We start from the raw sequence: 55895 nt of genomic DNA on the forward strand, positions 1-55895 counted from the left end.
ACGGTGTCATGGGCCAAGATGGCCTGCACCTTTTGCGCAGTCGGAAGTGTGTCGTCGTCCATGACTTCGCGGAAGTTGATGGCAGCTTTGCCAAGCAACTGTCGAATGACAGACGGGGCGTGTTGGGTTGCGTCGATTTGGGCAACTTCTGTCATGGCCTGTATCCAGATTCCTACAATTGCTGAAGTATAACCAGCTTGGTTGTTCTATAGGTGAGACACGTTCCGATTGCCGACCACTTCACACTTGCCCGTATTGCTGGCCGTGGCGCAACCAGCGTTCCAGCAACGGACTCACGTGTGCTGGCCAGCGTTCGAGCAATGCCTGGGCAGCGTCTCGGACTGCCGGCAGCAGGTCAGCATCTCGCATCAGGTCGGCGACCTTGAATTGCAGCAGGCCTGTTTGTCGCGTACCGAGCATCTCGCCCGGGCCGCGTAGTTCGAGGTCTTTTTCCGCAATCACGAAACCGTCGTTGGTCTCGCGCATGATCCCCAATCGCTGTTTGCCGATCTGCGACAGAGGAGGATGGTACAACAGCACGCAATGGCTGGCTGCACTGCCGCGCCCCACTCGTCCGCGCAATTGGTGCAATTGCGCCAGGCCCAGTCGCTCGGGGTTTTCGATGATCATCAGGCTGGCGTTGGGCACGTCCACACCGACCTCGATCACCGTGGTGGCGACCAGCAACTGTAAATTGCCTTGTTTGAATTCGGCCATGACGGCGGCTTTCTCGGCCGGCTTCATGCGACCGTGAATCAGCCCCACTTTGAGTTCGCCGAGGGCACTGGTCAGTTCTTCGAACGTGGTCTCGGCGGCTTGGCAGGTCAGCTCTTCAGACTCTTCGATCAGCGTGCACACCCAATAAGCCTGGCGTCCTTCGGCGCAGGCGTTTCGAACACGTTCGACGACTTCGATCCGGCGGCTGTCAGCCACCAGCACCGTGTTAACCGGCGTCCGTCCGGGCGGCAGCTCATCAAGGATCGACGTGTCGAGGTCCGCGTAAGCGCTCATCGCCAGCGTGCGCGGGATGGGTGTCGCCGTCATGATCAGCTGGTGCGGGCACATCCGACCGCCGACGCCTTTCTTGCGCAGGGCCAGACGCTGTTGCACACCAAAGCGGTGCTGCTCGTCGATGATCACCAAGGCCAGGTTCTTGAACTGCACTTCGTCCTGAAACAACGCATGGGTCCCGACTACCATGGGCGCACCGTTGGCGATCTGTTCAAGTGACGCGGCCCGGGCCTTGCCTTTGAGCTTGCCTGCCAGCCACGCGGTTTCGATGCCCAAGGGTTCGAGCCAGCGGGTGAAATTGATGAAGTGCTGCTCGGCGAGAATCTCGGTCGGCGCCATCAGTGCGACCTGATAACCCGCTTCCAGGGCCTGCAACGCGGCGAGGGCCGCGACAACGGTTTTGCCCGCGCCTACATCACCCTGAATCAGCCGCAGCATGGGTTCCTGTTGACTGAGGTCGTAGGCGATTTCCTTGCCGACCCGCTGCTGGGCCCCCGTCGGTGGAAAGCCGAGGTTCGCCAGAAACTGCTTCGGTAGCTTTTTAGCCAGGGGCAGGGCGGGGGCGCGCTGGGAGCGCAGGCTTTCGCGCAGGCGTTGCTGGGACAGTTGATGCGTCAGCAGTTCTTCGAACGCCAACCGGTGCTGGGCCCAGTGATGGCCGAGTGCGAGTTCTTCGACATCGGCGTCTGCCGGTGGGTGGTGCAGATAATGTATGGCGTCCGACAGCGGGGCGAGTTGGTAGTCCCGCGCCAGCTCGTCGGGGAGCCAGTCAGGCAGGCTTTTCGGGCCGAGCATGCCGAGGCTTTGCTGGCACAACTGGCGCAATCGCTGCTGTGTGAGGCCTTCGGTCAGGGGGTAAATCGGCGTGAGCGTCTGCTCCACGGCGACATGCTCTTCACCGGTAATGGCGCGGTATTCCGGGTGATAGATTTCCAGCCCCGACGCCCCGGGCCTCGCTTCGCCGTAGCAGCGCACGTGGGTACCACGCTTGAGACCGTCTTTCTGCGCGTTGCTGAAGTGATAGAAACGCAGGCTCAGCACGCCTGTGCCGTCACCCAGCCGCACCAACAGGCTGCGACGCTTGCCCATCACCACGTCAGCGCCGCTCACCACCCCTTCGATCACCGCGTCCTGCCCCGGCCGCAACGCGCCGATGGGCACGACACGGGTGCGATCCTGATAGCGCAGGGGCAAGTGAAACAGGACGTCCTGAATGTTTTCCAGGCCGACCTTCGCCAGCTTTTCAGCCATGGCCTCGCCGACGCCCTTGAGCGCCGTGACCGAGACGTGGGACAGCTCAGTCATACCGCCACTTAGCTCGCTTCGGCCTGGGCTTTAGGGCGCGCAACCGAGCACAGGCGGATCGAGTCAGCCAGGATTTCGATGGCTTTAGGCCGTGGGAAACTGGCACGCCAGGCGATGGCCACTGTGCGGAACGGCACAGGTGGCGACAGCGGACGGACCTCGATCACGCCAGGCGCGTAGTGGTGACTGTCCACAGCGGACATCGGCAGAATCGACACCCCAAGCCCCGACGCAACCATATGACGGATGGTTTCCAGCGAACTGGATTCGACCGTGGTGTGCTTGGCGCTGTCGCCACCCTTGACCAGCGTTGGGCAGGCTTCGAGGACCTGATCGCGGAAGCAATGGCCTTCGCCCAACAGCAGCAGGCTCTTGTCGTTCAGCGCCGAAGCGTCGATGGTGGCTTTCTGGGTCCACGCGTGGTCGGCCGGCATCAGCACGTAGAACGGCTCGTCGTACAGCGACATGGTCAGCACGTCGGCTTCGTTGAACGGCAGAGCGATGATGATCGCGTCGAGTTCGCCGTTGCGCAGCTTGTCGCGCAGCACGTGAGTGAAGTTCTCTTCGATGTACAACGGCATTTGCGGGGCGACCCGATGCAGTTGAGGAATCAGATGAGGGAACAGGTAAGGTCCGACGGTGTAGATCGCGCCGACTTTGAGCGGGGCGGTCAGTTGGTTCTTGCCGGTCTGGGCGAGTTCACGGATGCCTTGAGCTTGTTCGAGCACCTTCTGTGCCTGAGCCACGATGCCCTCGCCAACCGGCGTAAGACGTACCGCACTCTTGCTGCGCTCGAAAATCAGCACACCGAGTTCATCTTCCAGCTTCTTCACGCCCACCGACAGCGTCGGCTGGCTGACATGGCAGCGCTCGGCCGCGTGGCCGAAATGCTGCTCTTGAGCGAGGGTAACGATATAGCGCAATTCTGTGAGGGTCATAGCGTGCGTCCATGAAGTTGCGGCCCCAGCATAGCGGGTGCAATCGATAGACGCACGTTATCAGGCACTCTGTCTTTGCAAAAACGTCGTTTCAGCGTTTATCCAGCGAATAAACGAACGGCGCAACGACTTCGAGGGTGCCATTGTTGAGCAATTCCGGTGGCGGCTTGGGCAGCGGCTGAGCGCGACGGATCATTTCCAGCGTCGCCCGATCCAGTGACGCACTGCCCGAAGCCCCCGCGATTTCGTACGACAGCACGCGACCTTCACCATCGACGACGAAGCGCAAACGGTTGATGCCTTGCATGCCGCGACGGCGCGCGTCTTCCGGGTACTTCTTGAATTTGCTCAGGTGACGCAGCAGGTCGCCCTGCCAGCTCGGCAATGCGGTGCTCGGCGGCGCAGGCGGGGCCTGTTCCGGGGCGGCGGATTTTTCCGGCTTGGCGTTGGAGGGCTGAGTGTCTACCGGTTTTTCATCGGCAGGCTTCTCTTCCTTCGGCGGCTCGACCTTCTTCACCGGCTTCGGCGGCTGAGGCTTGGGCTTCGGCTTGACCGGTTTCGGAATCGCGATTTCCGGTTTTGGCGCTTCGGCGATAGGCGGAATCGGCAGTTGCTCTTCAGGCGCAGGGGGCTGCGGCGGTTGAACGACTTTTGGCGGTGGCGGCGGCGCTGGCTCGGGAACAGGCGCCAGCTCGATCATCATCGCGGCCGGTGGCAGTTCGACGGCCTGCGGAGAGGACCACCGCAGGGCGACGAGAATCGCCACGGCGTGGACCGCCAGCACCAACAACAGACTACCGCTATAGCGCGTCAGTTTTTGGCGCGTATTGATCATTTCTTACCAACCGTCTCAAGACCCACCAGGCCGACTTTCAGGTAACCGGCCCCGCGCAGGAGGTTCATCACCTCCATCAGATCGCCGTAATCCACGCCTTTGTCGGCCTGGAAGAAGATCGTCGTGTCCTTCTTGCCTTTTGTCTTGGCGTCCAGCACCTGACCGATCTGCTCGCGGGCGACCTTTTCGTCGCCCAGGTACAGGCTCTGGTCGGCCTTGACGCTCAGGAACACTGGCTTTTCGGGTCGGGGCGCGGGTTTCGCCGTGGAGGCGGGCAGGTCGACCTTGATGTCGACCGTAGCCAGAGGCGCCGCCACCATGAAGATAATCAGCAGCACCAGCATGACGTCGATGAACGGCGTCACGTTGATTTCGTGGTTCTCGGCGAGGTCGTCGCCACCTTCGTTAAGATGCAGGCCCATGGTTTACCCCATTTTTACCATGTGCGGCTGTTGGGCACGTTCAACGGCGGGCTGGTGATCCAGATCGCGGCTGACGAGCAACAGAACCTGTGCCGAGGCATCGGACACTTGCGCCTTGTAGCCTGCGATGGAGCGGGCGAAGACGTTGTAGATCACCACCGCCGGAATCGCGGCGACCAGACCCAGTGCCGTGGCGAGCAGGGCTTCGGCGATACCCGGCGCTACGACGGCGAGGTTGGTGGTCTGAGTCTTGGCGATGCCGATGAAGCTGTTCATGATGCCCCACACGGTGCCGAACAGGCCCACGAACGGCGCGGTGGAACCGATGGTGGCGAGTACGCCGGTGCCCATGCTCATGTTGCGACCGCACGCGGCAACCAGACGCTCCAGACGGAAGCTGACGCGTTCCTTGATGCCCTCGCGTTCGCGGCTGTTCACCGACAGGTGCATTTCTTCGAGGGCGTCATGAACCAGAAGATTGGCGAGCGTGCCTTGCTTCTTGGCACCGGCGCTGGCTTCGTCCAGAGTACGCGCGCGCTTGAGGGCGGCGATTTCGCCCTTGAGGCGACGCTTGGCGCCCAGCAGTTCGAAGCCTTTGGCGATCCAGATGGTCCAAGTGATGATCGAGGCGATGGCCAGGCCGATCATCACGGCTTTGACGACGATGTCGGCGTTTTTGTACATGCCCCACGGCGACAGGTCATGGGACATACCCAGGCTGTTGTCTTGTGCAGCGGCTTCAAGCGACTCGGTCGGTGCGGCAGGGTCTTGAACGGCAGGCGCCGCCGAGGTGTCCACTGGGGTGGCGGTTGGCGCGGCCGATTGCACAGCAGGCGTTTGCGCGGGGGCATTGGAGTCGGCGAAGGCGATGGGTGTCAGCATCAGGCTGAACAACACCGCTGCGAGTGCGCGAACTGCGCGTGGCAGACCTGAAGACATAGTGGGGGAAGCGGGGGATTGAGTGCGTGTCATGCTGGCCCGACCTGATATTGAAAAGGTGTTTCGTTCTAAGTGCGTCGCGCTGGCGCGAGGCGAGCGGAGGAGAACAAAGGGCCGGTATTATTGCAAGTAATTCTTGTTAACAAAAGTAATAGAGTATCTTTTTTTAACACGAACGAGTCCCGATGGTCGCTTTTTGGCCCGGAATCATGGGCTCAAACCTATTTTTGATGTGGAGATTGTCATGGCAACGCCATCCGTTTTGATTGCCGGATGTGGCGACATCGGAGGACGTCTGGCCTCCCGGTTGCTGCAACAGAGATGGGCGGTGCATGGACTGCGCAGGGACGTTGCGAAATTGCCGCAAGGCGTGCGGGGCGTCAGTGGTGATCTGTTCGATGCGCGGATTCCAGAGCAATGGCCTGAAGGGCGAATCGATTATCTGGTGTATTGCGCAACTCCCACGGAGCGGGATGAAGCGGGTTACCGGGCGGCGTACGTACAGGGATTGCGCAACGTGCTGGGCTGGATCGAACGCAGCGGGCAGAAGCCGCGGCGGGTGCTGTTCGTATCAAGCAGCAGTGTGTATGGGCAGCAGCATGGAGAATGGATTGACGAAACCTCTCCAGCCGAGGCTTCAGGATTTTCCGGACAGATCATGCGCGAGGCCGAACAGCTGGCGCTCACCAGCAGCTGGCCTGCGAGTATCGTCCGTCTCACCGGCATTTACGGGCCGGGCCGCAGTGATTTGATGAACCGGGTACGTCAGGGCTACAGCGTGGCTGTCGAGCCGCCTTTGTATGGCAACCGGATACACGCCGATGATGCGGCAAATCTGCTGGCGTTTCTGCTTCAGGCCGATGCTGACGGGAAGGTGCTGGAGGACTGCTACATCGGTGTCGACGATGCGCCCGCGCCGTTGGCGGAGGTGGTGGACTGGATGCGTGAGCGGCTGGGCGTTACGCAGTGGTCGGACGAAAACACCGTCCGCCGCACGGGCAGCAAACGTTGCAGCAACGCCAGGGCTAGAGCGCTGGGCTGGGTGCCGCAGTATGCGAGTTATAAAGAGGGGTATGAGGCGCTATTGGCAGAGGAAGCCTCGTAACAGCCAACGTGAACTCAGCCTGTAGGAGCGAATTCATTCGCGAATGACCGACCCAGACGATACATCTCTATCGGCTGGGAGATTTTCGCGAATGAATTCGCTCCTACAGGTGGGTTCGCTCTAGCGACGGACACAGCCTGGTAGGCGATTGAGGCTAGTTCTTCTCCAGCACCCAGTGCCGCTCGCCCGGACGAAGGTCCGGCATTTCGGTCGCCTGGGCATTGTTCACCGCCTGAAAGATTTCCAGCTGTTTGCCTTGGCGGACGAACACCCACGGGTTGCCGCGCTCGTTTTTCTCCAGCCACATGCTGTCGTATTCGCCGCTCATGGCTGCGCAGTCGCCTGCCAGACACAGCGCATAACGGTCATTGCCCGGCAATCCGCTCACGCTGCCATCGGGTTCGAATTCGACGACGCTGCCTTGGCCATCACCGTTGACGATGGTCCATTTGCCGCCCAGATAAGCGGTGTAGAGCGCACGTTCAAAGCTCGTTCCCGGCTGGGCGCCGGCCGGAGCGGCTTCTTTGGGAGTGCGAAAATGCTGCTCGGGGCCGGTGTCACTGGCAGCCTGCACCAGCTCATCACCTTTGAGCTTCAAATCGTCGGAGGCGCTGCCGTAGACGTTAACCTTCCAGTCGCCTTTCGGGTCCTTGGCAATCTTGCCCTCGGTCAGCTCAAAGCCGTTATAAGACGTCGCCTGACCCGCTGCCGTGTTGATATTCCACTCCAGCGTCGGCCCGTAAGCCAACAACGACTGGCGCAGATTGCCACCTTCGGCTGCAGCATCGATGGCCGCCTGGTTGATCCAGACACCCTCGGGCGTCTTGTTGGAGTGGCTGGCGCAACCGGTCAGCATTGCGGCCAGCAGCGAGAAAGCGAACGCGACGCGCATACGCATGGCGGAGTCCTTCCGTTGCTCTGAGAGGGTGGCGGAGCGTGTAGGCGCTCCGCGAGGGATTTACTCGATGACCAGCACAGCGTCCATTTCGACCTGAGCGCCACGTGGCAGCGCGGCAACGCCGATGGCAGCGCGGGCCGGGTAAGGCTGTTCGAAGTATTTGCCCATGATTTCGTTGACCTTGGCGAAGTGGCTCAGGTCGGTCAGGAAGATGTTCAGCTTGACGATGTCCTTGAACGAACCGCCTGCGGCTTCAGCCACGGCCTTCAGGTTTTCGAACACCTGAACGGTCTGGGCTTCGAAGCCTTCGACCAGTTCCATGGTTTTCGGGTCCAGAGGAATCTGGCCGGACATGTAGACGGTATTGCCAGCTTTGATCGCCTGAGAATACGTGCCGATGGCGGCAGGGGCTTTGTCGCTGGAGATAACGGTCTTGCTCATGAAAAACTCCTGTTGGCGGTTGGCTACGCGCGCATGCGGGTGATGCGGATCACGCCGGTAAGGGCGCGCAGTTTCTTGATCACTCGGGCCAGATGCACGCGATCGTGCACGCTGACCACCAATTGGACCACGCTGATACGACCATCGCGTTCGTCCATGCTGATTTTCTCGATGTTGCCATCGGCCGCGTTGACGCTGCTGGCCAGCAGGGCGATGAGCCCGCGCTGATGTTCCAGCTCGACCCGCAGCTCGACATTGAATTCGCCAGTGACGTCCTTGGCCCAGGACAGCTGGATGCATTTTTCCGGGTTGTGGCGGATTTCACTGATGTTGCGGCAGTTATCCAGATGCACAACCATGCCTTTGCCCGCTGACAAGTGGCCCACGATCGGGTCACCCGGAATCGGCGTGCAGCATTTGGCGTAGCTGAGTACGAGGCCCTCTGTGCCGCGAATCGCCAGCGGCCCTTCGGCGCTCGGCAGCTCTTCGCCTTCGCTGGCCAGCAGGCGGCGAGCGACGACATAGGCCATGCGGTTGCCCAGGCCGATGTCTTCGAGGAGGTCTTCGATGACCTCGACCCGGTATTCGGTGAGGATCAGTTGCAGGCGCTCGTTCGGAATCTTTTCCAGCGTGCTGTCGAAGCCGTTCAGCACCTTGTTCAGCAGGCGTTCACCCAGGCTGATGGATTCGGAGCGGCGTTGCAGTTTGAGGGCGTGGCGGATGTGCGTGCGCGCCTTGCCGGTAACCACGAAGTTGAGCCAGGCCGGGTTCGGACGTGCGCCCGGAGCGCTGACAATCTCGACGGTCGAGCCGCTTTGCAGCGGTTCGGACAGTGGCGCCAGACGACGGTTGATCCGACAGGCAATGCAGCTGTTGCCGACGTCGGTGTGCACCGCGTAAGCGAAGTCGACCGCCGTGGAGCCTTTAGGCAGCTCCATGATCCGGCCTTTCGGGGTGAAGACGTAGACCTCGTCCGGGAACAGGTCGATTTTCACGCTCTCGATGAATTCCAGCGAGTTGCCGGCGCGTTGCTGCATTTCCAGCACGCCCTTGACCCACTGACGTGCGCGAGCATGGGTACCTTTCGGCTGCTCGTCGCCCGACGATTTGTACAGCCAGTGCGCGGCGATGCCGTTGTTGGCCATCTCTTCCATCTCGCGGGTGCGGATCTGGATTTCGATGGGCACGCCATGCATACCAAACAATGTGGTGTGCAACGACTGATAGCCGTTGGCTTTGGGGATCGCAATGTAATCCTTGAAGCGGCCCGGAAGCGGTTTGTACAAATTATGTACAGCGCCCAGCACGCGGTAGCAGGTGTCCACTTTGTCGACGATGATCCGGAACGCGTAGACGTCCATGATTTCGTTGAAGGCCCGACGCTTGCCGCGCATCTTCTTGTAGATGCCGTAGAGGTGTTTCTGCCGCCCGCTGACTTCGCCTTCGATACCGTCCACCGCGAGGCAGTGGCTCAGCGACTCTTCGATCTTGTTGACCAGTTCCTTGCGGTTGCCGCGCGCACGTTTGACGGCTTGACCGATGCGCGACGAGCGCATGGGGTACATGGCCTTGAAACCCAGGTCTTCGAATTCGATCCGCACGCTGTGCATGCCCAGGCGGTTGGCGATGGGAGCGTAGATTTCGAGGGTTTCTTTAGCGATGCGTCGGCGTTTTTCGCCTGATAGCACTTCCAGGGTACGCATGTTGTGCAGGCGATCGGCGAGCTTGACCAGGATCACGCGAATGTCGCGGGCCATGGCCATGGCCATCTTCTGGAAGTTTTCGGCTTGCGCTTCGGCCTTGGTCTCGAAGTTCATCTGGGTCAGTTTGCTGACCCCATCGACCAGTTCGGCCACGGTTTCGCCGAACTGCGCACAGAGCGCTTCCTTGGCGATACCGGTGTCTTCGATCACGTCATGCAGCATCGCAGCCATCAGGCTCTGATGGTCCATGTGCATGTCGGCAAGGATATTGGCCACCGCCAGCGGGTGCGTGACGTAGGCTTCGCCGCTGCGACGGCGTTGACCATCGTGGGCTTGTTCGGCGTAGAAGTACGCTCGGCGAACCAGATTGACCTGGTCGGCGCCGAGGTAGGTCGAGAGGCGATCAGCGAGGGCATCTATGCTCGGCAAGGGAGAACTCCTTGCCGAAGCGGGTGACCCTGCGCGTTGCTACGTCGACCGGGCATAGGCTTAGACGGCCTCGTTGGACTCGTCCTCGAACGCAGCGAACAGTGGTTCATCTTCAACGATTTCGGCTTCTGCAATGACAGCGTAATCCATCAGGCCCGCTGCGATCTCGCGCAGGGCAACAACGGTAGGCTTGTCGTTTTCCCAGGCCAGCTTTGGCTCTTTGCCGCCGGTCGCCAGTTGACGCGAACGTTTGGTGGCGAGCATGACCAGCTCAAAGCGGTTATCTACATGTTCCAGGCAGTCTTCAACGGTCACGCGGGCCATGGGTATTCCTCGTAGCAAATGCGTATGCGCGGTGCCCGGATGGGCGAGCGGACTCGGTAGTTTACAAGTGGACGGCCACAAGCTTCAAGCGGCACGCCACAGGCGGTCGGTTTTGGCGCTTTTTCGATGCGTTTCACACGGCCCCTGTAGGAGTGAGCTTGCTCGCGATAGCTATCCATCAGGCGAATGCAGTGCCTGATCTGACGCATCGCGAGCAAGCTCACTCCTATAGGTTCGCGGTGTAACCACGCGGGCGGTGGCGTGATTATGCGAGCAACTGTGTCAGGAGTTGGCTATGACGCTGTTGTTGATGTTCGTTGCTCAGCAGGTTGGCCCGGAAAATCGCTTTCAGGTCTTCGAGTGCCGTGGCGAAATCGTCGTTGATGACGATGTAGTCGTACTCGACGTAGTGGCTCATCTCGCTGACCGCCTCACGCATGCGGCCCTCGATGATGTCGTCACTGTCTTGGCCGCGGTTGGTCAGACGCTGACGCAGCGCCTGTTGGGTCGGCGGCAGAATGAAGATCGAACGGGCGTGAGGCATCAGCTTGCGCACTTGCTCGGCGCCCTGCCAGTCAATTTCCAGAATCAGGTCATGGCCTTCGTCCAGTGTCTGCTGGAGACGGCTTTGCGAGGTGCCGTAGAGGTTGCCGAACACTTCCGCCTGTTCGAGAAAATCGCCGTGCTCGATCATCCGCACGAACTCGGCGCGGTCGACGAAGTGGTAATTCACGCCGTCCACCTCACCCGGACGCATGGCCCGCGTGGTGTGGGAAACGGAGACGCGGATCTGTGGCTGCGCATCGATCAGGGCTTTGACCAGGCTGGTCTTGCCCGCGCCCGAAGGGGCGGAAACGATGTAGAGAGTGCCGGTGCTGTGGGTCATGTCGTGGTTGGCCTTACTCAATGTTCTGCACTTGTTCGCGCATCTGCTCGATCAACACCTTCAGGTTGACCGCGGCTTGTGTGCTGCGAGGGTCGAAGGCTTTGGAGCCCAGTGTGTTGGCTTCGCGGTTGAGTTCCTGCATCAGAAAATCCAACCGACGCCCCGCCTGTCCGCCGGCCTTGAGCACACGACGCACCTCGGTGACGTGGGTGCTCAGGCGGTCGAGCTCTTCGGCGACGTCGCTCTTCTGCGCAAGCAGCACCATCTCCTGTTCCAGACGCTGCGGATCGAGCTCGGCCTTCATGTCGGCGAAGCGATCAAGCACTTTCTGGCGTTGAGTGGCGAGCATCTGGGGCACGAGGGTGCGCAGGGTAGCGACTTCGGTCTTGATCGATGTCAGCCGTTCGTCGAGAAGTTTGGCCAGATCGGCGCCTTCGCGAGCGCGGCCTGCTTTCAGTTCGTCCAGCGCTTCGTTGAACAGGGCCAATGCGTCGTTGTTGAGCGCCTGCGGGTCGGCCGCGTCGGCCACCAGCACGCCGGGCCATGCCAGGACTTCCAGCGGGTTCAGCGCTGCGGGCTGTTTGATCAGGCTGGCGACGGTTTCAGCGGCAGCCACCAGTTGACTGGCGCGCTCGCGGTTCACTTGCAGCGGCTTGCCGGCCGTTTCTTCGGTAAAGCGCAAGGTGCATTCGATCTTGCCGCGAGACAGCCCTTGGCGGAGCGCTTCACGTACGGCTCCTTCCAGATCGCGGAAGGATTCCGGCAGGCGCAGATGGGGTTCGAGATAACGATGATTGACCGAGCGCAATTCCCAGCTCAGCGTGCCTTGGGTGCCGGCTCGTTCGGCACGGGCGAAAGCCGTCATGCTGTGCACCATGGGGAATACCTCTAAAAAGTCAGGCGTACGGGGCGATGTGCCGCCCGAAGTTGCCGTGAAGAAACGGCAGGCTATAAAGGCGCAAGATTGTAGCTCAGAGCAGGGGGCGCGCCCAAATGTGGCATTGTCGCAGCCGTGAAAGAATGTCGCTGTTTCGCTGCCTTACAACGCCTTTCTGTAACCTTGGGCGTACGCCAATCATCATTGAAGCGTTACAAGATGTCCCAAGGCAGGGCGTGCGCCCCTATAATGCACGTCAGTTTTCCGTCTCAGCACAGGTATCCCAGATGAAACGTCCAAGTGGTCGCGTTGCCGATCAGCTCCGCTCGATCCGCATCACCCGCAACTACACCAAGCACGCCGAGGGTTCTGTGCTGGTCGAGTTCGGCGACACCAAGGTGATCTGCACCGTCAGCGTCGAAAACGGCGTCCCGCGTTTTCTCAAAGGCCAGGGCCAAGGCTGGCTGACCGCCGAGTACGGCATGCTGCCGCGTTCGACCGGCGAGCGTAACCAGCGCGAAGCGAGCAAGGGCAAACAAGGCGGTCGAACGCTGGAAATCCAGCGGCTGATTGGCCGTTCTCTGCGCGCCGCGCTGGACATGTCCAAGTTGGGTGACATCACTCTGTACGTGGACTGCGACGTGATTCAGGCCGACGGCGGCACTCGCACGGCGTCCATCACGGGTGCCATGGTGGCGCTGGTCGATGCACTGAAAACCATCAAGAAGCGCGGTGGTCTCAAGGGCGGCGACCCGCTGAAGCAGATGATCGCTGCCGTTTCCGTTGGCATGTACCAGGGTGAGCCCGTTTTGGATCTGGACTACCTCGAAGACTCCGCTGCCGAAACCGACCTGAACGTCGTCATGACCAGCGAGGGTGGCTTCATCGAGGTTCAGGGCACTGCCGAAGGCGCGCCGTTCCAGCCCGAAGACCTGAACGCCATGCTGGCCTTGGCGCAGAAGGGCATGAACGAAATCTTCGAATTGCAAAAAGCCGCGTTGGCGGACTGATCGCTACAAGCGCATTTTTATTCACAGCTCGCTTCACAACCGTCAGAACAGGGAAAGCATGATGATTGACCAGACGCCGTTACCCGCACCGAGCAAGGAAGTCCGTCAGTGGGCAATGTTGTGCCACTTTGCCGCGTTTTTCGGGTTGATCTTCCCCTTCGGCAACCTGCTGGGGCCGCTGATCGTCTGGCAATTAAAGAAAGAAACCGATCCGTACATCGACAGCCAGGGCAAGGAAGCACTGAATTTTCAGATCACCGTCGCCATTGCGGCGATGGTCTGCTTTCTGTTGATGGTGATCGTCATTGGCTTTCCGCTGTTGATGCTGGTGGGGATTGGCGCACTGGTGCTGACGATCATTGCAGGCATCAAGGCAAATGACGGGGTTGCCTACCGGTATCCGTTCACCTGGCGGTTGATCAAGTAATATCTGCCAGCGCTGGACAACTCTGTGGGAGCGAATTCATTCGCGAGACGATGGTACGGTCGAAGGTAATGCGTCGGATGTACCGACCTCTCGCGAATGAATTCGCTCCCACAGGGGGTTTGCTGCGTCTGTAGGGGCGTGCCAACTGCCAGATAAACAAAAGCCGACTTCACGTCGGCTTTTTTTGAGCAACTGGACGTCAGATGGTCAGCGTCCAGTCGTAGTCCACGATCAGCGGCGCGTGCTGTGAAAAGCGCGGCTGGCGTGGCAGGCGCGCGCTGCGTACGAAACGGCGCAAGCCCGGGGTCAGCAGTTGGTAGTCGAACCGCCATCCCAGATTCAGCATCTCGGCCTGCTCGTTATCGGGCCACCAGCTGTACTGATCGCTCTCACGGCTGACTTCGCGCAAGGCATCGACATAGCCCATGTTGCCAACGATCTCGTCCATCCACGCACGCTCCGGCGCCAGGAAACCCGGAGATTGCTGGCTGTCGCGCCAGTTCTTGATGTCCAGTTTCTGCTGCGCAACGTAAAGCGAACCACAGTAAATGTACTCACGACGTTTACGACGCTGCTTGTCCAGATACTTGCCGAAATCGTCCATGAGCTTGAACTTCTGGTTCAAGTCGTCATCGCCGTTCATCCCGGACGGGAGCAGCAAAGTTGCGATACTGACTTTATCGAAATCTGCTTGCAGGTAACGCCCATAACGGTCGGCTGTTTCAAAGCCAAGACCGTAGATTACCGCCTTTGGTTGCAGTCGCGAGTAAAGTGCCACGCCACCCTGGGCGGGAACTTCGGCATCGCGGGCATACAGGAAGTAGCCATCCAGTTGGAAGGCTGGATCATCCATTTCAAAGGCGGAGGCACGGGTGTCCTGAAGGCAGATGACGTCGGCATTCTGGGCTTGCAGCCAACTGAGCAACCCGCGCTCGACTGCAGCCTGAATACCATTAACGTTCACACTGATGATCCGCATAAATGGCCCCAAAAATCACGTGCGTGTATGATACCCGAGCTCTACCTAATTAGCTAAATCCGTGGTATTCGGGGCTTTTTTCATGCAGGCGTATCAGCGCGAATTCATTCGTTTTGCCATCGATCGCGGGGTTTTGCGCTTCGGTGAGTTCACTTTGAAGTCGGGGCGCACCAGTCCTTACTTCTTCAACGCCGGTCTTTTCAACAGCGGCTCGGCACTTGCCCAACTGGGTAAGTTCTATGCGGCGGCTGTTGTAGAGAGCGGTATTTCCTTCGATGTCCTGTTCGGGCCTGCGTATAAGGGTATTCCTTTGGCGGCCGCGACGGCCGTGGCATTGGCCGATCGTCACAACCTTGATCTACCGTGGTGTTTCAACCGCAAGGAAGCCAAGGCTCACGGCGAGGGCGGTACGCTGGTCGGTGCACCGTTGACCGGCAACGTCTTGATCATCGACGACGTGATCACTGCAGGCACGGCGATTCGTGAAGTCATGCAGATCATTCAGGTTCAGGGCGCGACCGCCGCTGGCGTGTTGATTGCATTGAATCGCCAAGAGCGTGGGAATGGCGAGCTTTCGGCCATCCAGGAGGTCGAGCGTGATTTCGGCATTCCGGTCGTGAGCATCGTTTCGTTGAATCAGGTCCTTGAGTTCCTGGCAGACGATCCTCAGCTCAAGCAGCATTTGCCCGCCGTGGAAGCGTATCGGGCGCAGTACGGCATCTGAAGGGTCAGGGGATCGCGTTGTTATGCTCAAGCTGGGCACGGTAGGACTTTGTTTGTCGCTGGGAGTGGGGTGTATCGCGAGCGTTCACGCCGACGACACCTCCGGCATGGTGTTCTATCGGTACATCGACAGTCGCGGTGTGACCGTGCTCGACCGTCAAGGCGTGCCCGCAGAATATGCGGGCAAGGGCTATGAAGTCTTGAATATGCGCGGTCGCGTGATTCAGGTCATTCCGCCCGCGCTCACCGGCGACCAGGCACGGGAAGCCCAGGCTGCCGCGCAAGCCGCCAAGGCTCAAGCCGATGCGGATGCCCAGCTGACGCGTCTCTACAGCAGCGTGACCGATATTGATCGGGCCCGCGCGCGCAAGCTCGCCGAGCTGGATTCGCTCATTTCCGTAGCCCGCAGCAATATTCAGGGGCTGGCAAGCCAACAGGCGTCGCTCCAGAGTCAGGCAGCGGATCAGGAGCGGGCTGGCCGCGTGGTGTCTCAAAGCCTGATCGATCAGATGAACGACACCACCGATCAGCAACAGCATCTCAACGACGAGATTCAGCGTTATCAGAGCGCCAAGCAGCAGGCCGACAAGGGTTTCGCGCAGGATCGCGCTCGGTTGCAGCAGTTGCTTTCGCAATAAGCTCCGCCCAATGAAAAGGCCCCATCGGATTGCGCCGGTGGGGCCTTCTTCATTGCATTGGCGGAATCAGTGACGCTTGCGGTTGCTGATCAGCGTACCCACGCCGGTGTCAGTGAAGATTTCCAGCAACACGGCATTCGGGACGCGACCGTCGATGATGTGCGAGGTGGTCACGCCACCCTGCACGGCTTCCAGCGCGCAACGGATTTTCGGCAACATACCGCCGTAGATGGTGCCGTCGGCGATCAGGCCGTTGACTTGCTCGGTGGTCAGGCCGGTCAGCACCTTGCCTTCTTTGTCCATCAAGCCGGCGATGTTGGTCAGCAGCATCAGCTTCTCGGCCTTGAGGGCTTCAGCGACTTTGCCTGCGACCAGGTCGGCGTTGATGTTGTAGGACTCGCCGTCCGCACCCACGCCAATCGGCGCGATCACCGGAATGAAATCACCCTTTACCAGCATGTTCAGCAGGTCGGTGTTAATGCCCACCACTTCGCCCACGTGACCGATGTCGATGATTTCCGGCTTGGTCATCTCCGGCGTCTGACGGGTGACGTTCATTTTTTTCGCGCGAATCAGCTGCGCGTCTTTACCGGTCAGGCCGATGGCGCTGCCGCCGTGGCGGTTGATCAGATTGACGATGTCCTTGTTGACCTGACCGCCCAGCACCATTTCCACGACGTCCATGGTCTGCGCATCGGTGACGCGCATGCCGTCAATGAAGTGGCTTTCGATCGACAGGCGCTTGAGCAGGTCGCCGATTTGCGGGCCGCCGCCGTGAACGACGACCGGGTTGATGCCCACTGCCTTCATCAGCACGATATCGCGCGCGAAGCCGGTTTTCAGCTCTTCGCTCTCCATGGCGTTGCCGCCGTACTTGATCACCAGCGTCTTGCCGACGAAACGTCGGATGTAGGGCAACGCTTCGGAAAGGACTTTGGCGGCATTGGCTGCGGCATCGCGTTCGAGGGTCATTTGGGCTCCACTCAAAAAAGGTTGATCAAAAAGGAAGTTCTAGGTCCGGTGCTACGTTTTTAAGCTGGGTACGGAACACGTCCTTGATGCGTTGCAACTCGTCCTCGGTTTCGGCTTCGAAGCGCAACACCAACACGGGGGTGGTATTGGAAGCCCGCACCAGGCCCCAGCCTTTCGGGTAATCGACACGCACGCCGTCGATGTTCGTCAGATTGGCGTTGCCCCACTGGGCGTCCTGCTCCAGCGCCTTGATGATGCTGAATTTGCTGGTTTCAGTGACCTTGACGTTGATTTCCGGGGTCGACAGGTCGTTCGGGAACGTCTGGAACAGTTCTTCGGCGCTGAGTTTTTCCTGACTGAGGATCTCCAGCAGGCGCGCAGCGCTGTATATGCCGTCGTCAAACCCGAACCAGCGTTCCTTGAAGAAGATGTGGCCGCTCATTTCACCAGCCAGCAGCGCGCCGCTTTCTTTCATCTTCTTCTTGATCAGCGAATGACCGGTCTTCCACATCACCGGGCGACCGCCGTATTCCTGAATCAACGGGATGAGGCGGCGCGTGCACTTCACGTCAAAGATCACATCCGCGCCCGGATTGCGCTTGACCACATCACGGGCGAACAGCATCAACAGGCGATCAGGGTATACGACGCTGCCTGCGTTAGTGACGACACCTACTCGATCACCATCGCCGTCGAATGCCAGGCCCAGGTCGGCGCCGGTCTCTTTCACCTTGGCAATCAGGTCTTCCAGGTTTTCCAGCTTGCCCGGGTCAGGGTGATGGTTCGGGAAATTGCCGTCCACGTCGCAGAACAGCGGAATGACTTCGCAATTCAACGCGGCAATCAGCTTCGGGGCGATGACGCCTGCCGCGCCGTTACCGCAATCGATCACCACTTTGAGGCGGCGTGCAAGCACGACATCGCTGGTGATCTGGCCAGCGTACAGGTCGAGGATGTCAACTTTACTCACGCTGCCTTTGCCCGGCGGCAGGTTGTTACGTTTGATGCGATCGTGCAGTGCCTGAATCTGCTCGTTCGCGAGGGTGTCGCCTGCGATGACGATTTTGAAGCCGTTGTAATCCTTGGGGTTGTGGCTGCCGGTGAGCATCACCCCCGTGCGGCCGTCCAGCACGTTGGCGGCGTAATACAACGCCGGAGTCGGCACGAGGCCGACATCGCTGACGTGGCAGCCGCTGTCGTACAGGCCCTTGATCAAATGGGCCACGAGTTCAGGGCCGGACAAGCGGCCGTCGCGACCCACCGAAACGTTGGGCTCACCCTGGGCCAGGGTTTGTGCGCCGATGGCACGGCCAATCCAGTAGGCGGTTTCTCCGCTCAGGGTTTCGCCGACGATGCCGCGAATGTCATAGGCGCGGAAGATCGAGTCGGGAAAACTGGGGGCGATGGATACGGTGCTGCTCATTGCGTGGGCTTGCTCCGACTTCTGAAAGTCTTGCGATTCATCGAGCATGTCGAGATCGAGAATGTCAGTGTCCTGGAACAGTGGGTCGGTCAGCTCGGGTTCTTCTGGATCGAGAGCTTCAAACACGGCCCTGCTGGTCGTCGAACCTGACGTGGCAGTGGGCGAGCCGGGGTTGGCTGCCGTGGCAGACGGGGCCGGTTGATTGCGCAACGAAAACCTCGCCAGGCTCTGCGCCAACCCGTTCAGGGCCGGCATACTCAGGCCGAAGGCTTTGACGGCTTTCCCGCCCGAGAGTTCTTGCAGCAGTTGCTCCAACTGTCGGGCATCGGCGGCGACCCGGCGTTTCAGCGCGCTTTCGTTCAGGTACAGGCCCAGCAGCATGCTGCCGAGTGCCACCAGCGCCGCCAGAAGCAGCATCAGCGACGGTGGGGACGAGTTAAGGGCGGGCCCTGGTGTAAACGTCAGCTTCCAGTTGGGGTAACCCGTGGGAAAGTCAGTGCCACGGCCACCGTCAGACTGGCCGCGTGTCAAAAAGCTCTGGGCGGTAGCGTCGCCGAATTGCTGGCTGAGGACAGTCTGGCCGACTTCCGGTGGCGCTTCCGGCAAGGCATTGGTCACACGTTGAAGTTTGAACGCCAGCAGCAGCGTGCCGGTGACAGGGGCCTCCGCTGAGGCCCGCAATGGCGCGGCGCTGTAGATCATCCAGCTGTCGCCGACTTTCCGGGCTTCCGGGGCAGGCGTTTCGCCCTTGCTGGCCCGGGCGAGCATGTCCAGCGTGGCGAAGCTGATCGGCAACGGGCCCTGATTATCGACGCTGTTGAAACCCAATGGGTTCAGGCGTGCGCCAATCACACTGTCGCGATACAACAAACGGTTCTGGGCGTTCTGGATCTGCACCGGGTCGTTGCTTTGCAGCGCTTGAGCCAGCGCTGCATCCGTCGCGGCGGCCTGCGTACCTGCGCTGAGCTGACGCAGTGTCTTGCCTATGGCGCCAGCTTGCGCAGTACCCCAGGCTTGAGCGAGCTGATCTTTCTGCTGAGGCTGACTGAGCAAGCCCAGCCAGACGAGAATGCCAGCCGCGATCAAGCCAATGATCGCAGGGATAAGGCCTGGACTTGCCAGGCTCAGGTTCGAGTCCTTGACCGGTGCATCAGTCGTTTCTGGGCGAGAAGTCGCCTTCGCTGTGCGCTTGATGCCTTTCAAACTGGACTCTCCCTGCTCTTACTGCCTGAGGTTGTTTACATAGGTCGTGGGGCGACTCAAGCGTTTAGCGACATCCGTGCCAAGAGGTTTTACGCGGTTCAGTGGCTGCCCGAATGGCCGAAACCGCCTGCCCCGCGCTGAGTTTCGTCGAACTCATGAACGATTTCGAAGTGCGCCTGCACGACCGGCACCAGCACCAGTTGGGCAATGCGCTCACCCACAGAAATCTTGAAAGCGGTCTGGCCACGATTCCAGCAGGACACCATCAGTTCGCCCTGATAATCGGAGTCGATCAGGCCGACAAGGTTGCCCAGCACAATCCCGTGCTTATGGCCCAGGCCCGAGCGCGGCAGAATCAGCGCGGCTAGGGCAGGGTCTGCGATGTATATCGACAGGCCGGTAGGAATCAACAGGGTCTGACCGGGTTCCAGTACCGTTTCCTCTTTGAGCATGGCGCGCAGGTCCAGACCGGCGGAGCCGGTGGTAGCGTAGGCCGGAAGCGGGAATTCACCGCCAATGCGGGGGTCGAGGATTTTGGCTTGTAGAGCATGCATACGTGATTAAACCTGGTTCAAACGTTCGGCGATAAAAGTGACCAACTGGCGGGCGATCTTGGCCTTGCTGGTTTGGGTGAAGAGCGTTGCTTGCAGCGCTCGGTCGATCACGCTGCACGCGTTTTCTTCGCTGTTGAAGCCAATGCTGGGATTGGCAACGTCGTTGGCGATGATCAAGTCGAGGTTCTTGTCCTTGAGCTTGCGTGCAGCATAGTCGAGCAGATGTTCGGTTTCGGCGGCGAAACCGACACTGAATGGACGATCCGGACGCTGGGCGATGGTGGCGAGAATATCCGTGTTGCGGACCATTTGCAGCAAAAGGCCATCACCGGTCGTAGGGTCTTTCTTCAATTTCTGTGGCGCGACGACCTCCGGTCGGTAATCCGCGACAGCGGCAGAAGCGATGAACAGATCGCACGGCATTGCTGCCTCACACGCAGCCAGCATGTCGCGGGCGCTCACGACGTCGATGCGCGACACCCGGTCAGGGGTCTGCAGGGCGACCGGGCCCGTGATCAGCGTGACGCGAGCGCCCGCTTCGGCGGCAGCTTCCGCCAGCGCGAAGCCCATTTTTCCCGAGCTGTGGTTGGTGATGTAACGCACCGGGTCGATGTTTTCCTGAGTCGGCCCGGCTGTGATCAACACGTGTTTGCCGGTCAGGCTCAGGCGCTGGAAGCAATCGGCAGCGGATTGCGCCAGATCGTTGGGTTCGAGCATCCGGCCATAACCCACGTCGCCACAGGCCTGGCTGCCACTGGCAGGACCGAAGGTACGGAAGTCGCGGCTTTCGAGGGTTTGCAGGTTGGCCTGGACGGAAGGGTCGCGCCACATGGCCTGATTCATGGCCGGTGCGACGGCGACGATGGCGTCGGTGGCGAGCACCACAGTGGTCAGCAGGTCATTGGCGATGCCTTGGGCCAAGCGCGCGATCAGGTCGGCGGTGACGGGGGCGATCAGCACCATGTCGGCCCATTTCGCCAAGTCGATGTGGCCCATGGCCGCCTCAGCGGCAGGGTCGAGCAGGTCGAGATGGACGGGGTGCCCGGAGAGGGCCTGCATGGTGAGCGGGGTGATGAACTCGGCGCCGCCTTTGGTCATGACGACCCGCACCTCGGCGCCGTGGTCTTTCAACCGACGGACCAGCTCTGCGCTTTTGTAGGCCGCGATGCCACCGCCTACGCCGAGAACGATGCGTTTCCGATACAGCCGCTGCATAGGCCTGCCTTTCAGTCGAGTTACACGCGGCAATCATGTGGCCTTCCGAGGCCGGGTCGACGCGTAAAAAAGATGGCTAAGATAGCACAGCGACCGCACGGGAACAGCGGCGCCCACAGTCAGGGAGGTGCTATGAGTATTCGTGATTGGCCTGCGGCGGAGCGGCCTCGGGAGAAGCTGTTGGAGCGGGGGGCAGCAAGTCTTTCCGACGCCGAATTGCTCGCTATTTTTCTGCGCACCGGCGTATCAGGGAAGAGTGCTGTGGACCTTGCGCGTCACCTACTGACGCAGTTCGGCAGCCTGCGTACGTTGCTGGAGGCCGATCTGCCCGCGTTCAGCGCCGAATTGGGGCTAGGCCCCGCCAAATACGCTCAGTTGCAAGCGGTCATGGAAATGGCCAAGCGGCATATGGGCGAGAATCTCAAGCGTGGGTCTGCGCTGAAAAGCCCTGGACAAGTCCGCACCTATCTCAAAGCGTTGCTGAGAGACGAGCCTCATGAAGTGTTCGGTTGCCTGTTTCTGGACAGCAAAAACCGGGTTCAGGCGTTCGAAGCGCTGTTTCAGGGGTCGATAAATGTCGCGCATGTTCACCCGCGACAGGTGGTCAAACGGGCGCTGGCGCATAACTCGGCGGCGGTCATCCTCTGCCACAACCACCCGTCCGGCGTGTGCGAGCCGAGTGAAGAGGATGTTGAACTGACGGAGTTGCTGAAAAATGCCTTGGCGATGATCGATGTGGTGGTCGTCGATCACCTGATCGTCGGGGATGGAGACCCGATGTCATTGGTGGAATTGGGGCTCATGTAAGACGCCCCAATTTCCACGGGCCAGAATCAAGGGCCTCGATCGCGCGTTACTTCACCGTTACCTTGGAGAAGTCCTGCCGCCCAAACGGGCTGACGTCGTACCCCAGCACATTCTTGCGAGTCAGGGCGTAGGCGGTCGGGTGGGCCAGCGGCAGCCACAGCGCTTGTTTCTGAATCTGCTCCTGCGCCTGATGATAGAGCTTGCTGCGTTGCCCCTGATCGGTCACGGTCTTGCCCTGGCTGATCAGCTTGTCCAGACCTTCATCGCAATAGCGGGCGAAGTTGGTGCCGGATTTCACCGCCGCGCACGAGAACTGCGGCGTCAGGAAGTTATCCGGGTCGCCATTGTCGCCCGCCCAACCCATGAACAACAGATCGTGCTCGCCGGTCTTGGCGCGACGAATCAGCTCGCCCCATTCGATGACCTTGATCTCGGCCTTGATACCGACAGTCGCGAGGTCATTTTGCAGCAACTGCGCACCTGCACTGGGGTTCGGGTTGAGCAGACTGCCGGACGGACGCGTCCAGATCGTGGTCTTGAAGCCGTCTTTGAGACCCGCCTTCGCCAGCAACTCCTTCGCCTTGGCGACGTCATGCTTGTACCCCGGCAAATCGCTGGCATACCCCCATGTGTTAGGCGGATACACGCCATTGGCGGCCCGCGCCGAGCCTTCGAACACCGCCTTGAGGTACGTATCCTTATCGAACGCGAGGTTGATTGCCTGACGCACTTCCGGCTTGTCCAGCGGAGGATGCTGGCTGTTGATTGCCAGGAAAGCGGTCATGAACGCGTCAGTTTTTTCGACCTGCAGGTTCGAATCCTTGGCCGCTTCGGTGACATCCAGAGGCTTGGGCGATAGGGCGATCTGGCATTCGTTCTGCTTGATCCGCTGCAGGCGCACATTGGCGTCCGGCGTGATCGCGTACAGCAGCGTATCGACCGCCGGTTTGCCTGCGAAGTAGTCAGGGTTGGCGGTGTAACGCACCACCGAGTCCTTCTGGAAGCGTTTGAAAACGAACGGTCCGGTGCCGATTGGCTCGCTGTTGAGCTTCTCGGGTGTACCGGCTTTCATCAGCTTGTCGGTGTATTCCGCGGAATAAATAGAAGCGAAACCCATGCTCAAGGTGGCGAGGAAGGTGGCGTCCGGGTGGTCCAGGGTGATGCGCACGGTGTTGGCGTCAGGCGCTTCGATCTTCTTGAACAGAGAGGGCCATTGCATCGATTGGGCGTGAGGGAAGCCCTGCACCGCAACCTTGTTCCACGGATTGGCCGGGTCAAGCATGCGCTGGAAGCTGAACACCACGTCGTCGGCGTTGAAGTCGCGGGTCGGCGTGAAGTACTCGGTGTGATGGAATTTCACGCCCGAGCGCAGTTTGAAGTCGTAGGTCAGGCCGTCCGGCCAGACGCTCCAGCTTTCTGCCAGGCTGGGCACCAGCTTGCCGGTCTGGGCGTCATAGTCCACCAGACGATTCATCAGCACGTCGGCCGAGGCGTTGGTCGTGGTCAGCGAGTTGTACTGCACCACGTCGAACCCTTCGGGGCTGGCTTCGGTGCACACGCTCAGGCTGGTGGCGGCCTGTGCCATTAAAGGCGCGCTCAGGGACGCAAGCAAAAAGGGTAAAACAGCTAGGCGCATGGCGATTTTCCTTTCAGAGATAGCCCATCTGCCGGCGCAGTCTGGAGAGGGAGTTACCCTAGACCATGGATAGACAGAGGACAATCTATCTGGCGCGACGAGTGGTATATTTCGCCTCCCGCCCTTTGCCGCTGGCCTTGTCAGCCGGAAATTCGGGCGTTTCTTGCAGGTCATGCGTCGTTTGTGTTGTTGCGTGTAAGGCTTTCTGGTATAAAGCAGCGCTCTTTTCTAGGGGCCCGCTTCCTTCTTCGTAGGTGTGGCCGGTAAGACCCCTGAAGAAACGCGGCGCCTAGCGCCATGACTGAGAGATTAAGCGGCCAACCCATGCCGGGTTGGGCATGTGGTTTTAGAGGGCTGAGGCATGTCGAGAGTATGTCAAGTTACCGGTAAGGGTCCGGTAACCGGGAATAACATTTCCCACGCAAACAACAAAACCCGTCGTCGTTTCCTGCCAAACCTGCAGCATCACCGCTTCTGGGTTGAGAGCGAGAAACGCTTTGTACGTCTGCGCGTATCTGCTAAAGGCATGCGTATCATCGACAAGCGCGGCATTGATGTCGTTCTGGCCGAAATTCGCCGTGATGGCGCTAAGGTTTAAGGGAGAAAATCATGCGTGAATTGATCCGTTTGGTGTCGACCGCTAACACCGGCCACTTCTACACCACCGACAAGAACAAGCGCACTACCCCGGACAAAATCGAAATTAAAAAATTCGATCCGGTTGCTCGTAAGCACGTGATCTACAAAGAAGCCAAAATCAAGTAATTGATTTTCGCCTCTTACGAAAAAGCCCGCAGCGATGCGGGCTTTTTTGTGGGCGCGATCTGGAATCTTGCCTCCTACAAGGTGGTGGGGCTTCAAGCCTTCTGTTCGAACACCACATAAATTTTGCGACACGGCTCCAGCACTTCCCATGTGCCTTTGAACCCCGCCGGGATCACAAAGCGATCCCCTGCGCGCAGGGTCTTGGCGTTGCCTTCCTCATCGCGCAACACCGACACGCCCTGCACGATTTCGCAGTATTCGTGTTCGGTGTAATTCACCGTCCATTGCCCGATTTCACCTTCCCACACCCCGGCGTTCATTTGCCCGCACGGGCTGTCGTAGTGGTTGTAAACCGTCTGTTCCGGGTCGCCCTTGAGGATCTTTTCTGCGGCGGGCTTGAAACGCTCGGCGTGGGTGTTGGCTTCGCTGAAGTCGACGATGCTCTCGATGCTCATGTCCTGGCTCCTGAAACAGCGGTGGAAGAGGGTGTTTGGATAGGTACTGTCGGCGATAGTGCCGCGCTCGTTTGGTCACTATTGAACTGGGCTGTTGAATAAAATGCACGATAAAACGTCGTTTTAGCTCTTTTTGTCCAATATATTGGAAATTCCCCTAACGCTGGTTTAGGGTGGACGGATGCCTTTGGCCGATCCGGCAGCTCATCAAGCAACGCCCCTGGAGCTCGGATCATGAGCACGAGGGCGCGCACATTCATTAGAGGAGGACGCTTCATGACCACCCTGACTCATGCTGACTGGGAAAAACGCGCCCAGGCGTTGAAGATCGAAGGCCGTGCCTTCATCAATGGTGAATACACTGACGCCGCTTCCGGCGCCACCTTCGATTGCATCAGCCCGGTCGACGGTCGTTTCCTCGCAAAAGTGGCCAGCAGTGACGTTGCCGATGCCCAGCGTGCAGTCGAAAGCGCTCGCGCCACGTTCGATTCCGGTGTCTGGTCGCGTCTGGCCCCGACCAAGCGCAAGGCTGCGATGATTCGCTTCGCCGCATTGCTCGACGAACACAAAGAAGAGCTCGCGTTGCTTGAAACCCTCGACATGGGCAAGCCGATCAGCGACTCCTATGGCATCGACATTCCGGGCTCCGCACGCGCGTTGAGCTGGAGCGGCGAGGCCATCGACAAACTGTACGACGAAGTCGCAGCCACTCCCCACGATCAATTGGGTCTGGTTACCCGTGAGCCTATCGGCGTCGTCGCGGCCATCGTGCCGTGGAACTTCCCGCTGATGATGGCGTGCTGGAAGCTCGGCCCTGCGCTGTCGAGCGGTAACTCGGTGGTGCTGAAGCCGTCCGAAAAATCCCCGCTGACCGCCATCCGCGTTGCAAAACTGGCCATCGAAGCTGGCATTCCGGCAGGCGTACTCAATGTGCTGCCTGGCTACGGTCACACCGTCGGCAAGGCGCTGGCGCTGCACATGGACGTCGACACTGTCGTGTTCACCGGCTCGACCAAGATTGCCAAGCAACTGCTGGTGTATTCGGGCGAGTCGAACATGAAGCGCGTGTGGCTGGAAGCCGGTGGCAAAAGCCCGAACATCGTGTTCGCCGACGCGCCGGACCTCAAGGCTGCTGCCGAATCGGCTGCCAGCGCCATTGCTTTCAACCAGGGCGAAGTGTGCACCGCAGGTTCGCGTCTGCTGGTGGAGCGTTCGATCAAGGATAAATTCCTGCCAATGGTTATCGAGGCCCTCAAGGTCTGGAAGCCGGGCAACCCGCTGGACCCGGCCACCAACGTTGGCGCGCTGGTGGATACGCAACAGATGAACACTGTGCTGTCGTATATCGAGGCGGGCCATACCGATGGCGCCAAGCTGGTCGCGGGCGGCAAGCGCATTCTGCAAGAGACGGGCGGCACGTATGTAGAGCCAACGATTTTCGACGGCGTGACCAATGCCATGAAAATCGCTCAGGAAGAAATTTTTGGCCCAGTCCTGTCGGTACTGACGTTCGACACCGCAGAAGAAGCGGTGCAGATCGCCAACGACACGCCGTATGGCTTGGCGGCAGCGGTGTGGACCTCAGACCTGTCCAAAGCCCACCTGACCGCTCGCGCGTTACGTGCAGGCAGTGTGTGGGTGAACCAGTACGATGGCGGCGACATGACCGCTCCATTTGGCGGCTTCAAGCAATCCGGCAATGGCCGCGACAAATCGCTGCATGCGTTCGACAAGTACACCGAGTTGAAGGCGACCTGGATTAAGTTGTAAGCCTGACGTCAATCTGATTCTGGCCGAGAGGCCGTAGGAGCAAGCTTGCTCGCGATCTGCCAGGAACTGGCAGCAAAATAAGACGCCTTGGTTGTGTCAGGCGAATCGCGGATGCGGAATTCACTGCCGCTCCGCGCCAGATCGCGAGCAAGCTTGCTCCCACGCCTTCGGCAGAATCGAAAGCAGATTTGGGCCTGTCGCTATGCCATGCGATACAGATTTTCTCCCGCAGCCGGGCTTCCCCAAAAAGCCCGGCTGTTTCGTCTCTTCCCTTTGAGCCACAGGAGCGTGGTGATGCGTTGGGGTACTTATTTCGCGGTGCTGTCGTCCGTGTTGAGCGTCGGTCTGGCGCTGGGCGTGAGCATGCCGCTGGTGTCGTTGCGCCTCGAAGCTTGGGGTTACGGCGCCTTTGCCATCGGCGTCATGGCCGCGATGCCTGCGATTGGCGTGTTGTTGGGCGCCAGTCTGGCCAGTCGGCTGGCGTCCGCCCTTGGCACTGCGAACGTGATGCGCCTGTGTTTGTGGGGCGGGTCGATATCGGTCGGTCTGCTCGCGTTGCTGCCCCATTACTGGATCTGGCTGGTGCTGCGCCTGATGCTCGGGGTGATCCTGACCATGGTCTTCATCCTCGGCGAGAGCTGGATCAACCAACTGGTCACCGAAAATCTGCGTGGCAAGCTTGTTGCGCTGTATGGCAGCTGTTACGCCCTCAGTCAGTTGGGTGGCCCGTTGCTGCTCGGCGGGATTGGCACTGAGCACGATTATGGTTTCTGGGTCGGCACCGCGCTGCTCGCGACTTCACCTCTTTTGCTTCTGGGCCGATCCGGCGCGCCAAGCGCAGAATCCAGCCACGTTTCCCTGCGAGACCTCGGTGGCTTTTGTCAGAAGCTGCCCGCTATCGCGTGGGCCATCGCCCTGTTCGCCGGTTTCGAAGCGATGATTCTGACGCTGCTACCGGTGTACTGCCTGCAACAAGGCTTCACGCCCGAGATTGCGCTGGCGATGGTCAGTACCGTGGTGGTGGGCGATGCGTTGCTGCAACTTCCGATTGGCGCACTGGCGGACAAGATTTCCCGGCGGGGCCTGTTCTCGGGCTGTGCGCTGGCGTTGATGCTGTCGAGCCTGGCGATCCCGTTGCTGGTGGACACCATCGCCATCTGGCCGCTGTGGGTGCTGTTCGGCGCCAGTGCGGGTGGGTTGTTCACGCTGTCGCTGATTCTGATCGGCGAGCGTTATCGCGATGATGCGCTGGTGCGGGCCAATGCCCACGTTGCGCAACTCTGGGGTATTGGTTGCTTGCTAGGGCCATTGGCAGCGGGAGCGGGCAGCCAGTGGATCAGCGGTCAGGCGCTGCCGTTGCTGATGGCGGCAGGCGCGCTGGGCCTGGTGATCTTGTCGCAACGCCCACAGGCGTTCGGTGCGCAGCCGGTCGCTGCTTAAAGCATTCTTTCCAGCCCCACGGCGCTGCTGAACCACGCGTTCAGTCGGCGCCACCAGTCCCCGGGCTCCTTGTACAACGTGTGTATTTTGCCGTTGTCCTCGGTGACCCAGACCACGCGATCGTTCTCCAACTTGGCCTGGTAGCTGATCGCGGGCGCCATACCCTGCAAGGCCAGTTCGCGCAGGTATTCGGTGAGTTCGGGACTGTCGACCAGCACGCCGACCTCGGTATTCCACAGCACGGAGCGGGGGTCGAAGTTGAACGAGCCGACGAAGATTTTCTGCCGGTCAAAAATCATCGCCTTACTGTGCAGGCTGGATTCGGAACCGCCTTTAAGGGTTTTGGTGCGCAGAAACCGGGGTCCGCTGCCTCGCGCATTGCTCGGGTCGCCAGGCTGACGGCGAAGTTCAAACAGCTTCACGCCGTGGGCCAGCAAGGCCTTGCGATAAGGCGCGTAACCGCCGTGGACGGCGGGCACATCCGTCGCCTCCAGCGAATTGGTCAGTAGGTTTACTGACACGCCTTTGTCGGAAAGGCCCGTGAGGTATGTCAGACCTTCCGGCCCCGGCACGAAGTAGGCCGAGATCATCATCAGCTCCTGATGCACGTTCATCAGGTCGGGGCTCAGCTGCGTGGTCAGCAGCAAGTGGGGATCGGGATCGCCACGGGAAAGCACTTTGGTCGGCGCGTCCCACAGAGCCTGGTTGTGCGCCCAGATCAGTTCGTTAAGCCAAGTCTTCAAGCGCGGCTGATCTTTGTAGGCCATCAGCCGTTCGTATAACGCTTTTTTCTCGACGTGAGCCTGCTCCAGCGACGCGTCCAGCCGCTTGCGCGCTTCGGCGAGGTCCTTGGTGTCGGGCGGCCAATAGATGAAATCGTCCACCGGCCTGCTTAGGGTGCTGTTCCAGTATTGATCGAAGCTGTGGCTCAACTGCTCGGCCACGGGCCCGACGCTGAGCATGTCGATATCGGTGAAGTTGAGGTTCGGTTCGGCGTCGAAATACTCGTCGCCGAGATTGCGTCCGCCGACGATGGCGACGGCGCTGTCCGCCAGCCATAGCTTGTTGTGCATGCGCCGGTGCTGTTGGGACAGATTGAAGAGGCGGCCGAGCGAGCGCGTGGCCCCGGTGCTGCGCCCCAGATTAAGCGGGTTGAACAGCCGAATCTGGATGTTCGGGTGGGCGGCGAGGGTGGCAATGACCTCATCCAGTCCGTCGCTGGTGGTGTCGTCCAGCAGGATGCGCACGCGCACGCCTCGGTCCGCGGCCTTGAGCAATTCATCGATCAGCGCCCGGGTGCTGAGTCCGTCGTGGACGATGTAGTACTGCAAATCGAGGCTGGTCTTGGCGTTTCGAATCAACTCGGCACGGGCCATGAAGGCCTCAGTGCTGTTGGGCAGCAGCCGGAAACCCGAGCGCCCGCCATAGGGCGCCGCTTCCGCCAGGATCGAGCGCCCGAAAGGCGAGGCCGACGCGGGCAATGCCTGGCTCGGGCCGTCCTGCTGCGAAGACGTGCTCGCGCAGCCGCTGATGCCGAGGGCAAAGGCCAAAAGGAGGGGCAGTGCCCATGTTTTCGTCAACGGCGTCATCCGGAAGTCACGTCATGGCGATATGACCGCATTTTCCGCCAAAGGTTAAGTCATTGGCGTTTCAGCGTGGGCCATTAACCGGGCCGCCGTTGCCCCTACCTTGCGCACGGCGTCCTCGATCTGCGGCGTAGGCTTGGCAGCAAAGTTCATGCGCAGGCAGTTTCTGTACTTGCCCGAGGCCGAAAAAATATTGCCGACCGCGATCTGTACGCCTTGGCCCTCCAGTGCACGATTCAGTCGCAGGGAATCGAAGCCCTCAGGCATTTCGATCCACAGCATGAACCCGCCTTGTGGACGGCTGACCCGTGTGCCCTCCGGAAAATAGCGCGTGACCCAATCGGTCATCAGGTCACGGCTGCGCTGATATTGGCCGCGCATCCGGCGCATGTGGGGTTCGTAGTGGCCGTTCTTCAGAAAGTCGGCAATTGCCAGCTGCGGCTGGGTCGCCGTAGAGCCGGTGCTGATGTATTTCATGTGCAGCACACGGTCCAGATAGCGGCCCGGTGCAATCCAGCCAACCCGCAAACCCGGCGCCAGGGTCTTCGAAAACGAACTGCAAAGCAGGACGCGTCCGTCTTCGTCGAAGGATTTGATCGTGCGCGGGCGTGGGTAGGTATACGCCAGATCGCCATACACATCGTCTTCGATGATCGCCACGTCGAAACGCTGCGCGAGGGTCAGCAACGCCCGTTTGCGCTCTTCGGGCATGTTGTAGCCCATGGGGTTATTGCAGCTCGGGGTCAACTGTATGGCTTTGATCGGCCACTGTTCGAGCGCAAGTTCCAGCGCGTCGAGGCTGATGCCGGTGATGGGGTCGGTGGGGATTTCCAGCGCCTTCATGCCCAAGCCTTTGAGTGCCTGCATGGCACCGTGAAAGCTTGGGGAGTCCACGGCAACGATGTCGCCGGGCTCGCAGATCGAGCGAATGCTGACCGCCAGCGCTTCCTGTGCGCCGGTGGTGATCACCAGATCGTCAGGGCCGACGCGTGTGCCCGAATCCAGCAACAGGCGCGCCACCTGCTCGCGCAGGCATTCGGTGCCGTAGATATTGTCGTAGTAGAGTCCCGGCATGTCGTGGCGACGGCTGATTTTGCCAAGGGCTTGGGTGAGCGGGCGCAGCGTCGGGCTGGTGATGTCCGGCATGCCGCGCGCCAATTGCACGACGTCCGGGCTTGGCGCGGCGCGCGCCAGTTCCAGCACTTGGTCCCATTGGGAGATATCCACAGGCCTTTGCGCCGGACGTCCTACTGCGGGAAGGGCCGGAGTCTTACGGCCAGCGGGCACGAAATAACCGGATTTGGGACGGGGAGAGGCCAGACCGTTGTCTTCCAGCAAGCGATACGCCTGTTGAACGGTGCTGAGACTGACGCCGTGTTCAAGGCTCAATGCCCGAACCGAAGGCAGGCGATCGCCCGGCCGGTAAAAGCCGTTCTCGATGCGTGTGCCGAGCAGTTCGGCAAGGTTGACGTAGAGGGTCATGGCGTACTCCCGCGCAGTTCCGTCGGTTGACCGATACAGATGGAGCGAAAATACAGCATTCAGGCAGAGAAGTGACGTATCTGTATGCAAAAAATTTGAAATCTTTGGATCTGTAATGGTTTTCCATACAGACGCATCATGGACTCACTTGAAACCCATGATGAGGTGTCTGGAAATGAGCGGGATGAGCGATGTTCGGTTAACGCTGTATGCGCGGGAGCTGGTTCAGCAACAGGAAGCGACCGTACGGGTGAACGCGCCGAAAGGGCTGAGCCTGTTGGGTCTGTTTCAGCATCGTCGGCGTACGCGGCAGGCATTGTTGGGGCTGACGGATGATCAGTTGCGTGATGTCGGCCTCACCTATGAGCAAGCGAGGCGTGAAGGGATGAAACCGTTTTGGAGGGGGTGACGCGTCTGTTCCGGCGTCTCTGGCAGCATACGATTCAACCTGTAGGAGCGAATTCATTCGCGAGGCGGCTTTACTGACGATGAATCTCTATCGGATGTACTGGCCTCTCGCGAATGAATTCGCTCCCACAGTTCAGATCGGCGTTACACCCATTCCTTCATCCGATGCCACAACATCCCCAACGCCAGCAATGGCGAACGCAAATGCCTCCCGCCCGGGAAGGTCATGTGCGGGACCTTGGCAAACAGATTAAATCCGCCGCTCTGCTGGCCACTGATGGCCTCGCTCAACAACTTGCCCGCCAGGTGCGTGGCATTCACGCCGTGGCCTGAATACGCCTGCGCATAGAACACGTTCGAATGCTCCTTGAGCCGCCCGATCTGCGGCAACCGGTTGGCGCCGATGCCGATCATTCCGCCCCACTGAAAATCGACCTTCACGTCCTTGAGCTGCGGGAACACCTTGAGCATCTTCGGCTGCATGTACGCCGCAATGTCCTGCGGGTCGCGACCGGAGTAGTGGCAGGCGCCGCCGAACAACAGTCGGCGGTCTGCCGAAAGCCGGAAATAATCCACCGCCACTCGCTGATCGCACATGGCTGTATTGCGGGGCAGCAATTGCCGAGCGAGTTCCTCGCCCAACGGCTCGGTGGCGATGATGTAGCTGCCGGCCGGGAGAACTTTGCCGCTCAGCGTTGGATCGAGGCCGTTCAGGTAGGCATTGCAACCCAGCACCAGCGTATTGGCGCGCACCACACCTTGGGCCGTGTGCACCTTCACTTGAGGGCCATATTCCAGGCGGGTTACGGCGGAGTGTTCGAACAATTGCACACCGAGTGACTGCGCGACACGTGCTTCTCCGAGCGCCAGATTCAGCGGATGAAGATGGCCCGACCCCATGTCGAGCAGACCGCCCGCGTAGTTGCCGGAGTCGATCACGCTGCGGATGTCCTCGGGCTGGATCAACTTGAGTTCGCGACGATAGCCCAAGCCTCGCAGTTCTTCGGCATCTTCAGCGAAACCTTCGAATTCCTTGGGCTTGTTGGCCAGGTCGCAGTAACCCCACGTCAGGTCGCAGTCGATTTGATATTTCTCCACGCGCTCGCGGACGATCTCTACCGCCTCAAGGCCCATGAGTTTGAGCTGTCGCACGCCTTCGGCACCGATCACATCGCGAAAGCGCTCGACGTGATGACCCACCCCGCGAATCAACTGGCCGCCGTTGCGTCCGCTCGCGCCCCACCCGATCTTGTGCGCTTCCAGCAGCGCCACGCTCATTCCCCGCTCGGCCAGTTCGATGGCAGTGTTCAGCCCCGAATACCCACCGCCAACCACGCACACATCGACCGTCAGTTCGCCTGCGAGGGCCGGGTGGTCAGGCTGAGCGTGGCTGCTGGCGGCGTAATACGAAGCGGCATGGCGGGAAGCATTCATGCGGTCGGTCCCTGCGTGACTGTTTGGAAAATTTTACGGAGGGTAGCGGGGGAGGGCAGGCGGGGCAAGGTACTCGGGCGCTGAGCAAGGGCAACGCAGTGCATTAACCTGTGGGAGCGAATTCATTCGCGAAAAATAGGCCGGACGATTGAGATGTGTTGTCTGCACCGGCGCCTCGCGAATAAATTCGCTCCTACAGGTTGGTACATCGCTGTTGGTTTGCGATTCGCCTGGGGCACAATGTCGGCTTTCACAGGGGAATCTCACGCGATGAGCTGCAACAGCCAGAAAATCCGCGATTTGCGGCGGCAGATTCCGTCGTTCGAATGTGTACCTGGCTGTCACGATTGCTGCGGACCCGTGACCACCTCTTCCGAAGAAATGGCGCGTTTGCCGCGCAAGACCGCGGCGGAACAGGAGGCGGCGCTCAATGAGCTGAATTGCGTGCACCTGGGGCCGAACGGCTGCACGGTCTACGACGAACGCCCGCTGATCTGCCGCCTGTTCGGCACCACGGCCAGCTTGCCGTGCCCGAACGGGCGCCGTCCCGAGACGTTGATCCACCCGCGCGTCGAAAAGCAGGTGCACGATTTCATCGCTACAACGCGGCAGGTCCTGGTCTGATCGCCCTCATTCCGGAATTGGCAGATTCAAACTCTCTTTCACCTCTTCCATCACGATGTAACTCTTCGATTCCCGCACGTGGGGCAGCTTGAGCAGGATGTCGCCCAGCAGCTTGCGGTAAGACGCCATCTCGGAAATGCGCGCCTTCACCAGATAGTCAAAATCCCCCGACACCAAGTGGCACTCCAGCACGTGGTGCAGTTTAAGGACCGCTCGGCGGAATTCCTCGAAAGTGTCGCCCGACTTATAGTCCAGGCTGATCTCGACAAATACCAGCAGACTAGCCTTGAGGTTCTGCGGATTGAGGCGGGCGTTGTAGCCCATGATGATGCCTTCGCGCTCGAGCCTGCGGACTCGCTCCGTGCATGGCGTGGTGGACAGACCCACGCGTTCTCCCAGTTCCGTAAACGAGATTCGGCCGTCGGCTTGCAGAATGCGCAGGATGTTGCGGTCGATTTTATCCAGCTCACGTTTTGACTGGTGTTGGGTGCGCATTGAAACCCCCTCTGCGAATGGGTTGGTTGCCGAGAATTACCGCCGAATATAGGCATTTATATAGTGAAAAGCACTGCTCATGGCTTTTTATACTGCGCACATCCTGGCTTGAAACTTCAAAACGTCAGCGGATATCCGCGATGAGGAAATCAACATGCGCGTTCTGGTCCTTGGAAGTGGCGTAATCGGTGTTACCAGTGCTTACTACCTGGCCCGCGCGGGGTTTGAGGTGACGGTCGTCGATCGTCAGCCCGCCGCCGCTTTGGAAACCAGCTTCGCCAACGCCGGGCAGGTCTCGCCGGGCTATGCATCGCCATGGGCCGCACCGGGCGTTCCTCTCAAAGCGATGAAATGGTTGCTGCAACGCCACGCGCCGCTGGCCATCAAGGCCACCGGCGACATCGATCAGTACCTGTGGATGGCGCAAATGCTGCGCAACTGCACCCAGAGCCGTTATGCCGTGAACAAAGAGCGCATGGTGCGCCTGTCCGAATACAGCCGCGATTGCATGGACGAGCTGCGGACCGAGACCGGCATCGCCTATGAAGAGCGCACCTTGGGCACGACTCAGCTGTTCCGCACACAGGAACAACTGGACAACGCCGCCAAAGACATCGCCGTCCTCGAACAAGCCGGTGTGCCATACGAAGTGCTCGACCGCGAAGGCATCGCCCGCGTCGAACCCGCACTGGCCAGCGTCAGCAATATTCTCTCCGGTGCCCTGCGGCTGCCAAACGACCAGACCGGCGACTGCCAGCTGTTCACGACACGTCTGGCCGAGATGTGTGTGAAGTTAGGCGTTGAATTCCGTTTCGGCCAGTCCATCGAGTCGATTGATTTTGCGGGCGACCGGATTAACGGCGTGCGCGTCAACGGCAAACTCGAAACCGCTGATCGCTACGTGCTGGCACTGGGCAGCTACTCGCCGCAGTTGCTCAAGCCACTGGGCATCAAGGCCCCGGTGTATCCGCTCAAGGGCTACTCGCTGACGGTGCCGATCACCAACCCGGCCATGGCACCGACGTCGACCATTCTCGACGAGACGTACAAGGTCGCGATCACCCGTTTCGACAACCGCATTCGTGTGGGTGGCATGGCGGAAATCGCCGGTTTTGACCTGTCGCTCAACCCGCGCCGGCGCGAAACGCTGGAGATGATCGTCAACGATCTCTATCCTCAGGGCGGCAATCTGAGCGAGGCCAGTTTCTGGACCGGTTTGCGTCCCGCCACGCCAGACGGCACACCTATCGTCGGTGCCACGCCGTTCCGCAATCTGTTCCTCAATACCGGCCACGGAACATTGGGCTGGACCATGGCGTGCGGCTCCGGTCGTTTGCTGGCCGATCTGATCGCCCGCAAACAACCGCAGATCAGCGCCGCAGGCCTCGATATTTCCCGCTATGGAAGTTCCAAGGAGATCGCCAAACATGTCAGTACAGCGCCAGCTCACCAATGAACGTATGAGCCAGATCGTCGTGCACAACGGCACCGCGTACCTCGCGGGGCAAGTGGGTAACGATCTGACTGCAGGGATCGAGCAGCAAACCCGCGAAGTGTTGGGCAACATCGAGCGCCTACTGGATCTTGCGGGCACCGACAAGAGCCGCCTGTTGTCGGTGACGATTTACCTGAATGACATCGGCTCACAGTTCGCCGCCATGAACGGCATCTGGGACACCTGGCTGCCAAAAGGGGTCGCGCCTGCCCGTGCCACCGTCGAAGCGAAGATGGCCGCGCCGAATGTGCTGATCGAGATGTCGGTGATCGCTGCATTGCCATAAATCGCCGCCGCTCTACCGTCCCTGTAGGAGTGAGCTTGCTCGCGAATGCGTTGTATCTGTGCTGGATCATTGGCTGACACAACGCGATCGCGAGCAAGCTCACTCCTACCATCCGAATACCTTTAGACCTGAGCCACACCCCATGCGTCCAGCCCGCGCCCTCATCGATCTTCAAGCCCTTCGCCACAACTACCAACTGGCTCGTGAAACCACCTGCGCCAAGGCACTCGCTGTGATCAAGGCCGACGCCTACGGTCATGGTGCGGTGCGCGTGGCACAGGCGCTGGAAGCCGAGGCGGACGGTTTTGCAGTGGCCTGTATCGAAGAAGCGCTGGAGCTGCGTCAGGCCGGGATCGGTGCGCCGATTCTGCTGCTAGAAGGCTTTTTCGAAGCGGATGAACTGGCGCTGATCGTCGAGCATGATTTCTGGTGCGTGGTGCATTCGATGTGGCAACTGGAGGCCATTGAAAAGGCTGCGGTCGGCAAGCCGCTGAATATCTGGCTGAAAATGGACTCGGGGATGCACCGCGTCGGCATTCACCCGGCTGAATATCAAGCGGCCTATCAGCGTCTGCTGGCGACGAACAAAGTCGGCAAGGTCGTGCTGATGACCCACTTTGCTCGCGCTGATGAGTTGGACAGCGTGCGCACCGATGAACAGGTCGCGATCTTTCAGTCGGCTCGTGCAGGGCTAGGGGCAGAACTGAGTCTGCGCAACTCGCCGGGTGTGATGGGTTGGCCGAGCGTGCCCAGCGACTGGGTGCGTCCGGGCATCATGCTGTACGGCGCGACCCCTTTCGATCAGCCACAGTCGGTGGCCGATCGTCTGCAACCGGTCATGACCCTGGAGTCGAAAGTCATCTGCGTGCGCGAACTGCCTGCTGGTGAGCCGGTGGGCTACGGCGGCGCGTTCGTCACTGACCGCACCATGCGCATTGGCGTGGTTGCGATGGGTTATGCCGATGGCTATCCGCGCCAAGCGCCGACCGGTACGCCGGTTTTGATCGACGGCCATCGCAGCCAATTGCTGGGCCGTGTGTCGATGGACATGCTTTGTGTCGATCTCACCCACGTGCCAGGTGCAGGTCTGGGAAGTCGCGTCGAGCTCTGGGGCAAAAACATCCTGGCCAGTGACGTCGCGGCCCATGCAGGCACCATTCCGTATCAGATTTTCTGCAACCTGAAACGCGTGCCAAGGCTCTATTCCGGGGGCTGAGCGCACCGCTCGCTGTATCCCGTTGCGGCCCCTGGTGGCCGCCAGTCTCTTTGCTAATCTGGCAATGGGCTCAAGTGTTGTAAATACTGAACGCTGTTGCCATCATGGCGACCACTTGACCGTGCTTGATTAACAGGAGGACCCCCGCATTGGACGTCGGTGAACGACTGCAATCCATTCGCAAACTCAAAGGTCTGTCGCAGCGTGAACTCGCCAAAAGAGCGGGCGTGACCAACAGCACCATTTCGATGATCGAGAAAAACAGCGTCAGCCCGTCGATCAGCTCACTGCGCAAGGTGCTGGGCGGCATCCCGATGTCTATGGTGGAGTTCTTTTCCGAAGAGCTGGAGCCTGAGAATCCGACCCAAGTGGTCTACAAGGCCAGCGAACTGATCGATATTTCGGACGGTGCTGTCACCATGAAACTGGTCGGCAAGTCCCACCCCGACCGGGCGATTGCATTTCTGACGGAGGTTTATCCGCCAGGCGCCGACACCGGCGAGGAAATGCTCGTTCACGAAGGCGAAGAAACCGGGATTCTGGTCGAAGGTCGCCTTGAGCTGGTTGTCGGGCTCGATACCTATGTGCTGGAAGCGGGCGACAGCTACTATTTTGAAAGCACACGACCTCATCGCTTTCGTAATCCGTTCGACGTGCCGGCGCGCCTCATCAGCGCTGCGACGCCCGCGAATTTCTGATCGGTGATACCCATCCCCTGCGTTCGGCGGGGGACAGCGGTTCAGCTCGAAGCCAAGGTCGACGCGCCGACGGCCCTGCTTCGCACAGGGATGTGACGACCAACGAGCTATACTTTCGCCACCTGCAGACTACCGTGACGGCAGGGACGTGATAGCCACCATGAGGGTGAGAGCGTGAACCATACCAATAAGATCCTGACGGCCCTTGCACTGCTCGCCTACTGGGTGTTCGCCGCCCAGGCCTCCACTCAGGATGACCTCGCCAAACGACTGGAGCCGGTCGGACAAGTCTGCATTCAAGGCAAGGAATGTCCGGGCATGGACGTCGCCGCCACCGCAGGCGGAGCGGGCGGCGCCAAATCTCCGGATGATGTGATCGGCAAACACTGCAACGCCTGCCACGGCACCGGTCTGCTGGGCTCGCCGAAAATTGGCGACAGCGCTGACTGGGGCAAACGCGCCAAGGAGCAGGGCGGCCTCGATGGGTTGCTCGCCAAGGCGATCACTGGCATCAACGCCATGCCCCCGAAAGGCACTTGCGCGGACTGCTCGGATGACGAGCTGAAGGGCGCGATCAAGAAAATGTCGGGGCTTTGATGGCTGTAAGTCACGGTTCAGGGAAATACCGTTGGATGTTCAGAGCACCGTGGTTGTTGGGTTTTTCCCTGTTGCTGTTCGCGGGGACTGCGAACGCTACGATGCGCTGCGGGACTGCGCTAATCAGTCTGGGCGACACGGCTGCGGTGGTGCGCGACAAGTGCGGGCCGCCTGATAGCAGCGTTGATCAGATGCCGGTAGCGCGCATCAACGGTGTGCCTCGCCTGAACGCCGCCAAAGTCAGCCTATGGGTCTACGGCCCGCGCAACGGCGCGTTTCAGCACCTCAAGTTCATTGAAGACAAACTCGTGAATATCGATACGCGGCGGGATTGATGTTGAGCAACCCCGGCCAGAATCTCGCTGCCATGCAGCAATTCCCGCTCATCCCCGGTCCAAGCTCCATCGAATAACAAACCAGGAGAGGCCGGATGCCGCATTCCTGCTCGATCGAGCAAGCCGTCGATCACGTGTTGGCCGAGCTGCCGACGCACATTCGCATGGGGATGCCCTTGGGGCTGGGGAAGCCCAATCGCTTCGCCAACGCGCTGTATGCCCGCATCAAATCCCTGCCGGACCGGCAACTGACGATTTACACCGCGCTGTGTCTGGGGCGCCCCAAGGCGGGCGATGGTTTGCAGGGGCGTTTTCTTGAGCCTTTTCTGGAGCGCGTGTTCGGCGATTACCCCGAGCTGGATTTCCTCACCGACCTGCATAAAAGCAACCTGCCGCCGAACGTGCAGGTGGAGCAGTTCTTCATGCAGCCGGGCAGTCTGTTGGGCAGTCCGCAGGCGCAGCAGGACTACGTCAGCAGCAACTACAGCCACGCCGCGCGGGACATCAACGCCAGCGGCTTCAACCTCATTGCGCAATTGATCGCCCACGACCCAGCGCGCCCTGAGCACATGAGCCTCAGTTGCAACCCGGACATCACCCTCGACCTCTTGCGGCTGCTGGAAAAGCGCCGCGCCGCAGGGGAAACCATTCTGGTGCTGGGTCATGTGCACGCCGATTTGCCGTACATGCCTGGCAGCGCAGAGGTCAGCACCGACACATTTGACCTGCTGATTGAGCACGCAGAACGTAGCACGCTGTTCTCGACACCGAACATGCCAGTGGGCGTTCAGGATCACTTTATCGGCCTGTATGCCAGCACGTTGGTGCGCGATGGCGGCACGTTGCAGGTCGGCATCGGCTCGATGGGCGACGCACTGACCGCTGCCTTGCTGGCGCGTCAGGCCAACAACGAAACCTATCGAGCGTGCCTCGCCGAGCTGGATGGCATTTCCACCTGGAGGCCGTTGATCGAGGCTGAGGGGGGAGTGATGCCGTTTGCGGACGGTCTATACGGATGCAGCGAAATGCTGGTCAATGGGCTTTTGGTGTTGCTCGACGCTGGGATCATCCGGCGCAAGGTCTATCCCACTGCCGAACTGCAAACGCTGGCTAATGAGGGCGAGCTGGACGAATCAATCCATGAGAATGGCGTGCTGATTCACGGCGGGTTCTTCCTGGGGCCGCGCAGTTTTTACGAGCGCCTGCGCGAGTTCTCGCCCGCGCAGATGGCGCAGATCGACATGACGGCCATCAGCTACATCAACGAGCTGTACGGCGATGAGACCCTGAAGCGCCTGCAACGTCGGAATGCGCGGTTCATCAACAGCGCGTTCACCGTGACGCTGTTGGGTGCTGCGGTCTCCGATCAGCTGGAGGACGGTCGCGTCGTCAGTGGCGTCGGCGGCCAGTACAATTTTGTCGCTCAGGCCCATGCGCTGGAGGATGCGCGTTCGATCCTGATCCTGCGCAGCTGGCGAGAATCCGGCGGCGAGGTCAGCTCCAATATCGTCTGGGAGTACGGCCACACCACCATTCCCCGACATCTGCGGGACGTTGTGATCACCGAATACGGCATTGCGGATTTGCGCGGCAAGACTGACGCGGCTGTGATCGAAGCGTTGCTCAACATTACTGATTCACGCTTTCAGCCTGCGCTGATCGATCAGGCGCAGAAGGCCGGAAAGCTGCCGAAGGGCTTTCGTCTCGACCCGCTGTTTACCCAAAACACGCCGGAGCGCTTGAAAGACATTCGCGACCGTTTCCCGGCATTGTTCGTCGAATACCCGCTGGGCAGTGATTTCAGTGCTGAAGAGCGTGATTTGCTGCGGGCGCTGAACTGGTTGAAGAGCAAGTTCAAGCTCACGGAGATTATCGAATTGGGCAAGGCGACCCTTGAGGCGCCGGAGCCGAAGGCGTTTCCCGAACACCTGCGGCGCATGGGGCTGGATGATCCGCAAGGGCTGCGGGAAGAGCTGTATCAGCGGCTGTTGCTGGCGGGGTTGCAGGCGACGGCTTAAATCGCAGGCGTAGTGCAGATCCTCTGTGGGACCGAATTCATTCGGGAAAGGCCTGCACATTCGACACCTCTCTATCGTTCGGCCGATTTGTCGCGAATCAATTCGCTCCCACAGGTTGAATCGCAGTGTTTCGGCAACGGGAGATTGCGGTGCTTCAAGAGACGGTCTTGACGATCAACAACGCCGCCGCGCAGAACCCGCTGATCGCGAACAGCTGCTGCAAGCGAGGCCCTGCCAGAAAACCTGCCACCTGCCGACCTGCCATCAACCCCACCACGGCGCCTATCGCAAACGGCAGGCCGACGGCCCAATGCATCGCGCCCGTGACGCTGGCAGTGATGACACTGCCGGTGGACACCAGCGCGATCACGGCCAGTGAGGTCGCGACGATGCTTTTCAGGTTCAGGTCGGTGTAGCGGGTCAGTGCCGGGACGATCACGAAACCGCCGCCGACGCCCAACAGTCCCGAGAGCAAACCGGACAGCATCCCGGTGATCGCCAAAAAGCGGGCGCAGGGCAGGGTCCAGCGCAGACGGCCTTCGAGGGGGTTGAGCACGCAAGGCAGAAACGCCGCGCGTTCGGCAGGCTTCCCGTGGTGCAGTTCAAGCGTGGCCTTTCTGAAAATACGCCCGCAGGCGTACAGCAACACCAGCGAGAACCCAAGCGCCAGGGGCGTGTTGGGCAGACGATGCGCGAGCCACAACCCGACCGGCGAAAGGCAGATGCCGATCCCGGCGATGAACAACGCTGCGCGATACCGCACGATGCCTTGACGCAACCCCAGCAACGCGCCCACCGCTGCCGCCAGGCCAACCGCCAACAGCCCGACCGGCGCGGCTTCAACCATCGTCAGACCCAGACCAAATACCAGCAACGGCACCGCAAGAATGCCGCCGCCCGCACCCGTCAGCGCGAGGACCGCTCCAATGACCGTACCGAGGCCGGCTCCGATCAGTTCGTGTTCATTCATCTGGGAAAAGCGCCTTCTAGCAGGTCCCGGTGGGAGCGAATCTGTGGATGGACCGAGCGGAAATCTTCTGTAGGAGCGAATTCATTCGCGATTGGCCGGTACATCCGATAAAGATGCAGCGGCTGAACCATCAATTCGCGAATGAATTCGCTCCTACAGGTTGGGGTCACGAACGCACCAGCACTCACAACGCATTAATCGGCACTTTCAGATACCGCACGCCGTTGTCTTCCGGCTCCGGCAGGTGGCCGCCGCGCATGTTGATCTGCACCGATGGCAGGATCAGCACGGGCATGTCGAGGGTGGCGTCGCGGGTTTCACGCATCTGCACGAAGGCGTCTTCGTCGATCCCTTCGCGGATGTGAATGTTGTTGGCGCGCTGGTCGACGACGGTGGTCATGTACATCAACTCGCGCCCGTTCGGCAGGTAGTCGTGGCACATGAACAGCCGTGTTTGCGGCGGCAGGGCGAGGATCTTGCCAATTGAACGGTAGAGCATGCGCGCATCGGCGCCGGGGAAGTCGCAGCGCGCCGTGCCGTAATCCGGCATGAACAGCGTGTCGCCGACAAACGCCACAGTCTCGCCATCCACTTCGATCAGGTAGGTCATGCACGCAGGCGTGTGGCCGGGGGTGTGCATTGCTCGGGCGTGCAGGGTGCCGATCTGGAAATGCGCGTCATCCTCCAGCAGCCGGTCAAACTGGCTGCCGTCGCGGGCGAACTCGCCTTTGGCGTTGAACAGCGTGCCGAAGACTTTCTGCACGCGGGTGATGTGGCTGCCGATGGCGACTGTGCCGCCGAGCTGTTCCTTGAGGTACGCCGCTGCAGAGACATGATCGGCGTGGACGTGGGTTTCCAGAATCCATTCCACCGACACGCCCAGCTCACGCACGCGGGCGATCAGCTTGTCCGCCGACTCGGTCTTGGTGCGCCCGGATTTGTGATCGTAATCCAGCACGCTGTCGATCAGCGCGGCCTTGAGGGTCGAGCGGTCCACAACCAGGTAGCTGATGGTCCAGGTGTGCGGGTCGAAGAACGCTTCTACGCTCAGTTTTTCACCGATGTTCATGCTTCTCTCCGGTTGTTGGCAGCTACCTGTAGGAGTGAGCTTGCTCGCGATCAAGGTGTGCCAGTTGATGAAGACGTGTCTGGTAAACCGGAATCGCGAGCAAGCTCACTCCTACAATGACCAATGCCTGCCGCCCATGGGCCAGTGTTTAGACGAACGTCACCACGCCGCCGTTCAGCGATTTCACCCGTGCCAACGACTCTACACGATAGCCCTGCGCGTCCAGCTCCGCGCGGCCGCCCTGAAAGGACTTCTCGATCACGATGCCCAAACCGGCCACGGTCGCGCCCGCCTGTTTGATGATCGAAATCAGCGCCTGGGAGGCTTTTCCGTTGGCCAAAAAGTCATCGATGATCAGCACGCGGTCGCTGCTGGTCAGGTGCCGGGTGGAAATGGCGATGGTGCTTTCGGTCTGCTTGGTGAACGAGTAAACCGTCGCCGAGAACAGGTTTTCGGTCAGGGTCAGCGACTGGTGCTTGCGCGCGAAGATCACCGGAATGCCCAGTTTCAGACCGGTCATCACCGCCGGGGCGATGCCTGATGCTTCAATGGTGACGATCTTGGTAATGCCCGAATCGGCAAACAACGTGGCGAACTCGTCACCGATCTGCTGCATCAGGACCGGGTCGATCTGATGGTTCAGAAACGCGTCGACCTTCAGGACCTGGTCGGAAAGTACGATGCCTTCCTCGCGAATTTTCTTGTGCAGTGCTTCCACGTTGCTGTTCCTCAGGGCGCAAATGCGCGAAATGTCGGTTTATCTTTTCAGCATGGCGCGAATGTCCGCCAATGCCGTATTGCCGCGAACGGCTTTCACTTCGGTCGGTGTGTCGTCGTTGCCTTCCCAGGCCAGATCATCCGGGGGCAGCTCGTCGAGGAATCGGCTGGGCAGGCAGTCGATGATCTCGCCGTATTGCTTGCGCTTGGCTGCGAAGGTGAACGCCAGCGTCTGACGGGCGCGGGTGATGCCCACGTAGGCCAGTCGGCGTTCTTCCTCGATGGTGTCGGCCTCGATGCTGGAGCGGTGCGGGAGGATTTCCTCTTCCATGCCCATGATGAACACGTAAGGAAATTCCAGACCCTTGGAGGCGTGCAGCGTCATCATCTGCACGCCTTCGGCACCGTCCTCTTCTTCCTGCTGACGTTCGAGCATGTCGCGCAAGACCAGCTTGCCGATGGCCTCTTCGATGGTCATGCCGCCTTCTTCGTCTTTCTCCAGCGTGTTCTTCAACGCTTCGATCAGGAACCACACGTTGCCCATGCGGTAATCGGCGGCCTTGTCGCTGGAGCTGTTCTGACGAATCCAGTTCTCGTAATCGATGTCCATGACCATGCTGCGCAGGGCCGCAATCGGGTCTTGGGTCGCGCACTGCTGGCGCACGCCGTCCATCCAGTGCTTGAAGCGCTTGAGGCGGTCGGTGAAGCGGCTGTCCAGATGTTCGCCCAGGCCGATTTCGTCGGTGGCGGCGTACATCGACACTTTGCGCTCGGTGGCGTAGTTGCCGAGTTTTTCCAGCGTGGTCGAGCCGATTTCCCGGCGCGGCACGTTGATTACGCGCAGGAAGGCGTTGTCGTCATCCGGGTTCACCAGCAGGCGGAAATAGGCCATCAGGTCTTTCACTTCCTGACGCCCGAAGAAGCTGTTGCCGCCCGACAGGCGATACGGAATCTGGTGGTGTTGAAGCTTCAGCTCGATGAGCTTGGCCTGATAGTTACCGCGATAGAGGATCGCGAAATCACTGTAAGGCCGGTCGGTGCGCAGGTGCAGGCTGAGAATCTCGACCGCCACGCGCTCGGCTTCGGCATCCTCGTTCTTGCAGCGGATCACGCGGATTTCGTCGCCGTGGCCCATCTCGCTCCACAGCTGTTTTTCGAACGCGTGGGGGTTGTTGGCGATCAGCACGTTGGCGCAGCGCAGAATGCGGCTGGTGGAGCGGTAGTTTTGCTCCAGCATCACCACTTTCAGCGACGGGTAATCGTCCTTGAGCAGCATCAGGTTTTCCGGCCGCGCGCCACGCCAGGCATAGATCGACTGGTCGTCGTCGCCCACCACGGTGAACTGGCAGCGGGTGCCGATGAGCATCTTCACCAGCAGATACTGACTGGCGTTGGTGTCCTGGTATTCGTCCACCAGCAGGTAACGGACTTTGTGCTGCCACTTTTCGAGGATGTCGGCGTGTTCCTGGAACAGCTTCACCGGCAGCAGGATCAGGTCGTTGAAGTCCACCGCGTTGTACGCCTTGAGCGTGCGCTGGTAGTGGGTGTAGACGATGGCGGCGGTCTGCTCCTTGGGGTTGCGCGAGTTGGCCAGGGCTTCTGCAGGCAGGATCAGGTCGTTTTTCCAGGAGTCGATCATGTTCTTGATCTCGTCGACGCCGTCGTCGCCCGAGTATTCCTTCTGCATGATGTCGGTCATCAGCGCCTTGACGTCGGTCTCGTCGAAGATCGAGAAACCCGGCTTGTAACCCATGCGCGCATGTTCCTTGCGGATGATGTTCAAGCCCAGGTTGTGGAACGTCGAAACCGTGAGGCCACGTCCTTCACCGGCTCGCAGCAGGGTGCCGACCCGCTCTTTCATTTCCCGCGCCGCCTTGTTGGTAAAGGTCATGGCGACGATGTACTGCGCACGGATGCCACAGTTCTGAATGAGGTGAGCGATCTTGCGGGTGATCACGCTGGTCTTGCCGGAGCCAGCACCGGCGAGCACCAAAAGAGGGCCGCCGACGTAGTTCACGGCTTCTTGTTGCCGGGGATTGAGTCGGGACATGAGGAAAAGGGGATCGCTTGCAAAATGGGCGGGCATTTTAACAGGGTCGAAGGATTGTGCAGCGACCGTCCGACACTGTGATGCGTCACGCTATCTATATTTCGCCGTTTTGTTACATTTGCGCAGCACGCGGTGAATCTACGCGTTTGACGCCCCTCGTTTGAATGGGCGCCGATGTCTTTTGTTTGTGTGGGGAGCTAGCTTGTCTACGCCTGTCGAACCCTTGCGTTTGCTGCTTCTGGCGGACACGCCGGAATGGCCAGCGATATTGCGCGAGTGCCTGGCCCCCTTGGGGGAAGCCGCTTTTCTCGACTGCGCGTCGAGCTGGGACGCTATTGGCCAGCCTGATGACCCCTCGCATTCTTTTATCCTCTTCACCACCCCCGCCTTGCAGCCTGCGGCCGGTCAGTGCAGTTGGCCGACGGTGCTGTTGCTCGATGTCGAACCTGATACTGACCCTGTGGGCGTCAGTGATTGGTTGATTCGTGAAGCCCTGAATACCCAAAGCCTGCGCCGCTGCCTGCGTCATGTGCGCGAACGGGGGCTGCTGGAAAACACCCTGCAACGCCTCGCTGAGCAAGACCCGCTGACCGGCATTGCCAACCGTCAGGGGTTTCAGACGTTGCTCGCGGCGCGCCTGGTTGAGTTCGATGGGCGAGGGCTGGCGCTGGGACATCTGGACCTCGACAACTTCCGTCGGGCCAACGACGCGCTGGGCCATCAGGCCGGGGACCGCTTGATTCTGCAGGTCGTGGCGCGCATGAAGAGCCAGCTCGAAGCCTGTGATCAGCTCGCGCGGCTCGGCAGCGATGAGTTTGCCCTCTTGATCGATACCCGCCGTGCGCCGGATCGCGCTGAATGGATGGCCGAGCGCATCACCGAAGCGCTGTCCGAGCCTTATTGGGTGGATGGCGAAAGCCTGCTGATCGGTTGCAGCCTCGGGATCGCCCATGCCCGCGCTGACGCCGGGGCCGATCCGCTGATGTGGCATGCGCACATCGCGATGCAGCAGGCCAAAGGCATTCAGGGCTGCACCTTCCACGTCTTCAATGAACGCATCAATCGCAACGCTCGCAGCCTCGCCGATCTGGAAAGCGAGCTGCGCCGGGCGTTGCGGCGTGACGAGCTGGAGCTGCATTACCAGCCGCGTCTGTGCCTGAATACCGGGAAAATCCTCGGCCTTGAAGCCCTGGTGCGTTGGCGCCATGCCGAGCGTGGGCTGTTGCCGCCCAGCGAATTCGTGCCATTGGCCGAGCAAAGCGGGTTGATCGTGCCTCTGGGCTATTGGGTGATTTCCCGCGCCTTACGCGACATGCAGACGCTGCGGGAAAAAGGCCTGCCGCCGCTGCACATGGCGATCAATCTGTCGTTCCGCCAGTTCCAGGACAATCAGCTGCTGCCGACCCTGGACCGGCTGATCAGTGATCGCGGCGTAGATGCGCAGTGGCTGGAGTTCGAACTGACTGAAACTGCGGTCATGCGCCGTAGCGATCTGGTCAAGCAGACCATGGATGCGCTGGGACGCTTGGGCGTGCGGTTCTCGCTGGACGACTTCGGCACCGGCTTTTCATCATTCGTGCACCTCAACAGCCTGCCGATCACCTTGCTCAAGATCGACAAGAGCTTCGTGGGCGAGATGGAACAGCGCGAGGAAAACCGCAAGCTGGTGCACGCCATGATCAACCTGGCGCACAACTTGAGTCTGGAAGTGGTGGCAGAGGGGGTCGAGACGCCTGAGCAGTTGGCGTTGCTGCGCAGCTTCGGTTGCGATCAGGCGCAGGGGTATCTCATCAGCCACCCGCTGGCGCTGCCGGAATTGCTGGATTACCTGATGTTCGATCAAAAAGGGCGGGTAGCGCAGGGGCTGTGAAGTGCCCCCGACCTTACCTGTAGGAATGCGCGCCTACAGGCAGTGGGAGTCAGCCCATCACCACAACGCCCGTCGCTTCTTTACGCAGCAGCTTTGCGACCTTGTGTTCGAAGGCGTAGGTCAGTGCGACTGCCGAACACAGCAACCCGACCGCCAGGCCCCACCACACGCCTTCCGCCCCTTGGGTCGCGAGAAAACCCAAGCCCCACGCCAAGGGTGCGCCGACGACCCAATAGCTGGCCAAACCAATGAGAAAGGTCGTCTTGGCATCCTTGAAGCCCCGAATGGCGCCCATCGCGATGGTCTGGGTGCCGTCGAGAATCTCGAACCATGCGGCAATCGCCAACAGCTTTACGGCCAACTCGACGACGCTCTGGTATTTCGGATCGTTCAGGTCGACGAACAGCCCGATCACCACGTGCGGCGCCACCCAGAACAGAACCCCGAACGCCAGCATGAGCAGGCCTCCGAAGGTGATGCCCACGCGGCCAGCCGTACGCGCCTGCAGCAGGTTGCCGCCGCCATAATGCAGGCCGATGCGCATCGTCACCGCGTAAGAAATCCCGACGGGAATCATGAATGCCATCGACACCGACTGCAGCGCAATCTGGTGCGCCGCCATCTGCGTGCTGCCCATCGCGCCCATGCAGAATGCCGCGAAGGTGAACAGTCCGACTTCCACCGCGTAGGTGCCGCCAATCGGCAGGCCCAGCCGCCACAACTCTTTGAGGCTGGCGCGCGACAGACTCATCAGGCCTACGTGTAAAGGGTACGCGGCGTACACCTTGCGGTAACGAATGTGCAGCCAGAGTGCCAGCGCCATGCTGTTGGTGACGATGGCGGTGACCAGCCCGATCCCCATCAACCCCCAGTGTGGCAAACCGAACAGGCCGTGAATGAAGGCGTAGTTGAGACCGAAGTTGGCCGCGACCCCGACCAGGCTCACCACCATCACCGGCGTCGCGCGGCCCAACGCGCTGGTGAACCCGCGCAACGCCATGAAACTCAGCAGGCCCGGCAGCGCCAGCGGCAAGGTCAACAGGAATTGGCTGGCCATGTGAACGTTGGCTTCGGCTTGGCCGAAGTGCAGCAAAATCGGCGTCAGGTTCCAGAGAATCAGCGCGGCGACCAGCGCCATGCCCCATGCGAGCCAGAGGCCTGCTTGAGTCAGCCGCGTCGCGCCGAGATCATCATTAGCGCCTTTGCGAATCGACACCAGCGTGCCCACCGCGGCCATCACGCCCACGCAGAAAAACGAAACGAAGTTATAGCTCGCCGCCCCCAGCCCACCGCCCGCGAGAGACTCCGGGCCGAGCTTGCCCATCATCACCGTGTCGGTGAAGACCATCAGCATGTGCGCCATCTGCGACGCGATAAGCGGCCCGGCCACGCGCAGGATGATCCACAGTTCTTTGAAGGCGTTCTGTTGCATGTTCGCGGCGCTCGGGAGGGGTGAGGCATTGATGAGCAGGTCATTGTCGTGATTCGAGGCCTAATGCACAAAGGGATAAATACGATCATTGGCATGAGTAAAACTCATCCTGAGAATTTTGCAGTACAGTGCCGAGATCGCCATCACGCAAGAGGAATGCGCCCGATGCCTCGTAGTCTTCCGCCTTTGTATGCGCTCCGTGCATTTGAAGCTGCCGCGCGGCACAGCTCATTTACCCGCGCCGCCGAAGAACTGTCGATCACACAAAGCGCGGTCAGTCGGCACATTCACACCCTTGAGCAGCACTTTGCCTGCCGATTGTTTCGTCGCAACGGACGCAATCTGCAATTGACCGAAGCGGCTCGGGAGCTGTTGCCGGGGGTTCGTGAAGGGTTCTCGGCGCTGGAGCGCGCGTGCAGTGCGCTGATGGCCGAGGAGGGCATTTTGCGCATGAAAGCACCCTCGACGCTGACCATGCGCTGGTTGCTGGCGCGGCTCAGCCGGTTTCGTCATTTGCAGGTGGGCAATGAGGTGCAACTGACGAGCGCGTGGATGGACATCGATAACGTCGATTTCGCTCAGGAGCCGTTTGACTGCGCGGTGTTGCTGAGCCGTGGGCATTTTCCGCCAGACTGGGAGGCGACCTATCTGTTTCCGGAACTGTTGATTCCGGTGGGATCGCCCAGCCTGCTTGATGACGCGCCTTGGGATGTTGCGCGACTGGCCAGCGCCGAATTGCTGCATCCCACGCCGGATCGCCGGGATTGGCGCAGTTGGCTTGAGCGCATGGGTTTGTCGGATCAGGTCTCGCTCAAGGGCGGGCAGGTGTTCGACACGCTGGAGCTGGGGATGATCGCGGCGGCGCGGGGATATGGGGTGTCGATGGGCGACCTGCTGATGGTGGCCGAAGACGTCCTCCAGGGCCGGCTCAGTCTTCCGTGGCGTACGGCGGTGGTCAGCGGCGAGAACTATTACCTCGTCTGGCCCAAGACCCGCCCGGGGGGAGAGCGGTTGCGCCGCCTGAGCGACTTCCTGCAGGGCGAGGTGCAGGCGATGGAATTGCCGGATGTGACGATATTGGAGTAGCTATTGCCGGTTTTGCTTTTGGCCGCAGGTCTTAGGAGTGCCGGGGGCGATGCGGTCTGGCTTTTGGTTCTGGCCGAAGGCCGTGGGAGTTGGCTTGCCTACGATCTGGCGCGTAGCGGCAGTAAAGCCGAGGTCTGAGGTGTGTCAGGCATATTGAGTCTTCAGGTATTGCTACTGCTTTGCAACAGATCGCAGGCAAGCCAGCTCCCACGGCCTGCGGCCAGAAGCGGCTGCCCGTTGCCTTCCGTCCTAAGACCCCGTGTAGGACTCAAGTATTTTCTGTGTCAGCCGAAGGTGTTATTACAGAGCCGACAACAATCGATCGGCCTATCGATACCCTCTATTAGAAATCAGCCCGAACGGTACACCTGAGGTCAGGACGATCCGGTCGTTTGCCAAGGAGTTTTCATGCCTCAACCCCGTGCCCGCATTGCCTCGCAGCTTGGCATCGCCTTGGCCGTCATCCTGGCGGTCGTCATCAGCGGCAGTACCCTGTTCGCCCTGCGTTCGCTGGATTCGGCGAACCTCGTTATCCGCGAAGAGCATATGGGCAGCGAAGCGCGGTTGTTGGCCGATCAGCTCAATACGTTCCACAGTACCTTGCGCGACAGCACTCAACGCTTGAGCGGGCTGTTCGAGAAGCGCTTTAGTGGCGGCCTGACGTTGCAGCCCGAGCAACAAATCACCGTTGCCGGGGTACAAACGCCTGCACTCCTGCTCAATGGCAACCCGCTGAACAATGACTTCGCCGAAGTCGACGACTTCAAGAAAATGACGGCAGGCGTCGCGACAGTCTTCGTGCGCAACGGCGACGACTTCATCCGGGTCAGCACCTCATTGAACAAGCAGGACGGTTCCCGCGCCATCGGCACCGTGCTGGACCACAAACACCCGGCGTACGAAAAATTGCTCGCTGGGCAGAGTTACGTGGGTCGCGCGCTGTTGTTTGACCGGCTGTACATGACCCAGTACACCCCTGTGCGGGACGCGGGCGGCAAGGTCATCGCCGTGCTGTTCGTGGGTTTCGATTACACCGACGCGCAGAAGTCGCAGTTCGACAACCTCAAAAGCTTCCGCATCGGCTCGACCGGCTCGTTGGCCCTGCTCGACGAACAGAACAAATGGCTGGTGCCGCCAGCGGGCGTGAAGGATCTGGATCAGGCGAGCAAAACCTTGGCCGAATTCGTCAAAACCCCTAACAAAGGCCGTTTCTGGCAAGACGCAGGGGATGATTTCTACACGGTCGCGGAGCCGTTCTCCGGTGGACCATGGGTCGTGCTCGCCACCATGCCTAAAGCGGAAATCAGCGCCGTGACCTGGAGCGTCGGCACCCAACTCGCCATCGGCAGCCTGTTGGCGATGCTGATCGCAGTCGGCTCGGCGATCTGGCTGTTGCGCAGCAAACTGCAGCCGCTGTCGGATCTTGTGAGTCAGGCCGAAGCCCTCGGCGCCGGCGACCTGAGCGTGCGCCTGAACGTAACGCGCCACGACGAAATCGGCCAGTTGGCCAGCAGCTTCAACCAGATGGGCCAGGCGCTGGAAACCATGGTGTCGCACATTCGTATCGCGGCCCAGGAAGTCAGCGGGCGGGCGCAAGCGTTGTCCGGCCTGTCGGGCGGCGCGTACGAAGGCATGGAGCAACAGTCCGGTGAGATCACCAGCATGGCCGGGGCCGTCGAAGAGTTCAGCGCCACGGCCCTGACCATCGCCGACAACATGGGCAACACCGAGCGTCTGGCCCAGGGCAACGCCCAGCAAACCCGCATCGGTCGCGCGTCGATGGAAGAAGCGTCGGCGTCCCTTGAGCAGATCGCCGGTTCGCTGGGTAGCACCGCCGCCGTGATCGACACCCTCGGTCAGCGTTCGCAGGAAATCGGCGGCATCGTCAGCGTCATCACCTCCATCGCGGAGCAGACCAACCTGCTTGCCCTCAACGCCGCCATTGAGGCTGCGCGGGCAGGGGAGCAGGGGCGCGGATTCGCTGTGGTCGCTGATGAAGTGCGTAATCTCGCCTCGCGCACCCGTCAGGCCACCGACGAAATCTCCGGCATGATCGCCAGCATCCAGCAGGAAACCGGCAACGCCATCAGCACCATGGAACAGGGCAATACGCTGATGCAGGAAGGCCTGTCGCGTAACGCCAAAGTGGCCGCCGCTTTGGCCCATATCGACGAGCAAAGCCGCTCTGCGGGCGAGCAATTCGCGTCGATCACCACCGCGACCCAAGAGCAGAGCAACACCGCGACGCTACTCAGTGCCAATTTGCAGAGCATCGCCCTCGCCAACAGCGAACAGCGCGAAGTGGTGTCGAACTTGGCGGTGACGGCGCAAGAGTTGAATGCGCTGGCGGCGGATCTGCGCAAGGAAGTGGACCGCTTCAGGTAAAGGAAAACCTAGCTGCCCATGACGTTTTGCAGGCGGATAGCGAGCTCGATGGCGAAGCGTCGTTCCGGCGTTTCAACATCGATGTCGAACAGTTCCTGAATGCGCGTCAGCCGATAACGCAGCGTGGTGACATGCACCCCCATCGCATCCGCGCAGGCCTGGCTGCGGCAACAGACTTGCAGGTAGGTCGAGAGGGTTTCGAGGTACGGCGTGCCGTGCTGTTTGTCGTGGGCGATCATGGCCCCCACGCTGTCGGCGACATAGGCGCGAATGTCTTCGCCGCCGACCGCTGCGATCAGCATCGGCATCGGCCCGAAATCCTGGCCTGAGAGCGGCCCGGTTCGTCCGAATGAACGGGCAATGTCGATCATCCGGCGGCAACGCTCCCACGCCACGGGATAATCGTTCAGTGTCGTGCAGCAGCTGCTGGCCAGCACGATGGGTTCGACGGACAGGTAATGCATCAGGTCGTCAGTGATGCGGCGCATGACCTTGGTGATTTTCTCGGCGCCTTTTTCCCCTTCGAACGGCACCAGACACACCAGCCCCTTATCGATGGCGATCACCGTTGCGTCCATCCCTGCGCGTTGCAGGATGCGCGATGCGTTGTGATGGAAGTGGCTGGGCGCGTTAGCGTGCTTTTTCGCCCCGTCGGAAAAGTCCACGACAATCATCTGTTGCGGCGCATTGAGATGAATATCCAGCCGCTGCGCCCGTTGCAGCACGTCGTTGGCGTCTCGCCAGCGGCGCTCGATGACTTCGAAAAACAGCTCGGTCTGGGTGCGGGTTTCGAAGCGGAAGCGAATGACGCTGCGCATCATCTGCACGCTCAGGGCGAACTTGGCGCTTTCCAGCATCAGTTGGTCTAGCTCGCTCAGCGACGGCGCCACGGCGAACAGCACCAGCGCGCCCACCAGTTCGTGATCGACCGTCAATGGCTCGATCTGCGCCTTGAAGGTGAAATGCCGCGTGCCGTCGTCGAGGAACAGGTTGACCGGCGTGCGCACTGAGCTGTTCAAGGTGTCGCGACAGGTTTTCGAAATCTGCGAACTAAGCACGCCTGCCACGGCGTTCTGCCAGCTGGCGTCATCGAACATCGTCGCGTCCGGCGAGCGACCTGCGATGACCTGGTTTGCCGCGAAATCAACCGCCACCAGCGGGCTGGGCAACAGGCTGCCGACCATGAGCGATAACGAAGACACCGAGCCTTCCGCCAACACGTGTTCGAGCAGCGTAGTGTGCACGCGTAAGGCTTGTTGCAAACGTTCGGCGGCCAGGCGCTGCGCTTCCAACTGGTGCTCGCGCTCAACGGCAATGGCGCCCAGGTGAATGATCATTCCGAGGAAGGCCAGGTCTTCATCGCCGACTTCTTTGATGTGGCGCGACACCACGCTCAACACCATGGGGCGCCCTTCGAAATCCCGGCAGCTCATCGGCATGACCAGCACCGTGCGGTAATCGCGCTCGTAGGATTCCATGCGATAGCCCGAGTACTCGCTTTCGCGGACGTCGCGGATGTAGATTGGCTCGTTGCGTTGCAGGGCGATCACGGCGGGGCTCGACGCCAATTCCCAGCGGTCGCTGAGCGGGCGCTGCAACAGCGTCGGGTCGTGACGGGCGACGACGTATGCGTAGCCCTGGCTCATGTCGATGGACATAATCGACCCCAGCGTCCAGTCGGTGTGCTGGCAGCTGACCCGCACCAATTGGCGCAAGGTCGAGTCCAGATCGCCACCGGAGTTGATCTGGCTGGCGACATCACGCAATGACAGCAACTGCATCGTTCTATTCACGTCCGTCACCTCGCCTGGCCGGTGGAGTTTAAAACTAGCGTGGCCGATGACGCCAATACTTGCATCATTCCAGAGTAATGTTCTCGCTTTTTATCCGTCGAAACGCTGGAAGACGCACCCCATTACGCTCCCTAACCTGATGTCCATGCCCTCCACCGCGCTGTCCACGCAGCGCACGATTCATTTAACGAGAGAGTGACGACCATCATGGATACAGGCGTAAGAAAATATTCCACGTTCATTGAGGAAACGTTCATCGAAGGCGGCAAGGAGGCCGATCGCCCCATCACCATGGTCGTCGTCGCGGCGGTTTTGAAAAACCCTTGGGCAGGCCGCGGATTCGTCGAAGATTTGCGCCCTGAGATCCTGCGCCTGGCCCCGACGCTTGGGCAGGAGCTGACGCGACGTCTGGTGGCGCTGATGCCGCCGGACAAGGTGGAAGCCTACGGCAAGGCCGCGTGTGTCGGCGTCAATGGCGAGATTGAACACGCGTCCGGCCTGATCCACACCCTGCGTTTCGGCAACATGTTCCGCGAAGCGGTGGACGGCACGGCCTACCTGAGCTTCACCAACGTGCGCAACGGGCCGGGCGCGCTGATTTCCCTGCCGATGGTGCACAAAAGCACTACCGGCAAGCGTTCCCACTTTCTCACCGCTAACTTCCAGATTGCCGATGCCCCCGGCCCGGATGAAGTGCTGATCGCCATTGGCGCCGCCGATGGTTCTCGTCCGCACCCCCGCATCGCGGACCGGTTCCAGGACATGGCTGAAATGGAAGCCGAGAAGCAACAGCGCTGACACCCGTGGGCCGCGCGCCCACAGACTTATCGCCTCTTCAAAGCAGCCCGATCACGAATCGGGCTGCTTTTTTTGCGTCGAAGATTCGCTGCGACAGGTGTGCTCTGAATACTCGGAAGAGCAGCAAAAAAAATCCCGACTTTGCTCTTTTTCGATGGAAGAACGCGGGCAGCGGCAGGACTAGCCTTGCATCAAACCCGAGCAACAAAAAGGACAGAGTCAATGTCGAGCACGATGATCAGCGCCAACGATGCAGCAATCGATCCGGGTGCACTTCGCCAAGCGTTCGGCACCTTCGCCACCGGGGTGACGGTCATCACCACGCACGATGCTGACGGCCAGCCACGCGGAATGACGGCCAACTCGTTCACCTCGGTCTCACTCGATCCGCCGCTGTTGCTGGTCTGTGTCGGCAAATCGGCCCTGAGCTACACCGCCTTCGCAAGCGGCGACTGCTTTGCGGTCAATCTGCTGCACGAAGGTCAAACGGATGTTTCGGCCACCTTTGCCTCGAAATCGCCGGACAAGTTCAAAACCGTCAATCATGACGTTGTGCACACCGGCGCGCCGATCCTGATGGACAGCCTGACCTGGTTCGATTGCTCGGTGGATCAGCGCGTTGACGCCGGTGATCACATCGTCCTGATCGGCCAGGTGCGTGCATTTGGCACCAGCCCGAAATCACCTCTGTGTTTCTGCCGTGGCAGCTACGCCAGCCTCAAGGAACCGCTGCCGTCAAAATGGCTGGAGTCCCACGGCATGATCAGCGGCTACCTGATCGAAGCCGACGATTCAATCCTGCTGCGCGCCGATGGCAAGGGCGGGTGGAGCCTTCCGGTGTCGGGCCGCAGCCGCGGTAAAACCGAGCTGCCCGTGGATCAGGGCTCGCTGATGCTGGTGCCCGAATCCACGTTTCTCTAT

The 55895-nt window shown here is 60.4% G+C and carries 53 protein-coding genes and 1 pseudogene (2 of these 54 cut by a window edge); 25 read left to right on the top strand and 29 right to left on the bottom strand.

Annotation, left to right across the window (positions count from 1 at the left end; genetic code table 11):
• From ACIQAL_RS12000 to exbB, 6 genes are all read right to left on the bottom strand, one after another.
• Positions 1-155: the beginning of an aminoacyl-tRNA deacylase and HDOD domain-containing protein gene (locus tag ACIQAL_RS12000; protein ID WP_166594029.1), read on the bottom strand. Its footprint begins 1240 nt before the window's first position; 155 of the gene's 1395 nt are visible here — the first part of the coding sequence; its start codon is at positions 153-155; its stop codon lies beyond the left edge, outside the window.
• A gap of 85 nt (positions 156-240) precedes the next feature.
• Entirely contained in the window at positions 241-2316 is a 2076-nt protein-coding gene (gene recG, locus ACIQAL_RS12005) for an ATP-dependent DNA helicase RecG (RefSeq protein WP_401145491.1), read from the bottom strand.
• An 8-nt stretch (positions 2317-2324) separates the two neighbouring features.
• Positions 2325-3254 carry a hydrogen peroxide-inducible genes activator gene (locus ACIQAL_RS12010; RefSeq protein WP_166594031.1) on the bottom strand — a complete coding sequence of 310 codons (930 nt, stop codon included), beginning with the start codon at positions 3252-3254 and terminating at the stop codon, positions 2325-2327.
• Positions 3255-3345: 91 nt separating this feature from the next.
• Positions 3346-4089: an energy transducer TonB gene (locus ACIQAL_RS12015; protein WP_401145495.1), complete on the bottom strand. Its 744-nt coding sequence runs from the start codon at positions 4087-4089 to the stop codon at positions 3346-3348.
• A complete protein-coding gene (gene exbD, locus ACIQAL_RS12020; protein WP_166594033.1) occupies positions 4086-4511 on the bottom strand; it encodes a TonB system transport protein ExbD in 426 nt (141 codons plus the stop codon). The genes ACIQAL_RS12015 and exbD overlap by 4 nt, the downstream gene beginning before the upstream one ends.
• Positions 4512-4514: 3 nt before the next feature.
• Positions 4515-5483, bottom strand: coding sequence for a tonB-system energizer ExbB (gene exbB, locus ACIQAL_RS12025; protein WP_166594034.1), 969 nt, complete (start codon positions 5481-5483; stop codon positions 4515-4517).
• A 211-nt stretch (positions 5484-5694) separates the two neighbouring features.
• Between exbB and ACIQAL_RS12030 the strand changes: the two genes are divergently transcribed.
• Positions 5695-6555, top strand: coding sequence for an SDR family oxidoreductase (locus ACIQAL_RS12030; RefSeq protein WP_401145499.1), 861 nt, complete (start codon positions 5695-5697; stop codon positions 6553-6555).
• Positions 6556-6709: 154 nt separating this feature from the next.
• Here the strand turns inward: ACIQAL_RS12030 and ACIQAL_RS12035 are convergent, their stop codons facing one another.
• From ACIQAL_RS12035 to ACIQAL_RS12060, 6 genes are all read right to left on the bottom strand, one after another.
• The gene (locus tag ACIQAL_RS12035; protein WP_341964658.1) at positions 6710-7447 is read right to left on the bottom strand and encodes a hypothetical protein; all 738 of its coding nucleotides are present in this window, start codon (positions 7445-7447) and stop codon (positions 6710-6712) included.
• A gap of 66 nt (positions 7448-7513) precedes the next feature.
• Positions 7514-7894, bottom strand: a complete 381-nt coding sequence (locus ACIQAL_RS12040) for a RidA family protein (protein WP_166594036.1) — start codon at positions 7892-7894, stop codon at positions 7514-7516.
• A 23-nt stretch (positions 7895-7917) separates the two neighbouring features.
• Positions 7918-10026, bottom strand: a complete 2109-nt coding sequence (spoT, locus tag ACIQAL_RS12045; RefSeq protein ID WP_401145503.1) for a bifunctional GTP diphosphokinase/guanosine-3',5'-bis pyrophosphate 3'-pyrophosphohydrolase — start codon at positions 10024-10026, stop codon at positions 7918-7920.
• Positions 10027-10086: 60 nt separating this feature from the next.
• Positions 10087-10350, bottom strand: a complete 264-nt coding sequence (gene rpoZ / locus ACIQAL_RS12050; RefSeq protein ID WP_004887180.1) for a DNA-directed RNA polymerase subunit omega — start codon at positions 10348-10350, stop codon at positions 10087-10089.
• Between the two features lie 265 nt (positions 10351-10615).
• On the bottom strand, positions 10616-11236 hold the full coding sequence (gene gmk, locus ACIQAL_RS12055; protein ID WP_401146207.1) for a guanylate kinase: 621 nt from the start codon (positions 11234-11236) through the stop codon (positions 10616-10618).
• A 13-nt stretch (positions 11237-11249) separates the two neighbouring features.
• The gene (locus ACIQAL_RS12060) at positions 11250-12113 is read right to left on the bottom strand and encodes a YicC/YloC family endoribonuclease (RefSeq protein WP_166594038.1); all 864 of its coding nucleotides are present in this window, start codon (positions 12111-12113) and stop codon (positions 11250-11252) included.
• A 287-nt stretch (positions 12114-12400) separates the two neighbouring features.
• On the opposite strand from ACIQAL_RS12060, the gene rph reads away from it, so the two are divergent.
• Both rph and ACIQAL_RS12070 read left to right on the top strand, forming a co-directional pair.
• A complete protein-coding gene (gene rph / locus ACIQAL_RS12065; protein WP_401145507.1) occupies positions 12401-13123 on the top strand; it encodes a ribonuclease PH in 723 nt (240 codons plus the stop codon).
• A 58-nt stretch (positions 13124-13181) separates the two neighbouring features.
• Complete coding sequence (locus ACIQAL_RS12070) at positions 13182-13550, top strand: DUF4870 domain-containing protein (RefSeq protein WP_401145510.1); 369 nt, start codon at positions 13182-13184, stop codon at positions 13548-13550.
• 199 nt (positions 13551-13749) lie between these two features.
• Here the strand turns inward: ACIQAL_RS12070 and ACIQAL_RS12075 are convergent, their stop codons facing one another.
• The gene (locus ACIQAL_RS12075; protein WP_166594041.1) at positions 13750-14529 is read right to left on the bottom strand and encodes an exodeoxyribonuclease III; all 780 of its coding nucleotides are present in this window, start codon (positions 14527-14529) and stop codon (positions 13750-13752) included.
• An 82-nt stretch (positions 14530-14611) separates the two neighbouring features.
• Here ACIQAL_RS12075 and pyrE point away from each other — a divergent pair, with 82 nt between their 5' ends.
• Together pyrE and ACIQAL_RS12085 are read left to right on the top strand one after the other, a co-directional pair.
• Entirely contained in the window at positions 14612-15253 is a 642-nt protein-coding gene (pyrE, locus tag ACIQAL_RS12080) for an orotate phosphoribosyltransferase (RefSeq protein ID WP_401145514.1), read from the top strand.
• Between the two features lie 22 nt (positions 15254-15275).
• Positions 15276-15890, top strand: a complete 615-nt coding sequence (locus ACIQAL_RS12085) for a DUF4124 domain-containing protein (protein ID WP_401145517.1) — start codon at positions 15276-15278, stop codon at positions 15888-15890.
• Between the two features lie 66 nt (positions 15891-15956).
• On the opposite strand, the gene argB is transcribed toward ACIQAL_RS12085, so the two are convergent.
• From argB to coaBC, 4 genes are all read right to left on the bottom strand, one after another.
• Positions 15957-16862: an acetylglutamate kinase gene (argB, locus tag ACIQAL_RS12090; protein ID WP_062379782.1), complete on the bottom strand. Its 906-nt coding sequence runs from the start codon at positions 16860-16862 to the stop codon at positions 15957-15959.
• A 25-nt stretch (positions 16863-16887) separates the two neighbouring features.
• Positions 16888-19488, bottom strand: a complete 2601-nt coding sequence (locus ACIQAL_RS12095; protein WP_401145521.1) for a phosphomannomutase/phosphoglucomutase — start codon at positions 19486-19488, stop codon at positions 16888-16890.
• Positions 19489-19586: 98 nt separating this feature from the next.
• Positions 19587-20042, bottom strand: coding sequence for a dUTP diphosphatase (gene dut / locus ACIQAL_RS12100; RefSeq protein WP_401145524.1), 456 nt, complete (start codon positions 20040-20042; stop codon positions 19587-19589).
• Positions 20043-20048: 6 nt separating this feature from the next.
• Entirely contained in the window at positions 20049-21257 is a 1209-nt protein-coding gene (coaBC, locus tag ACIQAL_RS12105) for a bifunctional phosphopantothenoylcysteine decarboxylase/phosphopantothenate--cysteine ligase CoaBC (protein WP_401145527.1), read from the bottom strand.
• A 132-nt stretch (positions 21258-21389) separates the two neighbouring features.
• On the opposite strand from coaBC, the gene radC reads away from it, so the two are divergent.
• Positions 21390-22064 (top strand): DNA repair protein RadC, encoded by a 675-nt coding sequence (gene radC, locus ACIQAL_RS12110; protein WP_401145530.1) that lies wholly within the window; start codon positions 21390-21392, stop codon positions 22062-22064.
• Positions 22065-22110: 46 nt separating this feature from the next.
• On the opposite strand, the gene ACIQAL_RS12115 is transcribed toward radC, so the two are convergent.
• Positions 22111-23700, bottom strand: a complete 1590-nt coding sequence (locus tag ACIQAL_RS12115) for an ABC transporter substrate-binding protein (RefSeq protein ID WP_401145533.1) — start codon at positions 23698-23700, stop codon at positions 22111-22113.
• 361 nt (positions 23701-24061) lie between these two features.
• On the opposite strand from ACIQAL_RS12115, the gene rpmB reads away from it, so the two are divergent.
• Positions 24062-24298, top strand: a complete 237-nt coding sequence (gene rpmB / locus ACIQAL_RS12120; protein ID WP_108236194.1) for a 50S ribosomal protein L28 — start codon at positions 24062-24064, stop codon at positions 24296-24298.
• A gap of 11 nt (positions 24299-24309) precedes the next feature.
• Positions 24310-24465 carry a 50S ribosomal protein L33 gene (gene rpmG, locus ACIQAL_RS12125; protein ID WP_062379766.1) on the top strand — a complete coding sequence of 52 codons (156 nt, stop codon included), beginning with the start codon at positions 24310-24312 and terminating at the stop codon, positions 24463-24465.
• A gap of 92 nt (positions 24466-24557) precedes the next feature.
• Here the strand turns inward: rpmG and ACIQAL_RS12130 are convergent, their stop codons facing one another.
• Positions 24558-24920 carry a cupin domain-containing protein gene (locus ACIQAL_RS12130; protein ID WP_166594048.1) on the bottom strand — a complete coding sequence of 121 codons (363 nt, stop codon included), beginning with the start codon at positions 24918-24920 and terminating at the stop codon, positions 24558-24560.
• A gap of 276 nt (positions 24921-25196) precedes the next feature.
• Here ACIQAL_RS12130 and ACIQAL_RS12135 point away from each other — a divergent pair, with 276 nt between their 5' ends.
• Together ACIQAL_RS12135 and ACIQAL_RS12140 are read left to right on the top strand one after the other, a co-directional pair.
• Positions 25197-26690, top strand: a complete 1494-nt coding sequence (locus ACIQAL_RS12135) for an aldehyde dehydrogenase (protein WP_401145538.1) — start codon at positions 25197-25199, stop codon at positions 26688-26690.
• A gap of 294 nt (positions 26691-26984) precedes the next feature.
• Positions 26985-28130: an MFS transporter gene (locus tag ACIQAL_RS12140; protein ID WP_341960898.1), complete on the top strand. Its 1146-nt coding sequence runs from the start codon at positions 26985-26987 to the stop codon at positions 28128-28130.
• Here the strand turns inward: ACIQAL_RS12140 and ACIQAL_RS12145 are convergent.
• A complete protein-coding gene (locus tag ACIQAL_RS12145) occupies positions 28127-29710 on the bottom strand; it encodes a phospholipase D family protein (protein WP_401145542.1) in 1584 nt (527 codons plus the stop codon). The genes ACIQAL_RS12140 and ACIQAL_RS12145 overlap by 4 nt on opposite strands.
• Positions 29711-29764: 54 nt before the next feature.
• Positions 29765-31198 (bottom strand): PLP-dependent aminotransferase family protein, encoded by a 1434-nt coding sequence (locus ACIQAL_RS12150; RefSeq protein WP_401145545.1) that lies wholly within the window; start codon positions 31196-31198, stop codon positions 29765-29767.
• Between the two features lie 175 nt (positions 31199-31373).
• On the opposite strand from ACIQAL_RS12150, the gene ACIQAL_RS12155 reads away from it, so the two are divergent.
• Entirely contained in the window at positions 31374-31607 is a 234-nt protein-coding gene (locus tag ACIQAL_RS12155; RefSeq protein ID WP_341960896.1) for a DUF1127 domain-containing protein, read from the top strand.
• A gap of 143 nt (positions 31608-31750) precedes the next feature.
• Here ACIQAL_RS12155 and ACIQAL_RS12160 read toward each other — a convergent pair whose 3' ends face one another.
• Positions 31751-33040, bottom strand: a complete 1290-nt coding sequence (locus ACIQAL_RS12160) for an NAD(P)/FAD-dependent oxidoreductase (protein WP_401145549.1) — start codon at positions 33038-33040, stop codon at positions 31751-31753.
• 270 nt (positions 33041-33310) lie between these two features.
• Between ACIQAL_RS12160 and ACIQAL_RS12165 the strand changes: the two genes are divergently transcribed.
• Positions 33311-33664 (top strand): YkgJ family cysteine cluster protein, encoded by a 354-nt coding sequence (locus ACIQAL_RS12165; RefSeq protein WP_166594054.1) that lies wholly within the window; start codon positions 33311-33313, stop codon positions 33662-33664.
• 6 nt (positions 33665-33670) lie between these two features.
• On the opposite strand, the gene ACIQAL_RS12170 is transcribed toward ACIQAL_RS12165, so the two are convergent.
• Positions 33671-34159 carry a winged helix-turn-helix transcriptional regulator gene (locus ACIQAL_RS12170; protein ID WP_166594055.1) on the bottom strand — a complete coding sequence of 163 codons (489 nt, stop codon included), beginning with the start codon at positions 34157-34159 and terminating at the stop codon, positions 33671-33673.
• Positions 34160-34313: 154 nt separating this feature from the next.
• Here ACIQAL_RS12170 and dadA point away from each other — a divergent pair, with 154 nt between their 5' ends.
• The 7 genes from dadA (at position 34314) to ACIQAL_RS12205 (ending at position 40804) form a co-directional block, all read left to right on the top strand.
• A complete protein-coding gene (gene dadA / locus ACIQAL_RS12175; RefSeq protein WP_401145553.1) occupies positions 34314-35615 on the top strand; it encodes a D-amino acid dehydrogenase in 1302 nt (433 codons plus the stop codon).
• Positions 35587-35940: a RidA family protein gene (locus tag ACIQAL_RS12180; protein ID WP_401145556.1), complete on the top strand. Its 354-nt coding sequence runs from the start codon at positions 35587-35589 to the stop codon at positions 35938-35940. The genes dadA and ACIQAL_RS12180 overlap by 29 nt, the downstream gene beginning before the upstream one ends.
• Positions 35941-36082: 142 nt before the next feature.
• Positions 36083-37156, top strand: coding sequence for an alanine racemase (gene alr / locus ACIQAL_RS12185; protein WP_401145559.1), 1074 nt, complete (start codon positions 36083-36085; stop codon positions 37154-37156).
• A gap of 149 nt (positions 37157-37305) precedes the next feature.
• Positions 37306-37854: a cupin domain-containing protein gene (locus ACIQAL_RS12190; protein ID WP_074754671.1), complete on the top strand. Its 549-nt coding sequence runs from the start codon at positions 37306-37308 to the stop codon at positions 37852-37854.
• Between the two features lie 174 nt (positions 37855-38028).
• On the top strand, positions 38029-38451 hold the full coding sequence (locus ACIQAL_RS12195) for a c-type cytochrome (RefSeq protein ID WP_341960887.1): 423 nt from the start codon (positions 38029-38031) through the stop codon (positions 38449-38451).
• A gap of 35 nt (positions 38452-38486) precedes the next feature.
• Positions 38487-38786, top strand: a complete 300-nt coding sequence (locus ACIQAL_RS12200; protein ID WP_401145563.1) for a DUF2845 domain-containing protein — start codon at positions 38487-38489, stop codon at positions 38784-38786.
• A 95-nt stretch (positions 38787-38881) separates the two neighbouring features.
• Positions 38882-40804 carry an acetyl-CoA hydrolase/transferase C-terminal domain-containing protein gene (locus tag ACIQAL_RS12205; protein ID WP_401145566.1) on the top strand — a complete coding sequence of 641 codons (1923 nt, stop codon included), beginning with the start codon at positions 38882-38884 and terminating at the stop codon, positions 40802-40804.
• A gap of 154 nt (positions 40805-40958) precedes the next feature.
• On the opposite strand, the gene ACIQAL_RS12210 is transcribed toward ACIQAL_RS12205, so the two are convergent.
• From ACIQAL_RS12210 to rep, 4 genes are all read right to left on the bottom strand, one after another.
• On the bottom strand, positions 40959-41774 hold the full coding sequence (locus ACIQAL_RS12210; RefSeq protein WP_401145569.1) for a sulfite exporter TauE/SafE family protein: 816 nt from the start codon (positions 41772-41774) through the stop codon (positions 40959-40961).
• A 184-nt stretch (positions 41775-41958) separates the two neighbouring features.
• Positions 41959-42843, bottom strand: a complete 885-nt coding sequence (locus ACIQAL_RS12215) for an MBL fold metallo-hydrolase (RefSeq protein WP_401145572.1) — start codon at positions 42841-42843, stop codon at positions 41959-41961.
• A 148-nt stretch (positions 42844-42991) separates the two neighbouring features.
• A complete protein-coding gene (locus ACIQAL_RS12220; RefSeq protein WP_166594063.1) occupies positions 42992-43561 on the bottom strand; it encodes a xanthine phosphoribosyltransferase in 570 nt (189 codons plus the stop codon).
• A 39-nt stretch (positions 43562-43600) separates the two neighbouring features.
• A complete protein-coding gene (gene rep, locus ACIQAL_RS12225; RefSeq protein WP_401145575.1) occupies positions 43601-45610 on the bottom strand; it encodes a DNA helicase Rep in 2010 nt (669 codons plus the stop codon).
• A 202-nt stretch (positions 45611-45812) separates the two neighbouring features.
• Here rep and ACIQAL_RS12230 point away from each other — a divergent pair, with 202 nt between their 5' ends.
• Positions 45813-47480 carry a putative bifunctional diguanylate cyclase/phosphodiesterase gene (locus tag ACIQAL_RS12230; protein ID WP_401145578.1) on the top strand — a complete coding sequence of 556 codons (1668 nt, stop codon included), beginning with the start codon at positions 45813-45815 and terminating at the stop codon, positions 47478-47480.
• A gap of 49 nt (positions 47481-47529) precedes the next feature.
• Here the strand turns inward: ACIQAL_RS12230 and ACIQAL_RS12235 are convergent, their stop codons facing one another.
• Positions 47530-48912: a NorM family multidrug efflux MATE transporter gene (locus ACIQAL_RS12235; protein ID WP_401145581.1), complete on the bottom strand. Its 1383-nt coding sequence runs from the start codon at positions 48910-48912 to the stop codon at positions 47530-47532.
• 165 nt (positions 48913-49077) lie between these two features.
• Here ACIQAL_RS12235 and ACIQAL_RS12240 point away from each other — a divergent pair, with 165 nt between their 5' ends.
• The 3 genes and pseudogenes from ACIQAL_RS12240 (at position 49078) to ACIQAL_RS12250 (ending at position 52383) form a co-directional block, all read left to right on the top strand.
• The gene (locus tag ACIQAL_RS12240; protein WP_166594067.1) at positions 49078-49998 is read left to right on the top strand and encodes a LysR substrate-binding domain-containing protein; all 921 of its coding nucleotides are present in this window, start codon (positions 49078-49080) and stop codon (positions 49996-49998) included.
• A 408-nt stretch (positions 49999-50406) separates the two neighbouring features.
• Positions 50407-51528: pseudogene (locus ACIQAL_RS12245) on the top strand (Cache 3/Cache 2 fusion domain-containing protein); the annotation flags it as partial.
• A 132-nt stretch (positions 51529-51660) separates the two neighbouring features.
• Positions 51661-52383 carry a methyl-accepting chemotaxis protein gene (locus ACIQAL_RS12250; RefSeq protein ID WP_371928483.1) on the top strand — a complete coding sequence of 241 codons (723 nt, stop codon included), beginning with the start codon at positions 51661-51663 and terminating at the stop codon, positions 52381-52383.
• An 8-nt stretch (positions 52384-52391) separates the two neighbouring features.
• Here the strand turns inward: ACIQAL_RS12250 and ACIQAL_RS12255 are convergent, their stop codons facing one another.
• Entirely contained in the window at positions 52392-54176 is a 1785-nt protein-coding gene (locus ACIQAL_RS12255; protein WP_401145584.1) for a helix-turn-helix domain-containing protein, read from the bottom strand.
• Between the two features lie 207 nt (positions 54177-54383).
• Here ACIQAL_RS12255 and ACIQAL_RS12260 point away from each other — a divergent pair, with 207 nt between their 5' ends.
• Positions 54384-54974 (top strand): amino acid synthesis family protein, encoded by a 591-nt coding sequence (locus tag ACIQAL_RS12260; protein WP_401145587.1) that lies wholly within the window; start codon positions 54384-54386, stop codon positions 54972-54974.
• 222 nt (positions 54975-55196) lie between these two features.
• A protein-coding gene (locus ACIQAL_RS12265) for a flavin reductase family protein (protein ID WP_341960876.1) crosses the window boundary here: on the top strand, positions 55197-55895 show its 5' portion. 294 nt of this gene lie beyond the right edge of the window; 699 of the gene's 993 nt are visible here — the first part of the coding sequence; its start codon is at positions 55197-55199; the stop codon falls past the right edge of the window.

It is taken from the genome of Pseudomonas sp. NPDC088368 (assembly GCF_044753445.1).
Lineage (GTDB): Bacteria > Pseudomonadota > Gammaproteobacteria > Pseudomonadales > Pseudomonadaceae > Aquipseudomonas > Aquipseudomonas bambusae.

What these genes read in the sequence shown, in the direction of transcription:
- recG (WP_401145491.1), bottom strand. Translation starts at nt 2,316, where the DNA reads ATGACTGAGCTGTCCCACGTCTCGGTCACGGCGCTCAAGGGCGTCGGC.
- ACIQAL_RS12010 (WP_166594031.1), bottom strand. Translation starts at nt 3,254, where the DNA reads ATGACCCTCACAGAATTGCGCTATATCGTTACCCTCGCTCAAGAGCAG.
- ACIQAL_RS12015 (WP_401145495.1), bottom strand. Translation starts at nt 4,089, where the DNA reads ATGATCAATACGCGCCAAAAACTGACGCGCTATAGCGGTAGTCTGTTG.
- exbD (WP_166594033.1), bottom strand. Translation starts at nt 4,511, where the DNA reads ATGGGCCTGCATCTTAACGAAGGTGGCGACGACCTCGCCGAGAACCAC.
- exbB (WP_166594034.1), bottom strand. Translation starts at nt 5,483, where the DNA reads ATGACACGCACTCAATCCCCCGCTTCCCCCACTATGTCTTCAGGTCTG.
- ACIQAL_RS12030 (WP_401145499.1), top strand. Translation starts at nt 5,695, where the DNA reads ATGGCAACGCCATCCGTTTTGATTGCCGGATGTGGCGACATCGGAGGA.
- ACIQAL_RS12035 (WP_341964658.1), bottom strand. Translation starts at nt 7,447, where the DNA reads ATGCGCGTCGCGTTCGCTTTCTCGCTGCTGGCCGCAATGCTGACCGGT.
- ACIQAL_RS12040 (WP_166594036.1), bottom strand. Translation starts at nt 7,894, where the DNA reads ATGAGCAAGACCGTTATCTCCAGCGACAAAGCCCCTGCCGCCATCGGC.
- rpoZ (WP_004887180.1), bottom strand. Translation starts at nt 10,350, where the DNA reads ATGGCCCGCGTGACCGTTGAAGACTGCCTGGAACATGTAGATAACCGC.
- gmk (WP_401146207.1), bottom strand. Translation starts at nt 11,236, where the DNA reads ATGACCCACAGCACCGGCACTCTCTACATCGTTTCCGCCCCTTCGGGC.
- ACIQAL_RS12060 (WP_166594038.1), bottom strand. Translation starts at nt 12,113, where the DNA reads ATGGTGCACAGCATGACGGCTTTCGCCCGTGCCGAACGAGCCGGCACC.
- rph (WP_401145507.1), top strand. Translation starts at nt 12,401, where the DNA reads ATGAAACGTCCAAGTGGTCGCGTTGCCGATCAGCTCCGCTCGATCCGC.
- ACIQAL_RS12070 (WP_401145510.1), top strand. Translation starts at nt 13,182, where the DNA reads ATGATGATTGACCAGACGCCGTTACCCGCACCGAGCAAGGAAGTCCGT.
- ACIQAL_RS12075 (WP_166594041.1), bottom strand. Translation starts at nt 14,529, where the DNA reads ATGCGGATCATCAGTGTGAACGTTAATGGTATTCAGGCTGCAGTCGAG.
- pyrE (WP_401145514.1), top strand. Translation starts at nt 14,612, where the DNA reads ATGCAGGCGTATCAGCGCGAATTCATTCGTTTTGCCATCGATCGCGGG.
- ACIQAL_RS12085 (WP_401145517.1), top strand. Translation starts at nt 15,276, where the DNA reads ATGCTCAAGCTGGGCACGGTAGGACTTTGTTTGTCGCTGGGAGTGGGG.
- argB (WP_062379782.1), bottom strand. Translation starts at nt 16,862, where the DNA reads ATGACCCTCGAACGCGATGCCGCAGCCAATGCCGCCAAAGTCCTTTCC.
- dut (WP_401145524.1), bottom strand. Translation starts at nt 20,042, where the DNA reads ATGCATGCTCTACAAGCCAAAATCCTCGACCCCCGCATTGGCGGTGAA.
- coaBC (WP_401145527.1), bottom strand. Translation starts at nt 21,257, where the DNA reads ATGCAGCGGCTGTATCGGAAACGCATCGTTCTCGGCGTAGGCGGTGGC.
- radC (WP_401145530.1), top strand. Translation starts at nt 21,390, where the DNA reads ATGAGTATTCGTGATTGGCCTGCGGCGGAGCGGCCTCGGGAGAAGCTG.
- ACIQAL_RS12115 (WP_401145533.1), bottom strand. Translation starts at nt 23,700, where the DNA reads ATGCGCCTAGCTGTTTTACCCTTTTTGCTTGCGTCCCTGAGCGCGCCT.
- rpmB (WP_108236194.1), top strand. Translation starts at nt 24,062, where the DNA reads ATGTCGAGAGTATGTCAAGTTACCGGTAAGGGTCCGGTAACCGGGAAT.
- rpmG (WP_062379766.1), top strand. Translation starts at nt 24,310, where the DNA reads ATGCGTGAATTGATCCGTTTGGTGTCGACCGCTAACACCGGCCACTTC.
- ACIQAL_RS12130 (WP_166594048.1), bottom strand. Translation starts at nt 24,920, where the DNA reads ATGAGCATCGAGAGCATCGTCGACTTCAGCGAAGCCAACACCCACGCC.
- ACIQAL_RS12135 (WP_401145538.1), top strand. Translation starts at nt 25,197, where the DNA reads ATGACCACCCTGACTCATGCTGACTGGGAAAAACGCGCCCAGGCGTTG.
- ACIQAL_RS12140 (WP_341960898.1), top strand. Translation starts at nt 26,985, where the DNA reads ATGCGTTGGGGTACTTATTTCGCGGTGCTGTCGTCCGTGTTGAGCGTC.
- ACIQAL_RS12150 (WP_401145545.1), bottom strand. Translation starts at nt 31,198, where the DNA reads ATGACCCTCTACGTCAACCTTGCCGAACTGCTCGGCACACGCATCGAG.
- ACIQAL_RS12155 (WP_341960896.1), top strand. Translation starts at nt 31,374, where the DNA reads ATGAGCGGGATGAGCGATGTTCGGTTAACGCTGTATGCGCGGGAGCTG.
- ACIQAL_RS12160 (WP_401145549.1), bottom strand. Translation starts at nt 33,040, where the DNA reads ATGAATGCTTCCCGCCATGCCGCTTCGTATTACGCCGCCAGCAGCCAC.
- ACIQAL_RS12165 (WP_166594054.1), top strand. Translation starts at nt 33,311, where the DNA reads ATGAGCTGCAACAGCCAGAAAATCCGCGATTTGCGGCGGCAGATTCCG.
- ACIQAL_RS12170 (WP_166594055.1), bottom strand. Translation starts at nt 34,159, where the DNA reads ATGCGCACCCAACACCAGTCAAAACGTGAGCTGGATAAAATCGACCGC.
- dadA (WP_401145553.1), top strand. Translation starts at nt 34,314, where the DNA reads ATGCGCGTTCTGGTCCTTGGAAGTGGCGTAATCGGTGTTACCAGTGCT.
- ACIQAL_RS12180 (WP_401145556.1), top strand. Translation starts at nt 35,587, where the DNA reads ATGTCAGTACAGCGCCAGCTCACCAATGAACGTATGAGCCAGATCGTC.
- alr (WP_401145559.1), top strand. Translation starts at nt 36,083, where the DNA reads ATGCGTCCAGCCCGCGCCCTCATCGATCTTCAAGCCCTTCGCCACAAC.
- ACIQAL_RS12200 (WP_401145563.1), top strand. Translation starts at nt 38,487, where the DNA reads ATGTTCAGAGCACCGTGGTTGTTGGGTTTTTCCCTGTTGCTGTTCGCG.
- ACIQAL_RS12205 (WP_401145566.1), top strand. Translation starts at nt 38,882, where the DNA reads ATGCCGCATTCCTGCTCGATCGAGCAAGCCGTCGATCACGTGTTGGCC.
- ACIQAL_RS12210 (WP_401145569.1), bottom strand. Translation starts at nt 41,774, where the DNA reads ATGAATGAACACGAACTGATCGGAGCCGGCCTCGGTACGGTCATTGGA.
- ACIQAL_RS12215 (WP_401145572.1), bottom strand. Translation starts at nt 42,843, where the DNA reads ATGAACATCGGTGAAAAACTGAGCGTAGAAGCGTTCTTCGACCCGCAC.
- rep (WP_401145575.1), bottom strand. Translation starts at nt 45,610, where the DNA reads ATGTCCCGACTCAATCCCCGGCAACAAGAAGCCGTGAACTACGTCGGC.
- ACIQAL_RS12235 (WP_401145581.1), bottom strand. Translation starts at nt 48,912, where the DNA reads ATGCAACAGAACGCCTTCAAAGAACTGTGGATCATCCTGCGCGTGGCC.
- ACIQAL_RS12240 (WP_166594067.1), top strand. Translation starts at nt 49,078, where the DNA reads ATGCCTCGTAGTCTTCCGCCTTTGTATGCGCTCCGTGCATTTGAAGCT.
- ACIQAL_RS12250 (WP_371928483.1), top strand. Translation starts at nt 51,661, where the DNA reads ATGGCCGGGGCCGTCGAAGAGTTCAGCGCCACGGCCCTGACCATCGCC.
- ACIQAL_RS12260 (WP_401145587.1), top strand. Translation starts at nt 54,384, where the DNA reads ATGGATACAGGCGTAAGAAAATATTCCACGTTCATTGAGGAAACGTTC.